Consider the following 56,505-nt stretch of genomic DNA (forward strand, 5'->3'; position numbering starts at 1 on the left):
AAGTCCTGCTTTTTCGATCTTCCAGAAGATGCCCTTGCCGTTCGGCGTCGCGTCGGCTTCCTTCAGAGCCTCGGCGTAGCGGGCGGGATCGTTCTGCTGCAGCTCGACCATCAGATTGCGGCCGGTGCAGGCGGCGTCTTCGGCCGCCGCCGGCCGTGCCGCCAGGAAGGCCAAAAACAGGGCCGCAAGAAGCAGCATATGAAAGGCCGCAATCAGCCAGAGCAGCAGATTGCCGGATGCTGCGAGAAAAGTCCGGCGGCCGATGGATGTCGTCATGATGATGTTCCGGTCACATGCCTTGTGGTTTCATGCTCTACGCCCGGCTTGCGCATAATCCTTTAAGAGAATGCGTTAACGAAAGCTTAGAGTCTTTCTCGCTCCGGCAGAATGTTCCGATCCGACCGGAAAAGGCTCTACGCGCGCGGATGAGCGCGATCATACACCTCAAGCAGCCGCGACGCATCGACGCCGGTATAGACCTGTGTCGTCGACAGGCTGGCGTGGCCGAGCAGCTCCTGAATGGTGCGCAGATCGCCGCCGCCGGCAAGCAGGTGCGTGGCGAAGGAGTGGCGCAGCGCATGGGGCGTTGCCGTCTCCGGCAGGCCGAAGGCGCTGCGCAGCTTCTGCATGGCGCGCTGGATGATCGCCGCCTGCAGCTTGCCGCCGCGGGCGCCGCGAAACAGCGGCTCGCCGGGCTCGAGATCGTAGGGGCAGAGCGTGCGGTATTTCTCGACCGCATCGAAGACCACGGACAGCAGCGGCACCAGCCGCGTCTTGTTGCCCTTGCCGGTAATGCGCAGCGTTGTGGCGCCCTTCTTCAGGTCTGAGGGAATGAGATCCAGCGCTTCGGAAATGCGCAGGCCGCAGCCGTAGAGGAGCGTCATGACAGCCGCATCGCGGGCGGCGATCCAGGGTTCGTCGTGAAGCTGGGCTTCGTTGCTGACGACGGTGATCGCCTGCGTGTCCGACAGCGGCTTCGGCAGCGATTTCGGCTGTTTCGGCGAGCGGATCGCGCCGGCGCCGGCGGCATTGACCAGGCCCTTCTTTTCCAAGTGGCGCAGCAGCGAACGAAGGCCGGCGAGATTGCGGCCGAGCGAGCGGGCGCCGGAGCCCTGCTTGCGCCGGGCGGCCAGGAAGGCGCGGAAATCGGCGGGACGCAGCTCCCTGATATCGCCAAGCGTCGCCGGGCCGGCGAGATGGCCGGTCAGGAAGGTCAGGAACTGGCGGGTGTCGCGCTCATAGGCATCGAGTGTATGCTCGGAAAGGCGACGCTCGCGGGCGAGATTTTCGAGCCATGCGGCCCGTTCCGCCATCAGGCGCGGATCGGCGATAACAAGCAGTTCGTTCACGTCGCTGGCCTTGAATTTGCCTTCAAGTCCGCCAATTTGAAACAGGAACGGTTATGGAATTGCTAATGCCCGCCAAGCCTTTGTCACCCTTAGATCATATTCCACTGCGATAGCTTATAGCCCATAGACAGGATCTTTCATGGCACGGCGCGACTCCATGACGGCTTTCGGACAGCTCGCGGAAGCGATCGCTCTCGTTTCACAGGGAAAGCCGGGTCATATCGTCGATACGCTGATTGCCGAACGTGGCCAGAGGATCGTGAAAAATCCGCTCTGGCCGGTCATGCGGCCGTTCCTCTACACGCTGCTGCGCTACAACAAGGCGATCGAATTCGCCAATGCCGTCGCCAAGATGCCGGGTTTCCAGTCGTTCGAATATCTGAGCGACGTGCTGAAACTCGATATCGGCATCACCAACGGCGAACGCATTCCCGATGCCGGCGGCTTCATCCTGGTCAGTAACCACCCCACCGGCATCGCCGACGGTGTCGCCGTGTTCGATCTCCTGAAGACGCGCCGGCCGGATATGATGTTCTTCGCCAACCGCGATGCGATCCGCGTCAATCCGCGGTTTGCCGAGATGATCATTCCCGTCGAATGGCGGGAGGAGCACAAGAGCAAGCTCAAGGCGCGTGAAACGCTGCAATTGACCAACCACGCGGTCAGGGAAGGCAAGGCGACCGTGCTCTTCCCCTCAGGCCGCATCGCCTATTGGGCCAACGGCCGGCTGAACGAACGCCCGTGGAAGACCTCGGCCGTCGGGCTGGCGCGCAAATACAATCTGCCGATCCTTCCCGTCCACATGACGGCGCGCAATTCCGGCCTGTTCTACTGGCTGGCGAAGTGGTCGACCGAGCTCCGCGACATGACGGTCTTTCACGAGCTGTTGAACAAGCGCGGCGACCGTTTCGATTTCGTGATCGGCAACCTCATTCCGGCCGAACATCTGGACGGTGATCTCAACGATGTGACCAAGGCGCTGGAGAAACATACGGTGCACGACATGGCGAGGGATGGCGACGCGGCCTTCGTGCCGGTCAGCCTTCCGGCTGCAGCAACGCCTCGCGAGCTTGCCGTTCCTGCGGTCTAAAGGTCTTGCCATGTCGGTCGACATCCGCGTGATCCGCGATCGATTGCCGCCGGAGATCGCCGACCTCGAAAGCGAGGCCCGGCGGGAGGGCCATCTCCATATCGGCCGTCTTATCGAGGAATGGTCGGCCGGCGACATCAGGTTCGAGCGTGACGGCGAAAGGCTGCTTGGCGCCTATGTCGGGCAGGCGCTTGCCGGCGTCGGGGGTGTGACCGTCGAACCCGCCCTATCCCAAGCGTTGCGGATGCGGCGTTTCTACGTCAGTCCGCAGATGCGTGGGCACGGTATCGGCCGGCGCCTGGCCCTGGCGCTGCTCAATCATGCGCGGGATTTCTGCCGTGTCATCACCGTTCATCCGGGCAATCCCGGCGCGGTCAAATTCTGGGAGGCTCTCGGGTTTCGGCCTCACGCGCCGGACGGCGATATACTTTGTCTCGAAATTGCCCGCGTTCCCTCCGGTCAGGATGTTTCAGGCTCGTTCTTCACGCCTTAGGCTCAGGCCCCGATCTCTTTGAGACGAATGGCCTGACGGGCCAGCAGCCGCTCGACATCGGCAATATCGAGCGCCGAAAGCTTGGCGCCCGGCTTGCGCAGGGTGGCGGATTTGATGACGCCGCGCTTGGCAAGCACGTATTTGCGGGAGGCAAGCCCGATGCCCTGCTGCTGTTCGTAGCGGGCGAGCGGCAGATAGGCGTCGAAGATCTCGTGGGCGCGATCCGGATTTCCGGCTGCATAGGCCGCGACGACGCCGACCATCATCTCAGGATAACAGAAGCCGGTCATCGCGCCATCGGCGCCCCGGCCCATCTCTTCAGGCAGAAAAAGCCCGCCATTGCCGCAAAGGATGGAGATGCGCCGCATGGCACCCTTGTCGCTGGCGGCGCGGAGTGCGGTGACTTTTGAAAGGCCCGGCCAGTCCTCGTGCTTGAGCATGACGCAATTTTGCACCTCGTTGACGATGCGCTCGATAACCTTCGGCGGAATCGTCACATTGGTGGTGAGCGGATAATCCTGCAGCACGAAGGGCGTATCGCCGAGGGCCTCGCCGACCGACTGGTAAAAGGCGAAAGCCTGGTCGTCGGTCTTGACGGTCCAGGGCGGCGCGACCATGACGCCGGCGGCACCTTCGCTCATGACGGCTTCGGCAAGTTCGCGCATCGGCGCAAGCCCCGGCGCCGACACGCCGACGACGACGGGCAAGCGCCCGTCGAGGCGCTTCAGCACACGCTCGACCACGGTCCGCGATTCCTCGGCGGTCAGCTTCGGGGCCTCGCCGAGCTGGCCAAGAACCGTCAGGCCGGTGACGCCGGCGCCCTCGTAGAAATCGACCATGCTGTCGATGCTGCCAAGATCGAGCCCGCCGTCATCGGTGAACGGGGTTACGGCGATCACATAGACGCCTTTGGCATCTTCGGTCAGTCTGGCCATCGGTGCTCTCCAATTCAGCGGCCGAAGAGCAAAGGCTCCGGCATTTCGAACAATCCTTCCGTCAATCTATGCGGCGGATTGCTCGCCCGGCAAGCTTTTCGTAACGGCACGGACGATCTCCGAAGCCACATTCCTTGCCCGATACCCAGCCTTGTCTTTGCGGTTCCAATTGCATCGATTTGCGGGCATGGTCTCGCCCGATGAGCACAGATTCGTCCGATCTCTTTGGCGCGCTTTTCGAGGCACCGCCCGCGAACCGAACGGTTCCCGTGCTGGTGCCGATGCCGGCGCCCAAACCCTATTCCTATTCGGTGCCGGATGGCATGGCGGTCGAGCCCGGCTCGGTCGTGCAGGTGCCGCTTGGGCCGCGGCAGGTGATCGGCGTCGTCTGGGACGGCGGCGAGGATGGCGTGGATCCGAAGAAGCTCCGGCCGATCAGCCATGTCTTCGACTGCCCGCCGCTGACCCGGGAGATGCGCGATTTCATCGATTGGGTCGCGGCCTATACGCTTTCGCCGCCCGGTCTCGTTGCCCGCATGGCGCTCCGGGCGCCGAACGCCTTCGAGCCGGAGCCGATGGTGGAGGGGCTGAAATTCGTCGGCGGCGAACCGGAGCGGATGACGCCGGCGCGCGCCCGGGTGCTGGACACGGCCTCCGACGGCTTGTCCTGGACACGCAGCGGCCTGGCCCATGCGGCGGGTGTTTCGACAAGCGTCGTCGACGGGCTGATCACGCTCGGCATTTTTGAGACGATATTCCTGCCGCCGCCGCCGGTGGTGGCGTTGCCCGATCCGGAATTTACGGCCGCACGTCTCGAAGGACCGCAAAAGCAAGCGGCCGCGGAGATCGTTTCCGATGTCCGCAAGGGCGATTTTTCCGTGTCGCTGATCGACGGGGTGACGGGATCCGGCAAGACCGAGGTCTATTTCGAGGCGATCGCCGAGACGCTGAAACGCGGCAAGCAGGTGCTGATCCTGCTGCCGGAGATCGCGCTGACGGCAAGTTTCCTGGAGCGTTTTCAGGACCGCTTCGGCGCAAAGCCGGCCGAATGGCATTCCGATCTCGCGCCGCGCATGCGCGAAAAGGTCTGGCGGCAGGCGGTGACCGGCGAGGTCCGCGTCGTGGCCGGCGCCCGCTCGGCGCTCTTCCTGCCCTTCGAGGATCTCGGCCTCATCATCGTCGACGAAGAGCATGATCCGGCCTACAAGCAGGAAGATCGCGTCTTCTACAATGCCCGCGACATGGCTGTGGTGCGCGGCCGCATCGGCGATTTTCCCGTCATTCTGGTGTCGGCGACGCCGTCGGTCGAAAGCCAGGTCAACGGGCAGAGCGGGCGCTACAGCACCGTCCACCTGCCGACGCGCTTCGGCGACGCGGCGCTGCCGGACCTGCATCTGATCGATATGCGCCGGCATGCGCCGGAGCGCGGCGGTTTTCTGTCCCCGGTCTTGATCCGGGCGATCGGCAAGACGGTGGAGAAGCGCGAACAGGCGCTGCTCTTTCTCAACCGCCGCGGTTATGCGCCGCTGACGCTCTGCCGCGTCTGCGGCCATCGCTTCCAATGCCCGCAATGTTCGAGCTGGCTGGTCGAGCATCGCTTTCGTAAACAGCTGCAATGCCATCAATGCGGCCATGCCGAGCGCACGCCGGAGGCATGCCCGGAATGCGGCACGCTCGACCATCTGGTTGCGTGCGGCCCGGGCGTCGAACGTATTGCCGAGGAGGTGGAGCGGCATTTCCCGGAGGCGCGGACGATCGTTCTCTCCTCGGATATCATGGGCGGGGTGAAGCGGCTGCGGCTGGAGCTGGAGGCGATCGCCAAGGGTGAGGCCGATATCGTCATCGGCACCCAGCTCGTCGCCAAGGGCCATAATTTTCCGCTGATGACGCTGGTCGGCATCGTCGACGCCGATCTCGGCCTTGCCAATGGCGATCCGCGCGCCGCTGAACGCACCTTCCAGCTTCTGTCGCAGGTGACGGGCCGGGCCGGGCGCACCGGCCTCAAGAGCCATGGGCTGCTGCAGACCTATCAGCCGCAGCATCCAGTCATGCAGGCGATCGTCTCAGGCGATTCCGACGCCTTTTATGAGCGCGAGATCACCGAACGCGAACGCGCCATATTGCCGCCCTTCGGCAGGCTCGCCTCGATCATCGTCTCGGCCGAAACCCGCCATGACGCCGAAAACCATGCGCGCGGCATGCGCAACGCGGCACCGCAGGTATCCGGCATCTCGGTGCTCGGCCCGGCGGAAGCGCCGCTGGCGCTGGTGCGCGGCCGCCACCGCTTCCGTCTTTTGGTACACGGCCGGCGCAACTCCGACATGCAGGGCTTTTTGCGGGCGATGCTGTCGCAATCGCCGAAGGAGCGCGGATCGGTGCAGGTGCAGCTCGACATCGATCCGCAGAGTTTTCTCTAAAACGCCACGCCGCCATTTCCTCCCTTTCGAGCCCATGTCATAAAACACTGATTCTTCCGGGTGATTTGGGGCTGATGCATGGAGTTTTATTTTCCGACCGAGCTCGGCGAGCAGCTCGCCTTTTGCTCCGCCGCCTTCACGGCGCTTGCCGGCTTCATCATGATGTTTGCACCGGGCCATAGCTTCCGTCTTCTCGGCCTGCAGGCGCAGGAGGGACGGCCGGAAGGCTACGGCGAGGGTCGCTCGATGGGCGGTTTTTATCTCGGCTTCGGCCTGTCGGCGATCATGCTCGCCCAGGACTGGATTTACATGGCGCTCGGCGCTTCCTTTGCGATGGCGGCCTTTGCCCGTATTATCTCGATCCTGTCCGATAAGGGGAGTAATCTCGTCAACTATTTACTCCTGGTTGTGCAGATCGCCTTGGCGGCACTGCCGCTGCTTTATGTTTTCGGCTTCACCCAGACGTGAATATCACGGCCCGCTGACGGCATCCCCGGCCGGCTTCAAGGCCGTTGCGCAATTTTGCGAACAGAAATTCATGTGAAAGGCGTATTCGGGCATTACGCGTGTTGCGAGTCCGAACATCCTATGTTAGACGGACCCCGAATTTCGGAAGAAGCAAGAGGCTTCTCTTGTGGTTTCTGGGGGAAATCAAAACGAATTCAAGATCATAGGTTCGGCGTCCGCCGAGAGCCGGATTTTGGGTTGAAATCAGGGAAATTTGTGCCAGTGGCAGACACGTCCCAGCTTACATCTGGTGTTGCCGAGCGCTATGCCTCGTCGCTTTTCGATCTGGCGCTCGAGCAGGGCGCCGTCGACAGCGTAACCGCCGATCTTGACCGTTTCCAGGCAATGCTGGATGAGAGCGCCGATCTGAAGCGCTTCGTCGCAAGCCCGGTTTTCTCTGCCGAGGACCAGCTGAAGGCGATCGTCGCCATCAGCGAGAAGGCCGGAATCAGCGGCTTCTTCGCCAATTTCCTGAAGGTCGTGGCGCGCAACCGCCGCCTGTTTGCCCTGCCGGGCATGATCAAGGCCTTCCGCATCATCGCCGCGAACCATCGCGGTGAAATCTCCGCCGAGGTCACCTCGGCGCATGCGCTTTCGCAAGCGCAGGAAACCGAATTGAAGGTGGCACTCAAGAGCGTTACCGGCAAAGACGTGACGATTGCCGTCACGGTTGATCCGTCAATTCTTGGTGGTCTGATCGTTAAGGTCGGGTCCCGCCAGATTGATACGTCTCTTCGTACCAAACTCTCCACTCTTAAGCTCGCATTGAAAGAGGTTGGCTGATGGATATCCGCGCCGCGGAAATTTCCGCAATTCTCAAAGACCAGATCAAAAATTTCGGCAAAGAGGCAGAAGTCTCGGAAGTCGGCCAGGTTCTCTCCGTCGGTGACGGTATCGCCCGCGTCTACGGTCTGGACAATGTCCAGGCCGGTGAAATGGTCGAGTTCCCCGGCGGCATCCGCGGCATGGCTTTGAATCTCGAATCCGACAATGTCGGCGTCGTTATTTTCGGCTCCGACCGCGACATCAAGGAAGGCGACACCGTCAAGCGGACCGGCGCCATCGTCGACGTTCCGGTCGGTCCGGAACTGCTCGGCCGCGTCGTCGACGCGCTCGGCAACCCGATCGACGGCAAGGGCCCGATCAACGCGACGCGCCGCTCGCGCGTCGACGTCAAGGCGCCTGGCATCATTCCGCGCAAGTCGGTTCATGAGCCGATGTCGACCGGCCTCAAGGCCATCGATGCGCTGATCCCGGTCGGCCGCGGCCAGCGCGAGCTTGTCATCGGCGACCGCCAGACCGGCAAGACCGCCATTCTTCTCGATGCCTTCCTCAACCAGAAGGCCATTCACGACAACGGCCCGGAAGGCGAAAAGCTTTACTGCGTCTACGTCGCCGTCGGCCAGAAGCGCTCGACCGTTGCCCAGTTCGTCAAGGTGCTCGAAGAGCGCGGCGCACTGAAGTATTCGATCATCGTTGCCGCCACCGCTTCCGACCCGGCACCGATGCAGTTCCTGGCTCCGTTTGCCGGCTGCGCCATGGGCGAATATTTCCGCGACAACGGCATGCATGCGCTGATCGGTTATGACGACCTGTCGAAGCAGGCCGTGTCCTACCGCCAGATGTCGCTGCTGCTGCGCCGCCCGCCGGGCCGCGAAGCCTATCCGGGCGACGTTTTCTACCTGCACTCGCGTCTGCTCGAGCGCGCTGCGAAGATGAACGACGACAAGGGCGCCGGTTCGCTGACCGCTCTGCCGGTAATCGAAACGCAGGGCAACGACGTGTCGGCCTTCATTCCGACCAACGTGATCTCGATCACCGACGGCCAGATCTTCCTTGAAACCGACCTGTTCTACCAGGGTATCCGCCCGGCCGTGAACGTCGGTCTCTCGGTTTCCCGCGTCGGTTCGTCGGCGCAGATCAAGGCGATGAAGCAGGTTGCCGGCTCGATCAAGGGCGAACTCGCCCAGTATCGTGAAATGGCCGCCTTTGCCCAGTTCGGTTCGGACCTCGACGCTGCGACGCAGCGGCTGCTGAACCGCGGCGCTCGCCTGACCGAACTCCTGAAGCAGCCGCAGTTCTCGCCGCTGAAGACGGAAGAGCAGGTCGCGGTGATCTTCGCCGGCGTCAACGGCTATCTCGACAAGCTGCCGGTCGCTTCGGTCGGCAAGTTCGAGCAGGGCTTCCTCTCCTATTTGCGTTCGGAAGGCTCCGCCATCCTCGACGCGATCCGCACGGAAAAGGCAATCAGCGACGATACCAAGGGCAAGCTCACCGCTGCTCTCGATAGCTTCGCAAAGTCTTTCTCGTAATCAGGCCCTAAGTTAGGACGGATCACGGATGCCTTCACTTAAGGATCTGAAAAACCGGATCGCCTCCGTCAAGGCGACGCAGAAGATCACCAAGGCGATGAAAATGGTCGCCGCGGCGAAGCTTCGGCGTGCGCAGGAGGCGGCCGAGGCCGCCCGGCCTTATTCGCAGCGCATGGGTGCGGTTCTGGCGAACATCGCCAAGGCCGTCACCGATGCGGACGGCGCGCCGACACTGATGACCGGGACCGGCAAGGACCAGGTTCATCTGCTGGTGGTCTGCACGGCCGAACGCGGTCTTTGCGGCGGCTTCAACTCGCAGATCGCCCGCTTTGCGCGTGATCATGTGCGCAAGCTGGTTGCCGAGGGCAAGACGGTGAAGATCTTCACCGTCGGCAAGAAGGGTTACGACATCCTTCGCCGCGAATATGCTTCGCTGATCATCGAGCGCAAGGAATTGCGCGACGTCAAGCGCATCGGCTTCGAGAATGCGGACCAGATCGGCAAGCGCATCATCGATATGTACGCGGCAGGCGAATTCGATGTCTGCACGCTGTTCTATTCCGAGTTCAAGTCGGTGATCAGCCAGATCCCGACGGCGCAGCAGCTCATCCCGGCTTCGACGGGCGCAGTGCAGGCCGAAGATGCGGCACATGCCGGCGCAGTCTACGAATATGAGCCGGATCCGGCTTCGATCCTCGAAGACCTGATCCCGCGCAACATCTCCGTCCAGATCTTCCGCGCGCTCCTTGAGAACGTCGCCGGCGAAATGGGCGCGAAGATGAGCGCAATGGACAATGCGACGCGTAATGCCGGTGAGATGATCAACAAACTGACGCTGAGCTACAACCGCCAGCGTCAGGCGCAGATCACCAAGGAACTCATTGAAATCATTTCGGGCGCGGAAGCGCTCTGAGGCTAGGAAAAGAGGGTCAGAAAATGGCTGAGGCAGCTACCCCCAAGATCGGCTCTGTCGGCAGGGTCACACAGGTTATCGGCGCCGTCGTCGACGTTGCTTTCGAAGGCGAACTGCCGAAGATCCTGAACGCGCTGGAAACCACCAACAACGGCGTCCGTCTGGTTCTCGAAGTTGCACAGCACCTTGGCGAGAACGAAGTCCGTACGATCGCGATGGACTCGAGCGAAGGTCTCGTGCGCGGCCAGGAAGTCAGCGATACCGGTGCTCCGATCATGGTTCCGGTCGGCAATGAGACGCTCGGCCGCATCATGAACGTCATCGGCGAGCCGGTCGACGAAGCAGGCCCGCTGGTCACTGCACACAAGCGCGCCATCCACCAGGATGCGCCGTCCTATGTCGAGCAGTCGACGGAAGCGCAGATCCTCGTTACCGGCATCAAGGTCGTCGACCTTCTGGCGCCCTACGCACGCGGCGGCAAGATCGGCCTGTTCGGCGGCGCCGGCGTCGGCAAGACCGTTCTGATCATGGAACTGATCAACAACGTCGCCAAGGCGCATGGTGGTTACTCGGTTTTTGCGGGCGTCGGTGAACGCACCCGCGAAGGCAACGACCTTTACCATGAAATGATCGAATCGAACGTCAACAAGCATGGCGGCGGCGAAGGCTCCAAGGCTGCGCTGGTTTACGGCCAGATGAACGAACCGCCGGGCGCCCGCGCCCGCGTTGCTCTGACCGGCCTGACGGTCGCCGAACATTTCCGCGACCAGGGCCAGGACGTTCTGTTCTTCGTCGACAACATCTTCCGCTTCACCCAGGCAGGTTCCGAAGTGTCGGCTCTGCTCGGCCGCATCCCGTCGGCCGTCGGTTATCAGCCGACGCTCGCAACCGACATGGGCCAGATGCAGGAACGCATCACCACGACGACGACCGGCTCGATCACCTCGGTCCAGGCCATTTACGTTCCGGCCGACGACTTGACCGACCCGGCGCCGGCAACCTCGTTCGCGCATCTTGACGCGACGACGGTTCTGTCGCGCTCGATCGCCGAAAAGGGCATCTACCCGGCCGTTGACCCGCTCGACTCGACCTCGCGCATGCTCGACCCGATGGTCGTCGGCGAAGAGCATTACGAAGTCGCCCGTAAGGTTCAGTCGACGCTGCAGCGCTACAAGGCCCTGCAGGACATCATCGCCATCCTGGGCATGGACGAACTGTCTGAAGAAGACAAGATTGCCGTTGCCCGCGCCCGCAAGATCGAGCGCTTCCTGTCGCAGCCGTTCTTCGTTGCCGAAGTCTTCACCGGCTCGCCGGGCAAGCTGGTTGCTCTCGAAGACACGATCAAGGGCTTCAAGGGCCTCGTCAACGGCGAATACGATCACCTGCCGGAAGCTGCCTTCTACATGGTCGGCTCGATGGAAGAAGCGATCGAAAAGGCCAAGAAGCTCGCAGCTGCTTGATGAGCGACGCGCTAGACGAGATATTCTGCTGCGATTCCTTGAAAGGGGTCGTGGCGGATCTTCCGGAACCAGCCGCGCCCACCATCTATCGCGCCGATAACGGCGTGCTGATGATGGTGGTGGGTCTGGTCCAGAGCGAGGAAGGTCTCGGTTATCTCGACCAAGCGATAATGCACTGCCCGTTCTGCGGGACCCAATTGCAAGATGCGAAAGCCATAGCCGAGAAGGTAAGTCACTGATGGCTGACAATTTCAACTTTGAGCTCGTTTCGCCGGAGCGTCTGCTGCTGTCGGAGATGGTGACCGAGGTCGTCATCCCCGCGACGGAAGGCGAAATGACCGTCATGGCGCACCATGCGCCGACGATGACGACGATCAAGCCGGGTGTCGTGAGCGTGCGTTCGGCCTCCGGCAAGAAGCAGGACTATGTCGTGTTCGGCGGTTTTGCCGATATCCTGCCGACCGGCTGCACATTGCTTGCCGAATCTGCGGTACCGGTCGAGGAACTCCACAAGGACGAACTGACCCGCCGCATCGAGGCCGCCCGCAAGGAACTCGAAGATACCGAGCTGCACGAGCACAAGTCGAAGCTCGAACACTTCATCATGGAACTGACGCATCTGCGCGGCGTCGTCCAGCAGGATTGATCGCAATCGATTTTCAATGAAAAAGGCGGCTCAACAGCCGCCTTTTTTGTATCTGCTCATCTCTCGGGATTCGGCGGGCAATGTCCGTCGGCGGATTCAAACAAAGAGGCGGCCGCTTTGCCGACGTGCCGGATCGTCTCAGAAGCCGGTGCCGCCACGCAGCTCGATGACGAGCGTCTTCAGCAGAATCTTCAAGTCGAGCAGCAGGCTGAAGTTCCTGACATAGTAGATATCGCAGGCGATGCGGGCGCGGGCTTGCAACGGCCGCGCCGTCGGGCCACGCCAGCCGCGCGTCTGCGCCAGGCCGGTGATGCCGGGGCGCATGATGTGGCGTTGGTGGTAGTCCGGCACCAGTTCCTCGTAGAGTCTGCCGGCCGCACGCATATTGATTGCATGGCAGCGCGGACCGACCAGCGACATCTCGCCCATGAGGACATTGAAAAGCTGCGGCAGCTCGTCGATGTTGGTCCGTCGGAGCAGTGCGCCGATACCGGTCATTCGGCTGTCACCCTTGACGGTCTGCTGAACGCCGCTCGGATCACAATCTTCGGCGCGCATCGAGCGGAACTTGAAGACCATGATCTTCCGGCCGTTCAGTCCCCAGCGGATCTGTCGAAAGAAGACCGGGCCGCCATCATCGAGTTTGATGAAGAGAGCGATCGCCAGAAAAAACGGCGCCAGCACGATGAGGGCGCTGAGTGAGGCGACGATATCGAACAGCCGCTTCACGCCCAGACGCACAGCCATCTTTCTTTCGACAGGTGAAAAGCTATCCGGCTGGCGAATGTTGGAGTTCGCGATAACCAGGGTCTTGGTTTTGTCCTGACGCTGAGACGGATCGAAGCGTGAATTCGTCTTCGAAGTAAAAGCATTCATTACGCAAGGTCCACAAGTTTAGATGCGATACTGAACTACCGGGAGACAGATACATGGTCACGTAACGTTTGTCATGGGTATAAAAAAGAAATTCGTAACCCTAAAGAAGCCAAAAATGGGAGTATTTCGCGTTAACCTTAACGCCTGTAGTTGCGCCGATTCAAAGATTATACTTTGAAAGGAGTAGCCCGATTGGGTTGGCGGGATGTCAGCCGGTTGCCGAGGTCGATCGCCGGTTTCTCCAGCAGGTGGTAGCTGAGGCTGGCGATGAGAAGGACGAGCGCTGCCGCCAGTCCGCAGGACTGCAGCCAGCCGGTGACGACATTTTCCGAGGAGACGCCGAACGAACCAGGATCGAGCCTCTGGATCGATATCAGGATGATCTCCTGCCAGACATAGATGCCGAAGGAGATCTTTGCGATGTAGCGGACGGGCGCATTGTCGAGCAGCCTGCCCAGGCGCTGCGAATGGCAGAGCGAAACGAGCGCCGTTGCGATTGCCAGCGGAAAGACCGGGAAGCCGTAGGGGATATCGAGCCAGCCGTAAGCTTCAGGGGTGCCGCCCGGCGATATGACGAGGCGGTAGCCGGCAACGGCGAGGGTGAGCAGCGCTGCGGCATCGAACCAGAAGGAGGACCGTCTTCTCAGCATGATCTCGAGGCCGGCGGCCCACGCGCCGAGGGCGAAGATGGCAAAGAAGCCGATCGGATTATATCTCGGCATCCATTCCTTCGCCCCGCCCTGCAGGCCGTACTGCCAGCCGCGTCCGATGTCGTCGAGCGGAAAGATGGTGAGGATCAGCAGATGGGCGAGGAGGACGCCTGCGATGACGCACAGCCAGGCGAAGCGCGCAAGCAGCGGCCGCTGCCTGAGGCGGGGCAAACGAAACAGCAGGAAAAAGCAGACCGGCAGGAGCACATAGCTGGTGACCTCGAAGGGAATGGACCAGAGGGGTCCGTCGGCTTCGACCGGAAAAAACGTGCGCCAATGCCACTGGCTCATGAACAGCAGCCCGGAGACGTAGCGAAGTGTAAGCTCCGGCGTCAGCGGCAGGGCAAGCAGTGTCAGGCTGAGGACGAAGCTGACGGTGGCGGCCACCCAGAAGCCCGGCGCGATGCGCGCCGCCCTGCGGATCGTGTAATGGCGGAGGCTCGGCATCTCGCCGCCGCCGTCGAGCGCGCGCCAGAAGGGATGAGCAAGAAGAAAGCCGCTGAGCACGAAGAAGATGGCAACGCCGAAATTGCCGAAGCGGAGGATCTGCGCAGCCGTTCCCAGGTCGTCGGGAATTCTGCGCATATCCAGCCGGAGCGCGAGATGGTGGGCAAGCACCAGCAGACAAGCCGTCGCGCGCAGAAAGTCCGCTCCGGCCAATCTCTCCTGCTGTCGCATCCTGTCCCTCGCCTTATAGCTCAAGACTTTGCCGCGGAACACCGCGGCGGGCAAGGCCAGGGCTGGCTCAGGCCAGCAGGTCGTTGGTATAATAGGTGGAAAAGTCCGGCTTCTCCTTGAGTGCGGCGCCATTCGCATCGACCAGGATGCCGTTCTCGACCAGGAAGCCGCCGATAGCATCGGCCTTGGCCGGATCGAGGGTGCCGATCACACCGGCCTCGGATTTCAGGAAGTGTCCTTCGATCAGTGCCTTCTGCGAAGCTTTCACCAATTCGGCGTTCATCAGCGCGCCGTTGCTCTCTGCTATCAGCAGCGCACAGGCTTCGTCGGGATGATCGACGGAATAGGCATAACCCTTTCGCGTCGCCTGAATGAAAGCGCGGGCATTTTCCCGATTGGACGAGAGATAGGTGTCGCTGGAGACGATGACCGTGGTCTGCTCGTCGGGAATGCCATAGTCGGAATAGTGGAAGCGGGCGATCTTCCGGTTTTCCAGCTCGGCGGCGACGCCTTCCCAGGTATAGATCTCCAGGGTGAAATCGATCGAGCCATTGTCCAGCGCCTCGTAGGCGGAGGTGCCGAGCGTGACGGTCTTGACCTCTCCTTTGCCGCCATCATTGCGGATCATCGCGGAGATCAGCGCGCTCTCCCAGGTGCCGCCGAAGCCGCCATAGGTCTTGCCGTCGAGATCTCTGGGGCTCTTGATGTCGTCGCGTCCGCCCTTGAAGATCAGGCGCGCTGTTTCGGTCTGGACGACGCCGTAGACCATCTTCACGTCACCGCCGCCGGCGCGCTGCGTGATGGCCTCGATCTCGCTGCTGATGCCGAAGTCGGCGACGCCGTTCGAGACCAGCGTTCCGGCACTCGTATCGGCATAGGGTAGAATGTCGACATCGAGGCCAGCGGCGGCATAAAAACCCTTCGCCTTGGCGACATAGATACCGATGTGGTTGGTGTTGGGCGTCCAATCGAGCGCGATGCGAGCCTTTGCGGGCGCCGACTGGGCGAAGGCCGGGCGGCCGGCAAGGCCTGCCGCGATGGCGGCGAGAATCGTCTGGCGACGGGTGAGAAGCAGCATGATGACCTCCTCAGGTCTCTAGAGCATGGTGCCGAAAGTGTGCGCGGTTTTCGGCGTCATGCTCTAACTCTTTAAATCAGAACAGGATTCAGATTTTGGGCCGATGGGCCTAAGATCATCCTGTTCTAGCGGATGAAGCAGGGTTTGCAGGATTTCGGTTTCGATCGCCTGGGCCGCCGGCGAGCCGAGATCGGCAAGGCTTCGCGGGCGGGGCAGGGGAACGTGGAATTCGCGGATGATACGCGCCGGGCGGGCCGAAAGCACATAGATGCGGTCGGAGAGGAACACGGCCTCGCGGACATCATGGGTGATCAGCAGCGCCGTCCAGCGGTGTTCGGTCCACATGCCCTGCAGCCATTCCTGGATCTGCGTGCGGGTCAGCGCGTCGAGCGCGCCGAAAGGCTCGTCGAGCAGCAGCATGTCCTGGGTCTGAACGACGGTGCGCAGCAGGGCGGCACGCTGGCGCATGCCGCCTGATAGTTCGGAGGGATAATGATGTTCGAAACCGGCAAGGCCGAAGCGATCGAACAGCGGCGCCACGGCGGCGCGGGCCGCCCGGCGGCTCATGCCCCGCACCTCGAGGCCGAGTGCCGCATTGTCGATGATCCGGCGCCAGGGCATCAGCGCATCGCGTTGCGGCATGAAGGCGAAAGTATGCGGCGCCCCTTCCAGCGGCGCACCCTTGAAAAGCACGCTGCCGGCATCGGGTCGAAGCGCCTGTGTCAGCAATCGCAGCACCGTCGATTTCCCGGAGCCGGACGGGCCGACAATCGAAACGAATTCGCCGTTGGCGACGCTGAGCGAAATATCGCCGAGCACCTGCATGCCGTCGAAGGACTTGGAGATATTGCGCAGCTCAACCATCTTGTCGCTCATCGGCGCCGCTCCGCGGTGGGCTGCCAGGGCATGAGGAGGCGCTGGATGACGAGCGTCAGGCCGAACAGGCAGAGGGTCAGCACGGCGCTGACGACGACGGCGGCGAGCACGAGATCGGGACGGAAATTGTTCTTGGCGTTGAGGATATAAATGCCGAGGCCGCTCGCGGCGCCGGCATATTCGGCAAAGATCGCGCCGACGACGGCATAGGTGATTGAGATTCTCAGGCCGGCGAAGAAATAGGGCAGCGCCGAGGGAAGCCGTGCCAGGCGGAAAACGCGCCAGCGGCTCGCCTTCATCGAATGCAGCAATTCGGCGATGTCGCGGTCGGTCGATTCATAGCCTTGCAGCAGGGCGACGAGCAGCGGGAAGAAGGTGACGAGCGCCACCAGCAGGATCTTCGGCAAAAGGCCGAAACCGAACCATAAAACGACGAGCGGCGCGATCGCCACAAGCGGCAGGGTCTGGCTGGCGATGAAGATCGGCAGCAGTGCCCGGCGCATGAAAGGCATGAAATCCATGAGGATCGACGCGGCGAAGGCGAAGGCAAGCGACAGCGCGAAACCGCCGAGTGTCGCACCAAGCGTCGGCCAGGTGTTTGATATCAGCGCCTCACGGTTCAGCCAGCCCTGGATGACGATGCGCGAAGGCGCCGGCAGGATGGAAGGCTTGATGCCGGAAAGATCGACATAGAGTTCCCATGCTGCCAAAAAGGCGCAGCCCGCGAGCAAGGCGGGTAACCCCCGGTAGAGAGCGGCGCGGAGCGCGGCAAGGCGCGAATCCGATGGTTGCGGCGATGTCATCAGCGTTTGATTTCGGTCTCGATGTCCAGCCGGTCGCGATAGGGATCGAGCGCCTTGACGGCTTCGCGAATGATGCCGACGACATTGCCGGACATCGGATAAAGTGACACTTTTGCGCCTGAGAACATCTGAACCTCGCTCCGCTGGCATTACCCAGATCAGCTTTGAAGGGTCCAGAGGCTTGCGCCTCACATCTCAGCCCCGGCAATACGGAGCTCCCCTGTTATTTCGGCGGAAACTATCACCCGGGTTTTCTTCCCGCAACCGCAAATTTGCGAACCCGTCCGCACGGTCGGAATAGCTCTAGAACAGGATGATTTTAGGCCCGGTTGGCCTAAAATCTGAATCCTGTTCTCAATTAAAGAGTTAGAGCATGATGTCGCCCGAAAACCGCGCACACTTTTCGGCATCATGCTCTAATGTGAGGGAAACATCCGAGCGGGATCCCGCTCGGATGTTCCTCGGTGGGCCCGTACCTGCCGGGAACGGGACCGCAGCTTGCTGCCTCAGGCGGCAATATCGATCGGGCTTTACGACCGCAGAAGCAATGGATATAAAACCTCAACCAATATTGAGGTCAAGAGGCGATGGATGGTATTTCGGCAACCCCGCTCGGCAAGCTGCTGACTGTCGGCGAAGTGGCGGAACGCAGTGGTCTTGCCGTCTCGGCGCTGCATTTTTACGAGACCAAGGGTTTGATCTCGAGCATCCGCTCCCGCGGTAACCAGCGACGCTATGGGCGCGATGTGCTGCGCCGTCTCGGCATCATCAAAGTTGCACAGCGTGTCGGCATTCCGCTTTCGGAAATCCAGGCGGCGTTCCAGTCCCTGCCGCAGGGGCGCACGCCGACGGTCGCCGATTGGCAGACGCTGTCGGCGCGATGGAAGGACGATCTCGACGCACGAATCAATCGGCTCAGTCTGCTGCGCGACCGCCTGACCGGCTGCATCGGCTGCGGCTGCCTGTCGATCGAAAGCTGTCCGCTGCGCAATCCCTGCGATCGGCTCGGCAAGGAAGGGCCGGGTGCGCGGCTTCTGGAGACCGAAAACGAGCTCGTTGTTTAGTCCTGCCTTTCTTTCGGTCGGTGTGCTCATATGTTAAGGGCAAGTGACGCAACCGAGGAGGACGGCTTCGTGTTTCATCCCAGACTGTTCGAAAATCGCAATGTCGTCGTCACCGGCGCCGGCCGCGGCATCGGCCTCGAAGTCGCTCGGCAGTTTCTGGATTGCGGCGCGAAGGTGATCGTCCATACCGGGCGCAAGCCGGGGCGGGACCTGCCGGATTTCCTGCTGACGGCTGAATCGGAAAGACGGGCGCTGCTGCTGCATGCCGATTTTTCCGCCGCCGGCGGTGCGGCGCAATTTGCCGAAGATGTTCTCGCTTTCTTCGACAGGGTGCATGTGCTCGTCAACAATGCCGGCACCATGCTCGGCCGTTTTCCCGCTGCGACGCTGACGGATGCCGAATATGAGGCGGTCATACGGCTGAACCAGACCTCGGTGGTGGCGCTGACGCGCGCATTGCTGCCGGCATTGAAGGCGGCCGAGGGTGCTGCCGTCGTCAACACCGTTTCGATCTCGGCACTAACCGGCGGCAGCCCCGGCTCCTCGATCTATTCGGCCTCGAAGGCCTTCGTTGCGACCTATTCCAAGGCGCTTGCCCGCGAACTTGCCCCGGATGGCATCCGCGTCAACTGCGTCTCGCCGGGAACGATCGAAACGGATTTCCACGAGCGCTATTCCTCCAGAGAAAAGCTGGACCAGACCCAGAAATCCATCCCCCTGCAGCGGCTCGGCACGGCCGAGGATTGTGCTCCCGCCTATCTGTTCCTGGCGGCTCCCTTACTCTCGGGATACATTACCGGCCAGGTGATCGAGATCAATGGCGGACAGCTTATCTGCTGATTTACTTGGACCTTTTTTGGCATTTCATCACTATTGACCAATTCGTTTGTGCGAATATGCTATTGTTCTGATCTACCAAATCGCCTCCCTTCCGAGATATCGAATGCCGTTGCCTAAACCGGAGCCGGGGATGACCGGCCAGGACTTGCACATACTCGCTGGAAAAGCCCATGAAGCGAGCGATCTGCTGAAAGCTTTGGCGCATCACACCCGATTGCTGATCCTCTGCATCCTGGCGAAACAGGAGCGGACGGTCGGTGAAATCGAAAATATTCTCGGCATTCAGCAGGCGATGGTGTCGCAGCAGCTTGCGCGTTTGAGGCTCGAAGGCCTGGTCAATACGCGCCGTCAGGGCAGGCTGGTTTATTACAGTATCGGCAATGTCAGCGTGCTTGCCTTCCTCGAATCGCTGTTCGATCTTTTTCCCGCTGCGGAAAACTGTTAAAGCGCGTCGCCTTAACTTGATTCATTCCCTTGCGGAGCACGGTTGCTGTGTCGAAGATGAGGCCGGACGCGAAATGTCGCGGGAGACCGGATGATCGACAAGCTGGAATTCTTCATCGCCCTTGCCAATGAAAAGCATTTCGGCCGCGCTGCGGAGGAGTGCGGGATTTCGCAGCCGACGCTTTCGGCCGCGATCCGCCAGCTCGAGGATCAGCTCGGAGTCATGCTGGTGCAGCGCGGTTCGCGTTTTCAAGGGTTGACGCCGGAGGGGCAGCGCGTGCTCGAATGGGCCCGGCGCATCGTCGGTGACGCCCGCACCATGCGCGAGGAGATGCGCGCCGCCCGCCGCGGTCTTTCCGGCCACATTCGCCTTGCCGCCATTCCGACGGCGCTCGCCATGCTTTCGCGCATCACCACGCCCTTTCAGGAACGGCATCCCGGCGTCACCTTCTCGATCGTCTCGCGCAATTCGCTGCAGGTGCTGAGCATGCTCGAAAACCTCGAAATCGATGCCGGCATCACCTATCTCGAAAACGAGCCGCTCGGCCGTGTCACCAGTGTTCCGCTCTATGCCGAGCGCTATCATCTGATCACGGCCGCCGGCAGCCCGCTCTCCGATCGCGACAATGTGACCTGGAAGGAAGTCGGCGATCTTCGGCTTTGTCTATTGACCGCCGACATGCAGAACCGCCGAATTATCAATCGGCACCTGACCGAAGCCGGTGCCACGGTGCATCCGACGCTCGAATCCAATTCGATGATCGTGCTGTTCTCGCATGTTCGAACCGGCCGCTGGGCGAGCATCATGCCGCGCAATGTCGCCAAATCTTTTGGTTTTCCGGTGGAAATCCGGATGATTCCGATCGTCGAGCCGGAGGCGCATCACCTGGTCGGGCTTGTGGCACCCTATCGCGAGCCCTTCACGCCGCTCGTCTCGGCCTTGCTGCACGAAGCCAGAGTGCTCGTGCAGGATGAGGAACTTTGATAGGAAAAACCTATCAACCGACGTGATAGCTTTATTGATCGCCGGCGGCTTCCTTGAGATGCTGTCGGCGGAATAGCACTCGGGCTGGAGGAGGCCGCCATTCCGCAACGAGCAAGCCGTCGGGAGGGCTGCGTATGACCATTCATATCGCCGAAGGCGATATTGCCGCGCGCACTCGTGCGATCATTGCCGATCTTCGCTTCCTCGAAGGGCCGCTGCTTCCCATTCTGCACGAGGTTCAGGACGAATTCGGTTATGTGCCGCAGGAAGCCGTGCCCGTGATCGCGGAGGAACTGAACCTCTCCCGCGCCGAGGTGCATGGCGTCGTGACTTTCTATCACGATTACCGCGACCATCCGGCCGGCCGGCATGTGCTGAAGCTCTGTCGCGCCGAGGCCTGTCAGTCGATGGGCGGCGATGCGCTGGCCGAGCGCGTCAAGACGCTGCTCGGCATCGATTTTCACCAGACGACGCTCGACGGCAGCGTGACGCTGGAGCCGGTCTATTGTCTCGGGCTCTGCGCCTGCGCCCCGTCGGCGATGCTCGACGGCGAGGTCTATGGCCGGGTTGACGATCAGCTGGCGGCGGAACTCGTTGCGGAGGCACGCCGATGAGCATCAAGATTTATGTTCCGCGCGATGCCGCTGCGCTGGCGCTCGGGGCCGAAAAGGTGGCAAAGGCGATTGCCCAGGAGATCGCCGCCCGCGGCCTCGATGTCGACATCGTGCGCAACGGCTCGCGCGGAATGTTCTGGCTGGAACCGCTTGTCGAGGTCGAGGTCGCCGGCAAACGCGTCGGTTACGGACCGGTGAAGGCAAGGGATATACCGGCATTGTTCGACGCCGGGATGATGACCGGCGGCGATCAGCCGCTCTGTCTCGGGGAGGTTGAAGACCTCCCGTTCCTGAAGGAACAGACCCGCCTGACCTTTGCCCGCTGCGGCATCACCGATCCGCTGTCGCTTGCCGACTACGAATCGCATGGCGGTCTTGCCGGCCTTCGCCGGGCCGTTTCGATGACATCCGCCGAAGTCGTCAAGGAAGTCACCGATTCCGGCCTGCGCGGGCGCGGCGGCGCCGGCTTTCCCACTGGGATCAAGTGGAAGACTGTTCTCGATGCTGCCGGGGACCGCAAATATATCGTCTGCAATGCCGATGAGGGTGACAGCGGCACCTTTGCCGACCGGATGATCATGGAGGGTGATCCCTTCGTGCTGATCGAGGGCATGGCGATAGCCGGCCTCGCCACCGGAGCGACCAAAGGCTACGTCTACACCCGTTCGGAATATCCGCATGCCATCGCGGCAATGACCGCGGCCGTCGGCATCGCGCGGCAGGCCGGGATACTCGGCCTATCGGTGCTCGGCTCGGGCCGCGCCTTCGATATCGAGGTGCGCACCGGCGCCGGCGCCTATGTCTGCGGCGAGGAGACGGCTCTGCTGAACAGCCTCGAAGGCAAGCGCGGCGTCGTGCGCGCCAAGCCGCCGCTGCCGGCGCATAAAGGGCTGTTTGACTGTCCGACCGTCATCAACAATGTGATCTCGCTTGCCTCCGTGCCTGTCATCATGGAGAAAGGTGCCGCCTTTTACCGCGATTTCGGCATGGGCCGCTCGCGTGGCACCATCCCGCTGCAGATCGCCGGCAATGTCAAATATGCCGGTCTTTACGAAACGGCCTTCGGTCTTTCACTCGGCGATATCGTCGACCGGATCGGCGGCGGCACGGCGACGGGCCGGCCGGTCAAGGCCGTGCAGGTCGGCGGACCGCTTGGGGCCTATTTCCCGCGGGCACTGTTCGACACGCCGTTCGACTACGAAGCTTTCGCCGCCAAAGACGGGCTGATCGGCCATGCCGGCCTCGTCGTCTTCGACGACAGCGCCGATATGCTGAAGCAGGCGCGCTTCGCCATGGAATTCTGCGCCGTCGAAAGCTGCGGCAAGTGCACGCCCTGCCGCATCGGCTCGACGCGTGGCGTCGAGACGGCCGAGAAGATCGCCCATGGCATCGAACCGGAGAAGAACCGGGCGCTGCTCGCCGATCTCTGCAACACGATGAAATTCGGCTCGCTCTGTGCGCTCGGCGGTTTCACGCCTTATCCGGTGATGAGCGCCATGACGCATTTCCCGGAAGATTTTTCGCCGGCGCCGATCGCGGAGGCGGCTGAGTGATGGTTTTTTATTCGAAGTTGCCCCTCACCCTAACCCTCTCCCCGCTTGCGGGGGTCCGAAGGACGGGTCGAGACGCGTGGCTCGACCCCGGGCGGTGCCGGCAGGCGGATGAGGGGCATCCCTCGACACAACCGACACAGAAATCTAGCGGAGGAGCAAGCCATGTCTCTCATCCATGAAATCGACTACGGCACTCCCGCTTCGACATCCGAGGTGATGGTGACGGTCACCATCGATGGGCAGCAGATCAGCGTCCCCGAGGGCACCTCGATCATGCGCGCTTCGATGGAGGCCGGCATCGAGGTGCCGAAGCTCTGCGCCACCGACATGATCGATGCCTTCGGTTCCTGCCGGCTCTGTCTCGTCGAGATCGAGGGCCGCAACGGTACGCCTGCCTCCTGCACGACGCCTGTGGCGGCCAACATGGTGGTGCACACGCAGACGGGGCGGTTGAAGGATATTCGCCGCGGCGTGATGGAGCTTTATATTTCCGACCACCCGCTCGACTGTCTGACCTGCGCGGCCAACGGCGATTGCGAATTGCAGGACATGGCGGGCGCCGTCGGCCTGCGCGACGTGCGCTATGGCTATGACGGCGACAATCATGTCAGGGCGCGCAACAATGGCGAGATCAATCTGAAATGGACGCCGAAGGACGAGTCCAATCCCTATTTCACCTTCGACCCCTCGAAATGCATCGTCTGTTCGCGCTGCGTGCGTGCCTGCGAAGAGGTGCAGGGCACCTTCGCGCTGACGATCGAGGGGCGCGGTTTCGGCTCCAAGGTTTCCTCGGGTGCACATGAAGCCTTCATCGATTCCGAATGTGTCTCCTGCGGGGCCTGCGTCCAGGCCTGCCCGACGGCGACGCTGACGGAAAAGTCGGTGATCGAGATCGGCCAACCCGAACATTCGGCCATCACCACCTGCGCCTATTGCGGCGTCGGCTGTTCCTTCAAGGCGGAAATGCGCGGCGAGGAGCTGGTGCGCATGGTGCCGTGGAAGGACGGCCAGGCCAATCGCGGCCACTCCTGCGTCAAGGGCCGTTTCGCTTATGGTTATTCCACCCATAAGGACCGGATTCTCAATCCGATGATCCGCGAAAAGATCAGCGATCCCTGGCGGGAGGTAAGCTGGGACGAGGCCTTCGCGCATGTAGCGTCGGAGTTTCGCCGCATCCAGTATCAATATGGCCGCGACGCGGTCGGGGGCATCACCTCGTCGCGCTGCACCAATGAGGAAACCTATCTGGTGCAGAAGCTGGTCCGGGCCGGCTTCGGTAACAACAATGTCGATACCTGCGCCCGCGTCTGCCATTCGCCGACCGGCTACGGCCTCGGCCAGACGTTCGGCACGTCGGCCGGCACGCAGAATTTCGACAGCGTCGAGCAGTCCGATGTCGTCGTCATCATCGGCGCCAACCCGACCGACGGTCATCCGGTATTCGGCTCGCGGCTGAAGAAGCGGCTGCGCCAGGGCGCCAAGCTCATCGTCATCGATCCGCGCCGCACTGATATCGTCCGGTCGCCGCATGTCGAGGCCTCCTATCACCTGCCGCTGAAGCCCGGCACCAATGTCGCCGTCATGACTGCGCTGGCGCATGTGATCGTCACCGAAGGGCTCTATGACGAGGCGTTCATCCGTGAGCGCTGCGATTGGTCGGAATTCGAGGATTGGGCTGGTTTCGTTGCCGAACCGGCGCACAGCCCGGAACAGACAGAGATCTTCACCGGCGTGCCTGCGGCGGATCTGCGCGGCGCCGCAAGGCTCTATGCCAAGGGCGGCAACGGCGCGATCTATTACGGTCTCGGCGTCACCGAACACAGCCAGGGCTCGACCACGGTTATCGCGATCGCCAATCTGGCGATGGCGACCGGCAATATCGGCCGTCCCGGCGTCGGCGTGAACCCGCTGCGGGGCCAAAACAATGTGCAGGGCTCCTGCGACATGGGCTCCTTCCCGCACGAACTGCCGGGCTACCGGCACATTTCCGACGATGCGACGCGGGATATCTTCGAAAAGCTCTGGGGCGTGAAGATCAACAACGAGCCGGGCCTGCGCATTCCGAACATGCTGGACGCGGCGGTCGACGGTTCCTTCAAGGGCCTCTACGTCCAGGGTGAGGACATTCTCCAATCCGATCCCGATACGAAACATGTCGCGGCCGGGCTAGCGGCGATGGAATGCGTCGTCGTCCAGGACCTGTTCCTCAACGAGACCGCCAATTACGCTCATGTCTTCCTGCCGGGCTCGACCTTCCTCGAGAAGGACGGCACCTTCACCAATGCCGAGCGCCGCATCAACCGGGTGCGCAAGGTGATGACGCCGCGCAACGGCTATGGCGACTGGGAGGTGACCCAGAAGCTTGCCCAGGCCATGGGGCTCGACTGGAATTACGCCCATCCGTCTGAGATCATGGACGAAATTGCCGCTACAACGCCGAGTTTCGCCCTGGTGTCCTACGATTACCTCGAGAAGATGGGCTCGGTGCAGTGGCCCTGCAACGAGGAGAACCCGCTCGGCTCGCCGATCATGCATATCAACGGCTTCGTGCGCGGCAAGGGCAAGTTCATCCGCACCGAATATGTGGCCACCGACGAGCGCACCGGTCCGCGCTTCCCGCTGCTGCTCACCACCGGCCGCATCCTCAGCCAGTACAACGTCGGGGCGCAGACGCGGCGGACCGAGAATGTCGTCTGGCATGCGGAAGACCGGCTGGAAATCCATCCGCATGATGCCGAGCAGCGCGGCATTCGCGATGGCGATTGGGTGAAGCTCGTCAGCCGCTCCGGCGACACCACGCTGAGATCGCTGATTACCGATCGTGTTGCGCCTGGTGTCGTCTATACGACCTTCCATCATCCCAATACGCAGGCGAACGTCATCACTACCGACTTTTCCGACTGGGCGACGAATTGCCCTGAGTATAAGGTGACGGCGGTGCAGGTTTCGCCCTCCAACGGGCCGAGCGACTGGCAGATGGAATATGACGAGCAGGCACGGCAATCGCGCCGCATCGCCGGCAAGCTCGAGGCAGCGGAGTGAAAATGCGGGGGTGGTTTGGCAAGAAGGGATTTGCATCATGACCTTCCAGACCACCGCCCGTGCTCCCGAAACCGCCCGCCGCAACGGCCTCATGCACTCCGGCTCTCGCATCGTGCCGGAAGAAGTGCCGATTGCCTTTTCCTATGGCGGCAGCTCGCATGCGGTGATGATGGCGACGCCCGATGATCTCGAGGATTTCGCCGTCGGTTTCAGCCTGACCGAAGGGATTATCACCGAACGCACCGAGATAGCGGCCATCGAGATCGTCGAAGGCGAGCAGGGGATCGATGTGCAGGTGAGCCTTGTCGACGACGTTGCCGATCGGCTGCGGGCACGACGCCGCAGCATGGCGGGGCCGGTCGGCTGTGGGCTCTGCGGCATCGAATCGATCGAGCAGGCGGTGCGGCCGGTGCCGGATGTCTCGGCATCGCTGCTGACGTTGTCGCATGCCGATATCGTCCGCGCCATTTCGCTGCTGAACGAGGCACAGCCGCTGCATCGGGAGACGCGGGCGGTGCACGGCGCCGGCTTCTATCTTCCGGCCAGGGGATTGCTTGCTGTGCGCGAAGATGTCGGCCGGCACAATGCGCTCGACAAGCTCTGCGGCGCCGTCATCGACGCCGGCGAAAACGGCCGGAACGGCGCCGTCGCCGTGACCAGCCGGCTCTCGGTCGAGATGGTGCAGAAGGCGGCGATCCTCGGTTCTCCCGTGCTCATCGCCATTTCAGCGCCGACGGCTCTGGCCATCCGCACGGCCGAAGCGGCCGGCGTGACGCTCGTCGCCCTGGTGCGCGGCGAGGATTTCGAGATTTTCACCCACCCGCACCGCATCTCGCCCGGAAGCATCGCCGATGTCGCATGATACCAAGACCAAGCTCGTCTATATGGCAAATCAGATTGCCACCTTCTTCAAGAGCCAGCCGGCAAGCGAGGCCGTGGAAGGTGTCGCCAATCATATCAACAAATTCTGGGAGCCGCGCATGCGGCGGCAATTGTTCGAAATTCTCGAGAAGGAGGAAAACGGCCTGGATGCCCTCGTGCTGCAGGCCGCTCCCTTGATCCGCAAACCTGAGCCGCAGGTAAACCAAGCCCAGTAATCAAAAATTGCGCATGCGGGAGAGGGGCCAGCACCACGTTGCAAGCGAAGTCGGCGGACGTTAAAGCCGGGCCGACTGGTTCCTTCTGCACGTTCACGGGCGGACTGGACGCCACGGCGATGCCCGGTAACGCTGAAGGCGACCTTCGCGCTCTTCGGGTGAGATATCAAAGCGCGCCGCATGGACCTCATGCGGTGCGCTTCTTCCTCGCTACGCAGAAACAATCGCGAGCTATGGGGGCGTGGCTCAGAACTCTTCCCAGCTCTGCACCGTTGCAGCGGCAGCGCCGTAGGCCTTGCCGACGCGGGAAACGAGATGCAGCGCCGGCGAGCCTGTCTGTCTTGTTTCCGGCCTGCCGGCGGTCTGAGGCCCGCCCTGGGTGCGGGTCTGACCGGGCAGGCGGAACCGTGCCAGCAGGACCCGCAGCGTTTCGGCTTCCTTTGCCAGGCTATGGCTGGCGGCGGTGCTCTCCTCGACCATGGCGGCATTCTGCTGGGTTGCCTGATCGAGCGAATTGACTGCCTGGTTGATTTCCTTGAGGCCGGTTGCCTGTTCCCGTGAGGCTTCGACGATGGCGACGACGTTGCCGTTGATATCGCCGACCTGGGTGACGATCTCCTCGAGCGCCTTGCCGGTCTGGCCGACGAGGCCGACGCCGTTTTTGACGAGGTCGCTCGACGTATTGATTAGCGCCTTGATCTCCTTGGCCGCCTTGGCGGAGCGCTGGGCGAGTTCGCGGACTTCCTGGGCCACCACGGCAAAACCCTTGCCGGCTTCGCCGGCGCGGGCCGCCTCGACGCCGGCATTCAGCGCCAGGAGATTGGTCTGGAATGCGATATCGTCGATGACGCCGATGATATTGGTGATTTCGCGCGAGGACTGCTCGATCTGGTCCATGGCGGCGACGGCGTTGCGGACCACGATGCCCGACTGCTCGGCGCCCTGCTTGGTCACGGCGACAAGGCGGCCCGCCTCATCTGCGCGGCGGCTGGAATCGTTGACGGTGGTGGTGATCTCCTCCAGCGCAGCTGCGGTCTCCTCGATCGACGCGGCCTGCTGTTCCGTCCGCTTGGAAAAGGAATCCGCCGATGTACCGATCTCGCTCGACCCGGCGGCGATCGCAACGGCATTCTCGCCGATGGTCTTCATCGTATCGGCAAGACCTTTGACCGCGGTGTTGAAGTCGTGGCGCAACTGCTCCATCGAGGGGACGAAGGGCGTGTCCACCGTCTTCGTCAGATCACCTTCGGAAAGCTGGCGCAGCGCGCCGCCGAGCAGTGAGATCGCGCTCATCCGCTGGGTGACGTCGGTCGCGAACTTCACGACTTTGTAGACTTTGCCGTCGGCATCGACGATCGGGTTATAAGCCGCCTGGATCCAGATTTCGCGACCGCCCTTGCCGAAGCGGACGAATTCGTTGGCGATGAATTCGCCATTGGCAAGACGCCGCCAGAAGTTGCTGTATTCCTCGGTGCGGGTATGGGCCGGTTCGCAGAACATGCTGTGATGTTTGCCGGTGATTTCGGCCAGCGAATATCCCATGGCCTGGCAGAAATTCTCGTTCGCGGTCAGGATCTCGCCCTTCGGGGTGAATTCGATCACCGCCTGCGAGCGCGAGATTGCTTCCAGTTTGCCGGAATCCTCAATCGACTTCTTCTTCGTGGCGGTGATGTCGGACGCGAATTTCACCACCTTGAACGGCTTTCCGCCTTTTGAAACAGGATTATAGGACGCCCGGATCCATATCTCGCGATTGCCCTTACCAAGACGCTTGTATGCGCCGGCATCATATTGCCCGCGTCCGAGCCGTGCCCAGAATTCGCGGTACTCCGCGGTTGCGGTATAGGCCGGCTCGCAGAAGATGCTGTGATGCTTGCCGACGATTTCGCTCAGGCTGTAACCCAGTGCTTTGCAGAAATTCTCGTTCGCCGCCAGGATATTTCCCTTGAGATCAAATTCGATGATCGCCTGCGATTTGGAGATGGCGTCAAGAATGTATTTCGAATCGGAAGATAGACCAAACATTCCTGTCCCTCTGAAAATGCATCGTTTCTGCTGCTTCGGCCGGGAAGACGAAGCGGATCGGACGAGGATTTGCCGGTGATGGGACGAACAGCGATAGCCGGCTGTCATTCCCGAGAGATTAGCGGAAAACGTGTCATCCTTGAGCATCCGATGATGACGGGACGTAGTTAATTTCCGGTATAAAAGTGATTGCTAATTATGGGTTGTCAGATTTTCTTGCTGCATCCGAGGATTGCTCGAGCGTGCAACAAAAAACCGCCCAGTGCGGGCGGTTTTCAACTGTTGGAATTGTCTTGAGGGCGATCAGGCCGCCAGTTCATCCGTCTCGTTTTCCTTGAACATCTTGGCGAGGTTCAGGAAGCAGATCATGCCATTTTCCGAGGCGATGATGCCTTCGCAATAGGCGCGGTCGAAGGAGGCTGTCACCTCGGGCACCGGCTGGACCTGGCTGGACGAAATGGTGAGAATATCCGAGACGCGGTCGACCAGCATGCCGATGACCATGCTGTGAACTTCGGCGACGACGATGGCGCTGCGTTCGTTGGCGACGGTGCTCTTCATGCCGAGCTTATAGGCAAGATCGATAATCGGGATGACCGAGCCGCGCAGGTTCATGACGCCGATGACATCGGCCGGCGCGTGCGGGATCGGCGTCGACGGCGCCCAGCCGCGGATTTCGCGGATGGTCGTGGTCTTGACGCAGAATTCCTGATCATGCAGGCGGAAGGCAATGATCTCGAGCGTATCGCCGCTGAAGCTAGTGGAATTGATCGTGGTCATAGAATTCTTCCCAACTGTCGTAAGCCAGGGCAGAAGCGGGCGCACCACCATTGGCGCGGACGAGCTTTGCCTTCACACCACGCGATGGCTTTGCGCTCGGCCCAGCATCGTTACGGTTATCGACGACATTAACGGAAGAGTGTTGCCCAAATCTAAATCGCGAACCGGATTTGCGAAGGTTTCGTCCTCGATTGACCTCAGCCTATGGTCTTTTCGATCTGCGAGACCGCCCAATCGACCTGTTCCTTGGTGATGACCAGTGGCGGAGCGAGGCGAATCGTATGGTCGTGCGTATCCTTGGCGAGCAGGCCGCGTTCCTTCAGTGCATGGCAATATTGCCGCGCGCCGCCGGCTTCGGGTTCCAGTTCGACAGCCATCATCAGGCCGCGGCCGCGCACGTCCCTGACGATGTTCGAGCGGATCGACCTGAGGCCTTCGAGGAAATAGTCGCCCATATCAGCGGCGTTCTCGATCATGCCCTCTTCCGTCAGCACCTTCAGCGCGGCGCGCGCCACTGCGCAGGCGAGCGGATTGCCGCCGAAAGTGGAGCCATGCTGGCCGGGCTTCAGCACCCCCAGTACCGCGGAATTGGAAAGCACCGCCGAGACGGGATAGAAGCCGCCGGACAGCGCCTTGCCGATCAGCGTCACATCGGCCTCGATGCCTTCATGTTCCTCCGCCAAGAGCTTGCCGGTGCGGCCGAGGCCGGTCTGGATCTCGTCGAGGATGAGAGTGACGTTGTTCTCGGTGCAGAGCTCGCGGATGCGGGTGAAATATCCTGCCGGCGGGATGATGACGCCGGCTTCCCCCTGGATCGGCTCGATCAGGGCGGCGACCGTATTGCCGTTGATGGCGGCCTCGAAGGCCTCGGCATCGCCGAAGGGAATAGTGCGGAAGCCCGAGGTGTAGGGGCCGAAGCCGGTGCGGGCGTCGGGATCGGTGGAGAAACTGATGATGCTCAGCGTCCGGCCGTGGAAATTATCGGCGCAGACGATGATCTCGGCCTGGCCTTCCGGTACACCTTTGACCTCGTATCCCCATTTGCGCACCGCCTTGATGGCGGTCTCCACCGCTTCGGCGCCTGAGTTCATCGGCAGGATCTTATGCGATCCGGTCAGCGCCGCGAGTTCTTCATAGAGATAAGCGAGCTGGTCGTTGCGGAAGGCGCGGGAGGTGAGCGTCAATCTCCCCGCCTGCTCGACCATGGCGGCGAGGATTTTCGGGTGACAATGGCCCTGGTTGACGGCGGAATAGGCCGAGAGGCAATCGAGGTAACGATTGCCGTCGGTATCCCAGACATGAACACCTTCGCCGCGCGTCAGCACCACGTCGAGCGGCTTGTAGTTGTGGGCGCCGAGACGCTGTTCGGTGGCGATCAGTTTTTCCGAAGTGTTCATGGTTCTTCCCCCTCTAGATCATGATGCCGAAAGGCGGGCGGGCCTACTATGCGGCACGGGTTGGGCGATCGAAGATACGGCGGCCGAAGAGGCTTGCCGTCAGTTCCACCAGGACGCGGGCGCTCTTGCCGCGATCGTCGAGAAACGGATTGAGTTCGACGAGATCGAGCGACGAGACGAGGCCGCTGTCGGACAGCATTTCCATCACCAGATGCGCCTCGCGGAAGGTCGCGCCGCCAGGCACCGTCGTGCCGACGCCGGGGGCAATTTCGGGATCGAGGAAATCGAGGTCGAGGCTGACATGCAGCAGGCCGTTCGCCTTGGCGACAACATCGAGGATCTCACGCATGATGGCGCCGATGCCCTGCTCGTCGATCGCGCGCATATCGAAGACGTTGACGCCGTGTTCGTGGATTTCCTCGCGCTCACGCGCATCGACCGAACGGATGCCGACCTGGAAGACATTCTTCGGGTCGACGAAGGGACGATCGCTCGGCAGGATCTCGGCGAACTCCGCCTCGCCGCAGAAGAATGCGACGGGCATGCCGTGAATATTGCCGGAAGGCGAAGTGGCCGGAGAGTTGAAATCGGCATGGGCATCGAGCCAGAGCACGAAAAGCGGGCGGCCTTTGCCTGCGGCGTAACGCGCCATGCCGGACACACTGCCCATGGAAAGGCTGTGGTCGCCGCCGAGAATGAGCGGAAAACGGCCCGAGGCGGCGACGTCATGGACGCTGCTTTCGAGCGCCCGGGTGAAGGCGCCGACGGTTCTCAGATTATGGGCCTTCGGATGATTCGGCAGGTCCATCGCCGGTACGATCCTGAGATCGCCGAGATCGGCGACGTCGTGGCCGAGCTCGATCAACGTCTGATCGACGCCGGCGATGCGCAGGGCCGCCGGGCCCATGGCGGCACCCCTGCGGCCGGAGCCTTCTTCCAGCGGCGCGCCGATAAGGGTGACAGATTGCGATTGGGCATTCATTCGAGGGCTCCGTGGTGAGGCCGGTTTGGCTGATAGTGGGATAAAGGGCTGACGGCAAAAAGATGGAAAAGTGTCAGAAATGGATTATGATTGCGCAAATTGATAAACCTATTTTGACAAAGTGATCAGCGTGGACGATCTCGATACCGAGCTTCTGAGTGCACTTCGCCACAATGCCCGGATTTCCGTCTCCTCGCTTGCGGCGATGACGGGCGCCTCGCGGGCAACGGTTGCCGCCCGAATCGACCGGCTGGTCGCCTGCGGCACCATCGTCGGCTTCACCATCCGCACCGGTCACGAGACGCGGTCCGCCGGCGTGCGCGCCATCGTCATGATCGAGGTGCTCGGCAAACTCGCCGACAGGGTGGCCGACCAGCTGCGCGGCCTGCCGCAGGTTCGCGCCCTTCACAGCACCAACGGCAAATGGGATTTCGTCGCCGAGCTCGAGGATCGAGACCTTGCCTCTTTCGACGAGACGCTGCGCCGTATCCGGCTGATCAACGGCATCAACTCGACCGAGAGCAATATTCTGCTGAAGACGAGCAAGACGGGTTTTTAGCGTATTTTCACGCGACACCCTGGCCGGTGAAATCGGCGAGCCTGCCCCTCATCCGCCTGCCGGCACCTCTCCCCGCGTGCGGGGCGAAGGGGAATAGCCGCGACCTCTCCGTCCCCCGCAGAGGTATCGTGGGGCACGTCCCCTCGCCCCGTTTTACGGGGAGAGCGTCAGGGTGAGGGGCAGCCGTCGGTCCGAATCGGACAGCCATCCGCCGTGTGCTTGTGAATTAAGCCGGCTCAATATTCCCGTTCGTAGACGACACCGGCTTCGCCGGCGCCGTTGCCGCCGGCAGCACCGCGCAACTTGACGCCGCGGCCGACGTCGAGGTTGATGATTGCCTTGGCGCCGGCTGCGCCGCCCTGTTGCAATTCGAAATAGGTGCGGTCGTTGAGATAACGGCCGACGCTGACGCTCGTCTGGCCCTTGGAATCGGTGCTGATATCGAGATCGTCGACACCGAGCTGATTGCGCAGGCCTTCGAATAGCGAGGTCGAGCGGTTGCCGGCCAGCTGGCTGACGGCATCGGCAAGCTGGGCGATCTGCACCGGCGAGAGTTTTGACATCGACTGGCCGAAGATCAGCTGCGCCAGCACCTCGTCCTGCGGCAGCTGCGGCGAGGAGGAAAAGGTGATTGCCGGGTCGGTGGCGAGGCCTGCGACGTCGACGGTCAGCGTCGTCGAGCCGGAGGCCGAGGTCGCTTCCATATCAAGGGCTGGCGTCAGGTCGCCGGCAAAGGTGATCCTGCTCTTGTCGGTGAAATCCAGACGGCGGTTGAGAATGGTCAGCCGGCCGCGGCGCATGGTGAATCCGCCGGTTACAATCGGCGCTGCCGCCGTTCCGCGGATCGTCACCTTGCCGCCGAGCTCGGCATCGATGCCGCGGCCGCGTGCGAAGATATGCGAAGGCGCGTCGATTTCGAGATCGAGAGTGATCGTCGAGGATTTCTCGGTGGGTTTCCGTTCGCCATCGTCGCGCAGCTGCGCAAGCACTGCCCGCGGCGCATTCTTGTGGCGGATGTCGATTTCCCTGAGCGAGGTCGGCAATTTTTCAGGGACGGTGATCGAGGTCTTGTCCAGCCGAAGCTTGCCGCTCAGCGTCGAATTCATGATCGGCCCGCGCAGACCGAGTGTGCCGTTGACGGTGGAGACGACAAGCGTTCCATCGACATAGACTGCTTTGTCGAGTTTGATCGAAATATCGGCGGGAAAGCCGCCGGCCGGCTGGATGCCTATGGTGCCGCTTGCCGAAATCGTGCCGCCGCCGCCGAGGTTGCCGCTGAGGCGCGATATCACCGCCTGGCTGCCGTTGAAGGTCACCGTCGCCGCGAGATTGTTGATGGCGAGATTGCGCCGGACGTCGACAAGCTTGGCGCCATTGGTCGAGACGGTGCCGTTGATGAGGGGTGCCGCGGCCGTTCCGCCAACCTGCAGGTTGAGGGTGGCGACGCCGTCGGCGACGAGGCCCTGCTGCGCGAGCGGCGCGCCGAGCACGGCGAAAGGAAGATTGCCGTTGAAGTGCATGTCGAGGGCGCGATTGCCTGTGATCACGACGCTGCCGCCGCCCTTCAGCGACATGCCGGCGTCACCGGCAAGGCTGGTGTCGACCGTCAGCCTGTTGCCGGCAAGTTTGCCTGATGCGCCGATGGTGAACGGCGAAAGGCCGGCGCCTTTTGTCTGGCTGGTTGCGGCGTTCTTCCAGTCGACCTTGAAATCGACTAAGGGCGCCGATAGCGCGCCGGTGGCCTTTGCTGTTGCCGAGACCGCGCCTTCGGCTCCAAGGCCCGGAACAAAGCCGTTGGCGATCGCAGCCGGAACATTGGCGGCATTCACGGTGGCATCGACCGCGCGGATCGAGGTGCCGGCGAGCGAAAGATTGCCGGCGGCTTTCAGCGCAATGCCGCCGCTGCCGCTGAGATCGGCATCGAAATCGAGCCGGTCACCGGCGTATTTTCCCGTCGCCGCCAGTGCCAGGCGGGCGAGGCCGGCAGCCTTGGTGTGGCTGGTTGCGGCATCCTTCCAGTTCAGCTTGAAATCGACGATCGGTTTTTCAGGCGTTCCCGACGTGACGGCGTTGGCCGAAACTGTGCCTTCGGCACCGAGGCCGGGAACGAAGGCATTGGCGATATTGGCTGGAAGTGCCGGAATATCGGCATTGATCGAAAGATCGCGGATGGCCGTTCCGGCGATGGTAACGCCGCCGGTGGCCTTGGCCAGCACCCCGTCCTTGCCGGCAAGGTTGGCATCGAAGTCGACTCTGTCATTGGCGTATTTTCCCGATGCCGCCGCACTCAGGCCGGAAAGGCCGCTGCTCTTGGTCTGAGCGGTTGCGGCGTTCTTCCAGTCGAGCTTGAAATCGACGGCGGGTTTGGGCAGGGCGCCGGAGGCGGATGCCGTTCCAGACACCGTGCCCTCGGCGGCCAGACCGGGGACGAAGCCGTTGGCAAGGGCTGCCGGCAGATTGGCAAGATCGGCCTTGACGTCAAGGTTGCGAACCGAGGTGCCTGCCGTTGCGACATTGCCCTTGGCTTTCAGCGAGAGGCCGTCCTTGCCGCCGAGATCGGCATCGAAATCGAGCCGGTTGTCGGCGAAATGGCCTGAAGCGGCAAGCGCCAGTCCCGAAAGATGAGCGCTTCTGGTGTGGCTGGTCGCGGCATCGGTCCAGGCGAGCTTGAAGTCGGCATTCGGTGCGGCAGGGGTCCCGGCGGCGGACAGGGTGCCTGATATCGTGCCGCCGGCCGCCAGGTCTGGAACGAAGGCATTTGCGAGACTGGCCGGAATTTTGGCGATCTCGGCGTCGACCTTGATGTTTTCGATCGTCGTGCCGGCGAGGGCGATATTGCCGGTGCTCTTCAGCGAGAGGCCTTCGCCGCCGCTGGCCGCGGCGTTGAAATCAAGCTTGTTGTCGGCGAATTTTCCCGATGCGGTCAGGCCGAGAGCGGCAAAGCCGGCACGCTTGGTGTGGCTGGTCGCGGCATCTTTCCAATCAAGGTCGAAATTGGCGGTCGGGGCGGCAAGCGAGCCTGCGGCCGAAACCGTTCCGGAGATCGCGCCTTCGGCGGCGAGGTCGGCGACGAAGCTGTTTGCGATGCCGGCCGGGATATTTTTAAGCGTTGCATCGAGTTTGACGTTGTCGATCGTCGTGCCGGTTATGGCGACATTGCCGTTTGCCTTCAGCGAGACGCTGTCGGCGCCCGCTATCGCCGTGTCGAAATCAAGCTTGTTGTCGGCGAATTTACCGGATGCCTTCACCGCGAGGTCTGCAAGGCCTGCACGCTTCGTGTGGCTGGTCGCAGCATCCCTCCAATCAAGGTCGAAATTGGCGGTCGGAGCGGCAAGCGAGCCTGCCGCCGAAACCGTTCCGGAGATCGCGCCTTTGGCGGCAAGATCGGCGACGAAGCTGTTTGCGATGCCGGCCGGGATATTTTTGAGCGTTGCATCAACCTTGACGTTGCCGATCGTCGTGCCGGTGACGGCGACATTGCCGGTTGCCTTCAGCGAGAGGCTGTCGGCGCCTGCTATCGCCGTGTCGAAATCGAGCTTGCTGTCGGCGAATTTACCGGATGCCTTCACCGCGAGGTCGCCAAGGCCGGCGCGCTTGGTATGGCTCGTCGCGGCATCTTTCCAATCGAGATCGAAATTGGCGGTCGGCGCGGACAGCGGTCCGGTCGCCGAGATCTTCCCGGTGATCACGCCTGCTGCAGCGAGATCGGGAACGAAACCATTGGCGATGCGGGCCGGCAGGTTGAGAATGTCGGCGTCGATATCAAGCGCCGGCGCCTTCGGGTCGGCGAGTGCGACATTGCCGGCGGCCCTGAGGGACAGGCCGTCACCGCCGCCAATCGTCGTGTCGAAATCAAGCTTGTTGTCGGCGAATTTGCCGCCGGCGGTGATGCCGAGCGGCGCCAACCCGGCTCCCTTGGTCTGGCCGGTCGTCGCATCCTTCCAGTCGAGCTTGAAGTCGGCGACGGGTGCGGCCGGCGTTCCGGTCACGGCAATCTTTCCGGAGATCGTACCCCCGGCCGAAAGGTTCGGCACGAAACCGTTGGCGAGAGCCGCCGGCAGGTCGCGAATGTCGGCATCAAGCTTCAGCGTCTCGCCGGCCGAACCGGTGACGCTCACCGAGCCGGTGCCTGTTTTCAGCGTCAGCCCGGTCAGGCTGGCGGTGCCGCCGACAATTGCGACCTGCGTCGGTGCCGCAAGTTCGATCGGGATATTGCGGGGGCTTGCCGAAAAGCGGTCAAGGTTAAGGTCGATCGCCCCATCCGCCATCTCGATATTGCCGGCGGCCAGCACCGGGTTGCCGTCATAGGCGGCATTAAGATCGAAATCGGTCTGGTTCTGCTGCCTGGTGAAACCGAGCGAAAGGCCGGCGATCTTGTTTGCCCCGGCATTCAGTTCCTCGGCCTTGATCGTGCCGTTTGCCGCAAGGGCGCTGAGATCGCTGACCGTGACATCGATATCCGGCTTGACGATCGCAAGCGTATCACGACGGATCGATGCGCCTGATGCACGCAGCTTGAGCGCGATCTTGCCATTGTCGCTGGCGACGCCAAGCGATCCCTTGAGATCGCCTTCGGCCTTCTGCCCGCCGAGTGCCGCGAGCAGGCTGATATTGGGGAAGTCGAAGGTCAGCGCGCCTGTCGGCTCCAGGGCGGGCGAGAATTCCAGATTACCGGTCAGCCGGTTGCCGCCGATATCGGCGGTCAGCGCCGGAATACGCATCCGGCCGTCCGCGGAGCTGATGTCGCCGTTGATGGCGATCGGCTGGCCGTCGATCGTGCCGGTTGCAGCGATCTTGCCCTGCGGCGCCTTGGGATCGGCAAGACCCGACAGGTCGATATTGAGGTTGCCGAGCGTCCGCTCAGCCATTTTAAGGCTGGGGGACTTGAGATTGGCCGTCACCGAGATGGCTGGCAGCTCGCCGCCCACTCTCAACGCATACCCGGCCCCGCCGCTGGCGCCGGTCATGAGTTTGCCGATGTCGGGCAGCCGGCCGGAAAGATCGGCATTCACCTTCGAGCCGTCGAGCGCGACATTGCCGGCGGCCTCAAGCGTGCCGGAGGTCAGGACGAGGTTGGACAGCGCGAATTTCGACGGGATGGTGCCGGTCAGCTGGCTTTCGAGTGTGATCGGTCCGTCGAACCTGCCCGAGACCGCAACCGGCAGCGCGGCCGGCGCGACGCTGAGCTTGACGTTGCCGGTCAGCGCCTGGTCTGCCAGCCGGTAGGAGCCGTTCAGGCCGCCGTTGATATTGGCGCTTTCGAGGGTGGTGCCGTTAAAGCCGATGCTGCCGGGCGTTATCTGCAGGGGAGAGGCGATCGTCACCGGGCCCTGGACGGCGCGATTGAGGTTCGGCTCCGCAAAGGTCATGTCGCCGGCAACGAGACGCAGCTGGACGCTGCCGGATCGGGCGGCGAGATTGAAGGCGTCGCTCTTTGCCGTCAGTTTGACATTGCCGATAACGGCTTGCGGTAGGGTTGCGGTATCGAGCGAGCCGCTGACATTCAGTCGGGCCGCCTGGGCATCGCCCGTCAGGGCCAGGTTGAGGCCTGAAATCAGGAAGCGCGCTTCGCCTTCGGCGAGCGGCCAGCGGAAATCGACAGGCCCCGATGTGCCGAGCAGGTTGGCGTTCAGGCTGTTGTTGCCGGCCGGATCGAGCGTGCCCGAGGCGGCGATGACGACGCTGCCGGTGGCGATATTGCCGGTCTGGATATCGATCTTGCCGTGGTCGTCGAAGGTTGTGGCCAGATCGATATTGGTCTGGCCTGAAAAAAGCGGCCGGAATGCCGATGGAAGCAGCGAGCTCAGGTCACCGCCGCCCTTGAGGTCGAGGTGATGCAGGCCGTCCGCGCTGATCTGATGCCGGGCCTCGATCGCGGCGCGCTGCTGGCCGTCGAGAGCGGCCTGCACTTTGCCCCTCCAGTCGGATATCGGTCCCTGGCCGTCGAGGTCGATGTTGACGGCGGGATTGTCGGGCAGGCCGAGAAAGCCTGCCAGCAGCCCACCCTTCGGTTCGGCAAGCTGCGCTTTCAGCCGCAGCCGGTTTTCCGCCGGCGCATAGGCGATATCGGCGACCAGCCGTGCATCCGGGACGGCGTGACGGCGGACATTGACGATTGCCTCGCCGCCATCGCGGTTTGCCGACAGGCTGCCTTCGGCGGCGAGCGCGAAGGCGCGCCCGGCAAAGGGTTCGGCCAGTTTGATGTCGGGCAGCGCGACGCTGTCGATATCGACCTTGATCGGAAGGCTGAAACCGCCGGCATTTTCCGCCGCGGGCCGCGAGGGCAGGGTGCGCACCGGCTTGCGCAGCACGTCGATCGCTTCGATCTCGAAGCGTTTGGCATGGAAGGTTCCGGTCAGCAGCGCCAGCGGGTTCCAGTCGATGGCGATGCCGTGAATTTCCGCAAAGACGCCCCTGGTGTCGGAAACGGTGATCTCGGCGGCGCGAAGCCCGCCGGTCAAAAGACCTTGCGGTTCACGCACGGTAATCGTCATATCGCGGTTGGACAGTGTCGAGGCGATCTTTTCGGTGACGATGCGGGCGCCAAAGGCGGTGAAGCCGAAGATCGCCAGTGCCAGGACGGCAAGAATCAAGATGGCGCCCACGCCATAAGCGGTGAGCCGCAGGAACCAGTTGACGATTTTTGCCAGCATTTGCATCGGCGCGGACACTACCCCGTTTTCACGATGGTTCACAAATCGATATCGGCCCTTCTAGAAGGATTGGCCAATGCCGGCGTAGATTCCATAATCTGTGCCACCTTCGTACTTGTTCAGCGGCATGGCAAAATCAAGCCGCAGCGGGCCGAAAGGTGTGGCATATCGTATTCCGGCGCCGGCGCCGGCGCGAATATCGGAAAAACCCGGAAAGGTGCTGTCCGATACGGTGCCGACATCGATGAAGGGCACAATGCCGATCGTGTCGGTGATCTTGATGCGGGCTTCCAGCGAACCGGTGACATAGGAGCGGCCGCCTGTCGGATCGCCATTATCGTTATAGGGCGAGATTTCCTGAAAGCTGTATCCGCGCACGGAGCCGCCGCCGCCGGCAAAGAAGCGCTGCGTGGCCGGAATATTCTCGATGCCGCCGCCGCCGATCAGGACGCCGGCGGCGACCTTGCCGGCCAGCACCATGCCATCCTCGGCGCCGAAGGGCAGATAGCCGGAGATCGAGCCCTGGAATGCCGCATAGGGCGTGGCATTGAAGATCTCGTAACCGGGCTTGGCCGAAAATGTTGCGCGATAGCCTTCCGTCGGGTTGAACTTGTCGTCGCGGGCGTCGCGGTCATATTGAAGCGGCAGGGTGAAGGTCAGGTAGTCGTTGGTGCCGAAGGCGTCGTCATCGCGCTCCCAGCTGACCTCGCCGCTTGCCGAGACGGTGTCCCGGTCGGTCAGCTCGTAGGAGAGGCCGAGCGAGGCGGTGACGAGCGTCGCATTATAGGCATCCGGATTCTCGGTCTTGGCGACGATGCCGGCCTTCAGCGTGGCGGCGGGGAAGAAAGCGCCGGGCTTGGTGAAAAGGATGCCGGCGGAATAGTCGAGGCTGCCGACATCGGTGGTTTCACCGAGCCGCGACACCGATCCCTCGATCCGTAGCGTTTCGGCTTCGCCGAACAGGTTGCGATGGCCCCAATAGCCCTGGACGCCGAAGCCGTCGGTGGTGGAATATTGGGCGCCGACGCCGAAATAACGCTGTTTGCCTTCAGAAACCTCGATCGTCATCGGCAGCGTGCCATCCGGCGCCAGCGCATCGCCTTCGTGGATGGTGACGCTTGAGAAGACGCCAAGGGCGCGAAGCCGCTCGCCGGCTTTTTTCAGCGCTTCCGGGGAATAGGCTTCGCCCTTGTCGAGCCGGGAATAACGCTGGATGAACCCTGGCTTGACGGTTTTTTCGCCGGTGACGCCGACATCGCCGATCGGGGCGACCGGGCCGCCTTCGGCCGCAAGGACGATATCGACCGTGTCGCTCCTGTGGTCGGCGACGACCTTGCGTTCGGTCAGCTTGGCGAAGGGCCGGCCTTCGCTCTTCAGCTGCTCGACGATCTTGTCGCCGGCCTTGATGATGGCAAGCGAGCCGGCCTGGGCGCCCGGGGCCAGGTCGTAATCGGCGGGATTGTGGTTTGCGGCATCGCCGCCGAACTGCACTTCCCTGACCTTGAAGATCGGGCCCGGCTTTATATCGACGGTGACCGGGACCGGCCCTGACCGGTCGAATGTCGGATTGGGCGGCAGGTCGTCGATATTCTTGCCGTCGATGGTGATCGTCACCACGCCGCCGTAACGGGCCTTTTCATAAAGAGCTGCGATCAGCCGCTCGCGGTCGTCGCGCGCCTTGACGACGACGCCGAGGTCGCCGGAAACCGGCAGCTTCTGGTCGCTGAGGAGGCGGGAGCTGTTTTGCAGCGCTTCTTTCAGGTCGGGATCGGCGGTGTCGGCTTTGAGATCGACGTTATAGCGTACCGGATCCGGCACCTGCTGCGCTTCGTCCTCGTCCTTGCCGAAAATGGTGATGCCGAAAAGCTTGAAGGCGTAAGCGTCGCCGATCAGGACCGGTGAGAACGCAGCTGCTGCTGCGACCACCATCATGGTGCCTGTTCGCCGATACGCAGTACCTGTTTTCGGGCCTGTCCCTCTAATCCGCATACGCTGCTTTTGGTTAGGTCTTCAATGAAGCTTCGTTGCCCAGCCGTGAACAGCTTAGCGGCAAAATCGCGCGGGGTGTACCATTTTAAATTGCCGGCGCACTAATTTAGCACAAAAAATCCCGGAGGTGTGTCCGGGATTTCCTGTGTTTACCGGTTTGCCAGCGGTATCAGCGCGGGCAGGTATCGATATAGCGGCGGCCGTAGCGGTCGCGATAGTAGCACTGGCCGGGCTGTTCGGCGACGCTGCCGATAAGGGCGCCGGACACACCGCCGATCGCGGCGCCGACGGCTGCGCCACGGACGTTGCCGGTGACTGCGCCGCCGATGACCGCACCTGATGCAGCGCCGATGCCGGCGCCCTGTTGAGTCGGCGTGCAGCTTGCGATCGACAGGCCGATCAATGCGAGTATGACAGCTTTTTTCATCTATTCTCTCCGAGGTTGTTGCCCAGCGGGCAGAGGCCGTCCCTTTTTATTTTTCGTCAGACTAGAGCGAAAACTATGTCGGAAGAAAGGGTTGTCCACTGTTACGCCGATTTTTTTGCGATGTGGCTATCGTCGTCCTATGCAGAGATCGCAAACCAGGCGGCGTTCCGCGGCATCAATTTCATTGATCACAACTCGCAGATTTTTTATCTGGAATCATTCAAAAAACTGGGCCTTTTGCCGCAGTTGATGTTAAAGCAAAGGGTAAGCATTGACGCGCGGACGTCCGGTCGGCAAGAACGGCCGCGCGATACTGGAGCAGATGATGGATTTCGAAGCGTTTTTCAAAAACGAGTTGGACGGGCTTCATGCCGAGGGCCGTTATCGCGTTTTTGCCGATCTCGAGCGTCACCGCGGCAATTTTCCGCGCGCGACGCGCCATACCGCCGATGGCGAAAAGGAAGTCACGGTCTGGTGCTCCAACGACTATCTCGGCATGGGCCAGAACCCGAAGGTGATCGAGGCGATGAAAAACGCCATCGACCACTGTGGCGCGGGTGCGGGAGGCACCCGGAATATTTCTGGCACCAACCACTATCACGTCATGCTCGAGCGTGAGCTTGCCGATCTGCACGCCAAGGAATCAGCCCTGATCTTCACCTCGGGCTATGTGTCCAACTGGGCAGCGCTCGGCACGCTTGGCGCCAAGATCCCCGGCCTGATCATCTTCTCCGACGCGCTGAACCATGCCTCGATGATCGAGGGCATCCGTCATGCCAAGTGCGACAAGGTGATCTGGAAGCACAATGACGTTGCCGATCTCGAAGCCAAGCTTAAGGCCGCCGATCCGAAGGCGCCGAAGCTGATCGCTTTCGAAAGCGTCTATTCGATGGACGGCGATATCGCCCCGATCAAGGAAATCTGCGACCTCGCCGACAAATACGGCGCGATGACCTATCTCGATGAAGTGCATGCGGTTGGCATGTACGGCCCGCGCGGCGGCGGCATTGCCGAGCGCGAGGGGCTGATGGACCGGCTGACCGTCATCGAGGGCACGCTTGGCAAGGCCTTCGGGGTGATGGGCGGCTATATTGCCGCGTCTTCAGCGCTTTGCGATTTCATCCGTTCCTTTGCCTCCGGCTTCATCTTCACCACAGCGCTGCCGCCGGCGCTTGCCGCCGGTGCGGTCGCCTCGATCCAGCACCTGAAGGTCAGCCAGTTCGAGCGCGCCCGCCATCAGGACCGGGTGCGCAAGCTCCGAATGCTGCTCGACCAGAGCGGCATTCCGCATGTGCCCAATCCGAGCCATATCGTGCCGGTGCTGGTCGGTGATGCCGCCAAGTGCAAGTGGATTTCCGACCTGCTGCTCGACAATTGCGGCGTCTATGTCCAGCCGATCAACTATCCCACCGTGCCGAAGAAGACCGAGCGCCTGCGCATCACGCCGACGCCGCTGCATTCCGATGCCGATATCGCCCATCTGGTCGAGGCGCTGCATTCGCTCTGGTCGCGCTGCGCGCTGGCAAGACACGTCGCCTGATTTTTCGATGACCGCGCCGTTCAGGACCTCCATCGGAGGTCCTGACGCTGATCGGCCATGCGCCTCTGCGGCCGGCCAACCATCCCTATCCTGACCCAGATCATCCGTTCGGCGCCGGCTCGATGCCGATGATGCGCCGCAACCGGTCCGCCGATGCGCGTCGGTTCTTCTCTGCGTTTGCGCCTTGCCGCCGACCGCCCCTCCGCCGACTACGCATGCACAAAATGAGAAAACCTTTTCTCACTTGACATAACGGTTGGTAAAAGCTTTTCTCAAGCCACTTCAGAAGGAGGACGGTCTGAACATATCGGGAGGAAAAAGAGGCAGGATCACCATCCATGAGGTGGCGGCGGCTGCCGCGGTCAGCATCTCGACCGCGTCGAAGGCGCTTAACGACACCGGCCGGATGGGCGCGGAAACCCGCGAGCGGGTGAAGCGGATTGCCGGCGAAATCGGTTATCGGCCGAATGCGCTGGCAAGAGGTCTTCTCAGCAAGCGCAGCTTCACCATCGGGCTCTTGACCAACGACACCTACGGCCGTTTCACGCTGCCTGTGATGGCGGGTATTTCGGACGCGCTGGTCGATCATGGGGTTTCGGTTTTCCTGTGCGCCATCGAAGACGATCCGGCGCTCGCCCAGATCCATGTCGATGCGATGCTGGACAAGCAGGTCGACGGCATCATCGCCACGGGAAAGCGGCTGGACAGGCGCCTGCCCGTCGATCTGTCGAATTTGCATGTGCCTGTCGTCTACGCCTTCACCGAGGGGACGCAGAACAGCGTTACCTTCCGTTCGGACGACGAGCAGGGTGCGAGGCTGGCGGTGGAATGGCTCGCCAAGATCGGACGGCGGCGGATCGCCCATATCACAGGGCCGGAGGATTTCTTCTCGGTGCGGGAACGCGCCGGCGCCTATCACGAGGTGGCAGGCCACCGCGAGCCGGTGCTCTACGGCGTCTGGTCGGAAAGCTGGGGCCATGAGGCGGTCGAGACGCTTTGGAAGAGGCCGGGGGAAAAGCCCGATGCGCTGTTCTGCGGCAATGACCAGATCGCCCGCGGTGCCGCCGATGCCTTGCGCGAGCGCGGCGTCAAGGTGCCGCAGGATGTCTCGGTGATCGGCTTCGACAATTGGGAGATTGTCGCCGCCCAGACGCGGCCGCCGCTGACGACGGTGGATATGGAGTTGAAGGAGCTCGGGCGGCAGGCCGGATTGACGGTGTTGGCGCTCGCGGAAGGACGGCCTGTCGAGCCGGGAGTGAGGAAATTGCCGTGCCGGCTGATCGTCCGGCAGTCATGCGGGGGCAAAGCCCCCACGGAAAGAGACTAAGGGACTGAGATCCAGGGAATGAGCAAAGGCGCAGGGAGATGCGCCATATCGGGAGGAGTGTCATGATCAAGCGTCTATTGGCGGCGACCAGCATCGCTACCTTATGCCTGTTTTCGGCTGCGTCGGCGGCTGAAAATGTCGAAATGTGGGTTCGTTCGGGCATCGGTGACGCCTTCAAGAAGGTCGTCGAAGCCTATAATTCCGGCCATGAGAACAAGGTCGTGATGACCGAAGTGCCGTTCTCCGAGCTGGTGCAGAAATATGCGACGGCAATCGCCGGCGGACAGGCGCCTGATGCCCTGTCGATGGACCTGATCTATAATCCCGCCTTTGCCGCGGCCGGCCAGCTCGAGGATCTGACGGACTGGGCGAAATCGCTGCCCTATTTCAACTCGCTGTCGCCCTCGCATGTCCGCCTCGGCACCTATCAGGACAAGATCTACGGCCTGCCGCTCTCGGTGGAGACATCGGTCTTTGCCTGGAACAAGGATCTCTACAAGAAGGCCGGCCTCGACCCGGACAAGGCGCCCGCCAACTGGGACGAAATCACCGCCAATGCCGAGAAGATCCGGGCCCTGGGTGACGACACCTATGGCTTTTATTTCTCCGGCGGCGGCTGCGGCGGCTGCATGATCTTCACCTTCACGCCGCTCACCTGGGGTGCAGGCGCCGATATCCTGTCGGCCGACAGCAAGAAAGCGACGCTCGATACGCCTCAGATGCGCAAGGCTGTCGATATCTACCGCAACATGGTCAAGAAGGACCTGGTGCCGGCGGGGGCGGCCAGCGACACCGGCGCCAACTTCCTGACCTTCACCAATGGCAAGATCGGCCAGCAGAGCCTCGGCGCCTTTGCCATCGGCACGCTGGTGACCGAGCATCCCGACATCAATTTCGGCGTGACGCTCATCCCCGGCGTCGACGGCAAGCCTTCGTCCTTTGCCGGCGGCGATAATTTCGTCATCACAAAGGGCACGAAGAAGATCGACGCGGTGAAGGGCTTCCTCGAATATGTCTATTCGGAAGATGGCCAGAAGATCATGGCGAAATACGGCAGCCTGCCGACACGTGGCGATATTGCCGACAAGGTGCTCGAAGGTCTCGATCCGCGCATGCAGGTCGGCCTCAAGGCAATCAGTGTCGCCAAGACGCCCTATACGCTGCAGTTCAACGACCTGATCAACAGCGCCAACGGGCCGTGGGCAAGCTTCACCAACGCCGCGATCTTCGGCGACGATGTCGACGGCGCGTTTTCGAGCGCCCAGTCGGAAATGCAATCGATCATCGATAGCGGCCAGTAACTCTCCCCCCGGCCGCGGCCGGGGAGCGGTGGCAGCTTCCCGGCCAATCCCAACCGACAGATGCGGAGCGTTTCGATGACCGGTTCCGGTTCAGAGATTCTATTGCCTCGGCGCAGGCGACGGCGCCAATCGAACTGGCGCGGCCTTGCCTATATCGCGCCGGCCATGGCGCTGGTCATCGTCTTCTTCATCATGCCGGTTCTGTTCACCGGATGGATGAGCCTGCACAACTGGCCGCTGATGGGGGCGTCGCGCTGGATCGGCCTCAACAATTATTATCGCATGGTCAACGACACCCGCTTCGTGACGGCGCTGAATTTCACCGCCTATTATACCGTGATCGTCACCATCGCCATCTTCGCCGTCGCCTTTCCGCTCGCCATCTTCGTCGAGAAGGAACGGCAGTTCGTCAGCGCCTATCGCACCATCATCTTCCTGCCCGTCGTCGTCGGGCTTGCCACCGCCTCGCTGCTCTGGGTCTGGCTTGCCAATGTCGATAGCGGCTTCATCGGCCCGGCCCTGAAAGCGCTCGGTCTTTTGGAAAAGAGCCCCAATCTGCTCGCGACCTTCGACACCGCCTTCCTGACGATCGTGGTGATGGTGGTCTGGAAGATCGCCGGCTTCACCATGATCATTCTTCTCACCGGCCTGCAGGCCATTCCCTCCGAACTGACGGAGGCGGCCCGCATCGATGGCGCTGGCCGCTGGCAGCGTTTCCGGCATCTGACGCTGCCGCTGATGCGCAAGACGATCGCGCTGGCGCTGATCGTCTCGGTCACCGGCTCGATCCTCGCCTTCGACCAGTTTTACATCATGACCTCGGGCGGGCCGCAGAACAAGATGATCTCGGTGGTCTATTACATCTTCAACCAGTCCTTCGTGTCCTTCAATCTCGGTTACGGCGCGGCACTGTCGATCGTGCTTCTCGCCATCCTGGTGGCGATCAGCATCGTGCAGCTCTGGCTGCTGCGCGTCGGGGAGGAGCGCCCATGAGCACCTCGAGGGAACGCCGCGCCCGCAAGGCCATCCGCGTAAAATCCGCCTATCATCTGACCGGCATCGCCATCTCGATCTTCTTCCTGGCGCCGTTTGCGATCACGCTGCTCGCCTCCTTCCGCCAGGGGACCGAAGCCAGCCTGCCGCCGCTGCCGCCATGGCCGACATCGGGCGTCAGCTTCGATGCCTATGCGCTGCTCGATACGTTCGGCGCCGGCATCTGGCGGCACATGATCAATTCGCTGTTCGTCTCGGTCGCCACCGTGGTGCTGACCGTCGCCGTCAGCCTGCTCGCCGGCTACGGCTTCTCGCGCTATCGCTTCCCGATGAAGAATGCGCTCTTCGTGCTGATCATCGCCACGCTGATGATCCCGTTCCAGTCGATCCTGACGCCGCTCTTCATCATCCTGGCCAAGCTCGGTCTCAACAATTCGCTGCTCGGGCTGACCCTCGTCTATGTGACACTGCAGCTGCCCTTCTCGGTCTTCATGATGCGCAACGCCTTCGATGCGGTGCCGAAGGAGATCGAGGAGGCGGCCCGCATCGACGGCGCCCGCGATCTCCGGCTTCTGGCCCGCGTTCTGCTGCCGCTGGTGCTGCCAGGCGTGGCGACGGTGGCGATCTTTGCCTTCCTCAATGCCTGGAACGAGTTTCTCGCCGCCCTGGTGCTGCTCTCCAGCAATGAGAAATACACCCTGCCGGTGCTGATGACGGCGGTTCGCGCCGGACGGCTCGGCGCCATCAACTGGGGAGCGGTGCAGGCCGGCGTCGTCGTCATGACGATCCCTTGCCTGATCGTCTTCCTGCTCCTGCAACGCTACTACATGCGCGGGCTGATGGCCGGCGCGGTGAAATGACCATAGGGAAAGTCGAGCCATGACCAAATCAAGCAACGACCGCCAGTTTCGTCCCGTCGCCGTTCCCGATGTGGAGCTCAGTGGCTTCTGGGGCAAATGGCAGGACGCCGTCTGCAATTCCACCGCCGAGACCCTGCTCGACCGCTGCGTCGAGGCCGGCATGCTGAAGGCGATCGACATCTCCCAGCCGAGCCCCGGCGCCGTCATTCCCATTCAGCCCTGGGGCGGGACGACGCAGATGTTCTGGGATTCCGATCTCGGCAAGTCGATCGAGACCATCGCCTATTCGCTCTATCGCCGGCCGAACCCGAAGCTGGAGGCGCGCGCCGACGAAATCATCGACATGTATGAGAGGCTACAGGACAAGGACGGTTATCTCAATGCCTGGTTCCAGCGCGTCGAGCCCGCCCGCCGCTGGACCAACCTGCGCGACCATCACGAGCTCTATTGCGCCGGCCATCTGATGGAGGCCGCGGTCGCCTATTACCAGGCGACCGGCAAGCGCAAGCTGCTCGATATCATGTGCCGCTTTGCCGATTACATGATCACCATGTTCGGCCATGGCGAAGGCCAGCTCCCAGGCTATTGCGGCCATGAAGAAGTCGAACTTGCGCTGGTCAAGCTTGCCCGCGTCACCGGCGAGAAGAAATATCTCGAACTGTCGAAATTCTTCATCGACGCGCGCGGCACCGAGCCGCACTTCTTCACGGCGGAAGCCGCTCGCGACGGCCGGAGCGCTGCCGACTTCCATCAGAAGACCTATGAGTATGGCCAAGCGCACCAGCCGGTGCGCGAGCAGAAAAAGGTCGTCGGCCATGCTGTGCGCGCCATGTATCTCTATTCCGGCATGGCCGATATCGCCACCGAATATAAGGACGACAGCCTGACGGCGGCACTGGAAACGCTCTGGGACGACCTCACAACCAAGCAGATGTACATCACCGGCGGCATCGGCCCGGCCGCATCCAACGAAGGCTTCACCGATTATTACGATCTGCCCAATGATACGGCCTACGCCGAGACCTGCGCTTCGGTCGGCTTGGTGTTCTGGGCAAGCCGCATGCTCGGGCGCGGCCCGGACCGCCGTTATGCCGACATCATGGAACAGGCGCTTTATAACGGCGCGCTGCCCGGCCTTTCCACCGACGGCAAGACCTTCTTCTACGACAATCCGCTCGAAAGTGTCGGCAAACACCACCGCTGGAAATGGCACCATTGCCCCTGCTGCCCGCCCAACATCGCCCGGCTGGTGACCTCGATCGGCTCCTATATGTATGCCGTTGCCGACGATGAGATCGCCGTGCACCTCTATGGCGAAAGCACCGCCCGGCTGAAGCTTGCCAACGGCGCCGACGTGGAACTGGAACAGACCACCAACTATCCTTGGGACGGCGCGGTCGCCTTTACCACCAGGCTCAAGACGCCGGCCAAATTCGCGCTGTCGCTGCGCATTCCCGATTGGGCCGAGGGCGCCACCCTCAGCGTCAATGGGGAAATGCTCGATCTTGCTGCCAATATCCGCGACGGATATGCCAGGATCGATCGCCAATGGGCCGATGGCGATCGTGTCGCCCTTTCCCTGCCGCTTTCGCTGCGCCCGCAATATGCCAATCCGAAGGTGCGCCAGGATGCCGGCCGTGTCGCCCTGATGCGCGGGCCGCTGGTCTATTGCGTCGAGACGACCGACAATGGCGAGGATCTCAACGCCATCGTCCTGCCGCGCGAACTTCCGGCCGCCGAGACCGTCGTGCTGAAGGATCTCAACGATGCGGTCGCCCTCGATCTCAAGGTCGAGCGTGAGGAGACGTCGAACTGGGGAACACCGCTCTACCGCAATGCGCCGGCTGAAAGGCAGGTCGCCACCGCGCGTTTCGTGCCCTATCATCTTTGGGACAACCGCGCGCCCGGAGAGATGCTCGTCTGGGTCCAGTCGGACAAGTAGGTCGTTTGGGGATGACGAACGGTATGGCTAACAAGAGCGTCGTGCTCCAGGACGTGCGCAAAAGCTATGGCAATCTGCAGGTGGTCCACGGGATCGACCTGACGATCGAAGAGGGCGAATTCGTCGTCTTCGTCGGCCCGTCCGGCTGCGGAAAATCGACGCTGCTTCGTATGATCGCCGGCCTCGAGGACGTGACCGACGGCGAGGTCGAGATCAAAGGACGTGTTGTCACCGATCTCGATCCCTCCGAGCGCGGCATCGCCATGGTCTTCCAGTCCTATGCGCTCTATCCGCATATGAGCGTGCGCGACAATCTGGCCTTCGGGCTGAAGATGGCGCGCACCCATGCCGCCGAGATCGAGGCACGCGTCAAGGCGGCCTCCGCCATCCTGAAGATCGACCATCTTCTCGACCGGCGGCCGGGACAGCTTTCCGGCGGCCAGCGCCAGCGCGTGGCGATCGGCCGGGCGATCGTGCGCAAACCCGATGTCTTCCTGTTCGACGAACCGCTCTCCAATCTCGATGCGGAACTCAGGGTGTCGATGCGCATCGAGATAGCCCGCCTTCACCGCGAACTCGGCAACACGATGATCTATGTCACCCACGACCAGACCGAGGCGATGACGCTCGCCGACAAGATCGTCGTGTTGCGCGACGGCCGCGTCGAGCAGGCCGGAACGCCAAGGCAGATCTACGAAGATCCCGCCAATACCTTCGTGGCGGGTTTCATTGGCTCGCCCCGGATGAACCTGCTGAACGCCCGCTGGGGCGAGGGCGGACTGGTGGAGGTCGCCGGCTCCCGCATCGAAACCGGCTTAAACAACTCGGGCCGGCCGGCCGGAGGCGCGGTGACACTCGGTCTGCGGCCGGAACATCTGAAGGTGGCGCCCGATCGGTCGGGCAAGCTGACGGCCACGGTCGATTTCTCGGAATATCTCGGCGGAACGCAGTATCTCTACTGCCAGCTTGCCGACGGCCAGTCGCTGACCGTCGAGCACCGCTCGCCGATCAGCATCGCGGCGGGCGAGCAGGTCGGCCTGCTGTTCGAACCGGCGGATTGCCGCTTGTTCGACGAGGCCGGCAACCGGCTGCGGTAAACTTCAGCCGGCGATCTCCAGCTTCATCAGATCCGCCGCCCTTTGCCGGGCCTGCCGGTCGGCGGCGAAGACATCGTCCATGTCTTCAGCCGGCGGCAGGCCGGCCAGATCGTCCATGACCCTTTCGGTGATCTCGGCCATGGCGAGGAAGGGCAGCCGCCCCTCGATGAAGGCTTCGAGCGCCACTTCCTTGGCGCCGTTCAGCACCGCGCCCTGAACACCGCCGCGCGTCATCGCCAGGCGCGCCAGCCGCAAGGCCGGAAAGCGCAGCTCGTCCGGCGCTTCGAAATCGAGCCTGGCGAGCTTGGCAAAATCCAGCCGCTCGATCGGCAGGTTCGGCCGGCGCGGAAAGGATAGGGCATAACCGATGGCGGTGCGCATATCGGGGGCGCCGAGCTGGGCCAGCACCGATCCGTCGGTATAGCCGACCATCGAATGGATGATCGATTGCGGATGGATGATGACCTCGATCTGTTCGGGCGTCAGGCCGAACAGATGGCGGGCTTCGATCATTTCAAGCGCCTTGTTGAACATCGAGGCGCTGTCGATCGAGATCTTCAGGCCCATCGACCAGTTCGGGTGGGCGCGCGCGGTTTCCGCCGTCACACCGGCCATCTCCTTCAGCGAGGCGGTGCGGAAGGGCCCGCCCGAGGCCGTCAGCACGACGCGCTCGATGGCATGGCGCTGGTTTTCCTCAAGCACCTGGAAAATCGCATTGTGCTCGCTGTCGACAGGAAGCAGCCTGCCGCCGCCCTTGCGGATCGCTGCGATGAACAGATCGCCGGCCGAGACCAGGCATTCCTTATTGGCAAGGGCGATATCGGCGCCGCGCTTTGCTGCTGCCAGCGTCGGCGCCAGGCCCGCGGTGCCGACGATTGCCGCCATCACCCAGTCGGCTTGCCGGTCGGCCGCTTCCATCAGGCCGGATTTTCCGGATGCGACCGCGATGCCGCTGCCGGAAAGCGCGCTCTTCAGCGCCTCGTAATGCCGGTCGTTTGCCGTCACCGCCATTCGCGCGCCGAAGGTTTTCGCCTGCCGGGCCAGCAGTTCGACATTGCCGTTACCGGTCAGCACGGAAATTTCGAAATTCTCCCGCCCGCCCAGGTGATCGACGACATTGAGGGTGTTCTGGCCGATCGAGCCGGTCGAGCCGAAGATGCTGAGGCGCCGCGGCGCGGTTTTGCCGGTCATTATCTGCAATTTCGCGAAAATTTCTCTCGTAGGCTCAGGCTCTACTAGGCTTTGCAGGGGGCGGCAAGTGTGCGGTGCAGCAGATTTCATCCTTCAAGGGGTTTACAGAGCCGCGGCTGGATGTGATCCTTGCTACGTCGCTGGCGGATTCGAAATTCGTCGCGCCGTTCGCGGTCGCAGAGGCAATTCGGGGCGCTGCGGCGTCCTTCGGAAGCAGGCACCGAGGTGCCGATGGCTTTCCGGCAAACAATCGAGGATGAACCGGGACAGGCGGCTTGGCCGCAATCCCTCATCACGTTCGCTGCAAGCGCATTCATGTGCGCTGCGGCCCCCGTGTCCGTGAAAACGTTGGATTTCATGACGATAGTCAAAGCAGCCTGCATCTTCTTCGCCATCCTCCTTTCGCTCGGCCCCGCGGCGAGAGCGGATGATCTGCTGATCTGGTCGCCGGCCAAACTCTCCGACCGGTCTTACAAGGCGACGATGGGTTTTCGCCTGCCGGCCGAATGGGAAACCAGCGCCGGCGCCGATATTGCGCTCGCCTCGACCAAGGGCGGGGCGCCGCTGCCCGATTCCGAACAGGCAATGCTCTGGGGCAGGATCGTCAGGACAAACGTCACGCCATCAGGCCAATCGCAGCGGGGCGCAAGGATCAGCGTCGATACGCTTCGCGGCAGCGGCGCGCTGACGCTCAGCCGCTCACGCAGCTGGATCCTGTCGGATTCGCTCGATATGCAATCGAGCCGGTCGATCAGCGTGCAATATGACGCGGTCGATATCAAACAGGCCTCGGTGACGGCGTCTCAGGCGCTGAAGCTGATCCATCCTTGGACCGGAACCTCGCTTTCGGCAGGCGCCGGCATCAGCAATGCCAGCGGCGATTTTTCGAGTTCGGTTGCCGTCAACCAGGCGATCCTGCCGAACCTCAATCTCGATGCCTCGGTGAGCAATCCGTTTTCGCCAGATGAGGCCGGCAGCGTCAATCTGCGCTATCGCCTTAACTGGTAAAGCACGTCGCGCAAAAGTGTGCCGCGGTTTTGCCAGGCAAAGCGCGAAGCGCTTTTGCGCAACGACATGCGAGAAAATAAAGAGCTAAAGCGCAAGGAGCGAATCTGAAAGATCGCGACGCGCTTTAGCGGCCCTGCAACCAAAACCGGCCGAGGGGCGTTTCCTCAGCAGACTTTAAGGAGGAACGGATCATGGTGTTCAAGGAACAGAGATTTCATGGGCTGGAGCCCGAGATGGAAGCGGAAATTGCCAATCGCGCATCGGTCGAAGCCGCCGTCGCCAACGCGCTGGCGATTGCCGGCGGCATCGATGCATCAGATGTCGAAGTGACGATGGAAAACGATCAGATCGTGCTGACAGGCACGGTCGGCACCGTCGGCGAGATCGAACGGGCGACCGCGGTTGCCAAGGCTGTCGAAGGCGTACATTCGGTGCAAAACCGGATCCTGCTCGGCGGGCCTCCGCTCAATGAGCGGCACTGACGCGCCGTTATCTCCCAATCAGCGCTCAGCCGGTCAACCGGCGAAGCGCTCGACGAGGAAGGACGAACCGGCCAGGCGATCCGTCTTCTGCAGGGACACCGGCCCATGCGGCTGATAGGCGATGGCAAGCAGCACGGCGCTGACGGCGACATAGGCGATTGCCAGAAGAGTCATCTTGATACGCATGACGCTTACTCCTTTTGCCGAATAACGCGGCCGATTTAGCGAAGTTCCGCATCAACAGATCAAATGAAAAGCCCGGCGGATCAGCCGGGCTTCGTGCGTGGATCGCCTATCGGCAGACCCTGGTTTCCTTGATGACCGTATGGCCGTGGCGGCGGATTTTTTCCGTCTTGGTAAAGCAGTCGCGGGAAACGTAACGCCGCATATCGTGGCGGTAATAGGGGCTGTGGTGGCGGTAATAGGGACGTTCCGAATCACGGTAGTATGGGCGCTCATCACCCGTGGTGATCGTCACGCTGGCCGCCTGGGACGGCATTGCGGAAAAGATCGATGCGGCAGCAAGCGTGCAGGCAAGGATAATCTGTTTCATGACAAGGCTCTCTTTCTCAGTTGGTCAGGGGAGCAACTCGCTGGAAGCGCTGTCGGTTCAATCACATAGCGTTACCGATTGTGACGAAGAGAAACCTTTGCGGCCGCGGATCGTTACCGCAGAGAAGCGCCGGAGGCATCGAGAATGGGACCGATTGCAAGGATTATCGCCATCGTCGCCGGGCTTGCCGGCGGCACGGTCTTTTCGCAGGCGCCGGAATTTGCCCAGCAATACCGCCAGCGGATCGGCGGCGCGATCGACGAATTGCGCGTCATCGTCGAGGACTTCAACAGACAGGCAGCCGACCACCACCTCGATCGCCAGCAGGCGCTGAACACCTACGCGCAATCCTCCGACGATTTCCTGCGGGACCGCGGTGTCTCGATGCAGAGCACGATCACGCGCTACGAAACGCTGCTGTCACAGCAACTGAAACTCGGCACCGCCGCGCCGGTCGCCAAGCCCTTCGTGCTGATGGGGGAGCCGGATGATGTCGTCTTCGCCAATACCTGGCGGGATTTTGTGCCGGGTGTGCCCGTCAGCTTTGCGGGTCTCGTCTGGGGCGCAATTGGGTTTGTCGGTGGCTGGGTCGTGGCTGCGTTGCTGGGATTGGGAACGCGGCGCGCGGTGAGGACACGGCAAGCCAATGGTTCCGCAAAGTGGTGATGAGCCAAGCCGACGGCCGCCAGTTTTGGAGAAGATCTGCGGAGGGTGCTATAAGCCGGCCGCCTTTCGCAATGCATCGTTCATCCTTGACTGCCAGCCTTTGCCGGTGGCCTTGTAGAACTGGATAATATCGGTATCGAGACGGATGTTCAGGGGTTGCTTCGGGTTATCAAGCTTGGGTCGACCGCGGGCTGCAATGGCCTTCTCCATCTTTTCGGCAACGTCAGGAAATGCCTCCTTGAAGGGCTTGGTTCTTGCCATTTCTTCCTTGGACAGAGGGGGATTGTCGGAGACGGCATCCCAATCCTCCTTGGAGTAACCGCGGCCAGGCTGAAACTGGTTCGTTTTCCGGGCTTTGATAATCATCGGATCATGCTCCTTTCGTCCTTGCGGGCGGGGCGCATCGAAATGATCGAAAGCGCCTCAGAGCCCAAATTTACGAAGATCACGACGATCGTTCCGTCAGCGAGGCGGCCTATGGCCTTGGATCGCCCATCTTTGGCGGGAACGACAACGGAAGACAGGAAGAACTCGAAAGTCAGATCGGCGAAATCGAGGCCATGTTTTCGATATTGGCAATCCGCTTCGGTTCGTCCCACACGATCTCCATTAAATGTATCTACAATAATTCGATGCCGTGGACAACGATTAATGTGGATACAAAAAGGCTTTCGCAGACGTCAAACGGAGAAGTGCAGCGGGCTTAATTACTCCGACCTCGCGGGTCGCGGCGATGACGTAGTGGCAACGGCCATAGTAGTGATCCCGACGCGATTCGAACGCGTGACCCCCAGATTAGGAAACCGCTCCGACACGGTGCGCTGCAAGGGGTTTCGGCGGCCGTGTCGCTTCCATGTTGCGTTCACGCAAGAAAGACGCGCTCGGCCGCAGCGAGTTCGACGGCATTTGCAGGTAGACTGCGCCCGTCGCTTCATTGCGGGCTATGACACGATGCGTCAGATGGAGAACGTTTAAACCTTTCCAAAGGTAGGAGACTTTCGATGCCGAACACGATTCCGCCCGCCGGCGAAGCTGTGCCCGGAGAGGCGTACCGCCGCCCGACAGACAAGCAGATCGTTGATGCCTTGGACTCTGTGGATTGGCAGATCACGGAGCTTCGCCGCGCCGCCATGTTGACAGATGAGTACTTGAACATGGAGTTCAGAGAGGGCAACAGCGGCAACTTTGCAGATCACTGCGTTCTGAATTCCGAACAGGCGGACGGCATCCTCTACCTGCTGCGACACCTCCGCCAGTTTTCCGTGGAATTGGAGAAAGCTATTGACAGAGCATACGGACGCGAGGGACTGAAATGATAAGGAGTTCCTGCTCATATCACGCTGCGAAAGCGCGTTGGAAATGAGCCGCACGGCTGATCTCAGGGGGCGCGGCTTCAATCTGCAGAATTGCAGCCGGTACGCTCGCTTAATCCTCGAAGAACTCGATTTCAACTTGGTCTTGCGGGTACTTCGATGGGTCCATAGCGATAGGGATGTCTCGGTATTTATCGTCGAAGCCGCGCTGAAAAATACTGTTGCTCACTCTGATGCCCTTGGGTTTGTGGTCCTTGTAACGTTCCAAAGTGTCATTCAGGAATTCTTCGACGTCCGCATTCGAGAGTTCGCCTCCCAATTCACTGTTAATTTTCATGTTGTGGATTCCTCTGTTGCTGCCGCCTTCAATTTGGTAGCGGCGAGGTGTTATTGCAACTGTCTTAAGGCGCTCCCATCGCTCTGCACGGTACCCATCACCCAACGATCATCTCAAGAAAGGCGGCATGCGAAATATTTGCAGCTTTTTGTTCGAGATCTCGATGGGCATGGTCGAGCAAAGATGGTCGCGCGCCAAGCAGGTATCCGACTATGTCGGCATGATCACTCGATTCATTATTGTCATGGGGTTCACCAAATTCGCCGAGAAGCATCTGTCGCAAGATCCGGGCGGCTGTAGT

The 56,505-nt window shown here is 61.9% G+C and carries 52 protein-coding genes, 2 pseudogenes and 1 riboswitch (2 of these 55 cut by a window edge); of the genes and pseudogenes, 32 read left to right on the forward strand and 22 right to left on the reverse strand.

Going from position 1 to position 56,505, the window contains the following annotated elements; translation table 11 throughout:
• Both FHX14_RS05010 and FHX14_RS05015 read right to left on the reverse strand, forming a co-directional pair.
• Positions 1-276, reverse strand: partial view of a TraB/GumN family protein gene (locus tag FHX14_RS05010; protein ID WP_184376477.1) — the start only. It extends 798 nt beyond the left edge of the window; only the first 276 of its 1,074 coding nucleotides appear in the window; its start codon is at positions 274-276; its stop codon lies off the left edge, out of view.
• A gap of 137 nt (positions 277-413) precedes the next feature.
• Entirely contained in the window at positions 414-1,349 is a 936-nt protein-coding gene (locus FHX14_RS05015) for a tyrosine recombinase XerC (protein WP_184376478.1), read from the reverse strand.
• A gap of 139 nt (positions 1,350-1,488) precedes the next feature.
• Here FHX14_RS05015 and FHX14_RS05020 point away from each other — a divergent pair, with 139 nt between their 5' ends.
• On the forward strand, positions 1,489-2,439 hold the full coding sequence (locus FHX14_RS05020) for a GNAT family N-acetyltransferase (RefSeq protein ID WP_184376479.1): 951 nt from the start codon (positions 1,489-1,491) through the stop codon (positions 2,437-2,439).
• 10 nt (positions 2,440-2,449) lie between these two features.
• Positions 2,450-2,932 (forward strand): GNAT family N-acetyltransferase, encoded by a 483-nt coding sequence (locus FHX14_RS05025; RefSeq protein WP_184376480.1) that lies wholly within the window; start codon positions 2,450-2,452, stop codon positions 2,930-2,932.
• Between the two features lie 2 nt (positions 2,933-2,934).
• Here the strand turns inward: FHX14_RS05025 and FHX14_RS05030 are convergent, their stop codons facing one another.
• Complete coding sequence (locus FHX14_RS05030; protein WP_184376481.1) at positions 2,935-3,867, reverse strand: dihydrodipicolinate synthase family protein; 933 nt, start codon at positions 3,865-3,867, stop codon at positions 2,935-2,937.
• 200 nt (positions 3,868-4,067) lie between these two features.
• Between FHX14_RS05030 and FHX14_RS05035 the strand changes: the two genes are divergently transcribed.
• The 8 genes from FHX14_RS05035 to FHX14_RS05070 all read left to right on the forward strand — a co-directional run bounded on the left by FHX14_RS05035 (position 4,068) and on the right by FHX14_RS05070 (position 12,122).
• Complete coding sequence (locus FHX14_RS05035) at positions 4,068-6,284, forward strand: primosomal protein N' (RefSeq protein ID WP_184376482.1); 2,217 nt, start codon at positions 4,068-4,070, stop codon at positions 6,282-6,284.
• A 78-nt stretch (positions 6,285-6,362) separates the two neighbouring features.
• A complete protein-coding gene (locus tag FHX14_RS05040) occupies positions 6,363-6,752 on the forward strand; it encodes a DUF4345 family protein (protein WP_012559187.1) in 390 nt (129 codons plus the stop codon).
• A gap of 255 nt (positions 6,753-7,007) precedes the next feature.
• Complete coding sequence (locus FHX14_RS05045; protein WP_003589849.1) at positions 7,008-7,574, forward strand: F0F1 ATP synthase subunit delta; 567 nt, start codon at positions 7,008-7,010, stop codon at positions 7,572-7,574.
• Positions 7,574-9,103, forward strand: coding sequence for a F0F1 ATP synthase subunit alpha (gene atpA, locus FHX14_RS05050; protein WP_003589851.1), 1,530 nt, complete (start codon positions 7,574-7,576; stop codon positions 9,101-9,103). The genes FHX14_RS05045 and atpA overlap by 1 nt, the downstream gene beginning before the upstream one ends.
• 28 nt (positions 9,104-9,131) lie before the next feature.
• Positions 9,132-10,016 (forward strand): F0F1 ATP synthase subunit gamma, encoded by an 885-nt coding sequence (locus tag FHX14_RS05055; protein ID WP_003589852.1) that lies wholly within the window; start codon positions 9,132-9,134, stop codon positions 10,014-10,016.
• A gap of 23 nt (positions 10,017-10,039) precedes the next feature.
• Positions 10,040-11,476 (forward strand): F0F1 ATP synthase subunit beta, encoded by a 1,437-nt coding sequence (gene atpD / locus FHX14_RS05060; protein WP_003589853.1) that lies wholly within the window; start codon positions 10,040-10,042, stop codon positions 11,474-11,476.
• Positions 11,476-11,715: a hypothetical protein gene (locus tag FHX14_RS05065; protein WP_003567196.1), complete on the forward strand. Its 240-nt coding sequence runs from the start codon at positions 11,476-11,478 to the stop codon at positions 11,713-11,715. Before atpD ends, FHX14_RS05065 begins: the two co-directional genes overlap by 1 nt.
• Entirely contained in the window at positions 11,715-12,122 is a 408-nt protein-coding gene (locus FHX14_RS05070; RefSeq protein ID WP_003589854.1) for a F0F1 ATP synthase subunit epsilon, read from the forward strand. Before FHX14_RS05065 ends, FHX14_RS05070 begins: the two co-directional genes overlap by 1 nt.
• A 138-nt stretch (positions 12,123-12,260) precedes the next feature.
• Here FHX14_RS05070 and FHX14_RS05075 read toward each other — a convergent pair whose 3' ends face one another.
• The 6 genes and pseudogenes from FHX14_RS05075 to FHX14_RS33355 form a co-directional block, all read right to left on the reverse strand.
• On the reverse strand, positions 12,261-12,998 hold the full coding sequence (locus tag FHX14_RS05075) for a sugar transferase (RefSeq protein WP_003589856.1): 738 nt from the start codon (positions 12,996-12,998) through the stop codon (positions 12,261-12,263).
• A gap of 167 nt (positions 12,999-13,165) precedes the next feature.
• Positions 13,166-14,386 (reverse strand): acyltransferase, encoded by a 1,221-nt coding sequence (locus tag FHX14_RS05080; RefSeq protein ID WP_184376483.1) that lies wholly within the window; start codon positions 14,384-14,386, stop codon positions 13,166-13,168.
• A 67-nt stretch (positions 14,387-14,453) separates the two neighbouring features.
• Positions 14,454-15,464, reverse strand: coding sequence for an ABC transporter substrate-binding protein (locus FHX14_RS05085; RefSeq protein WP_184376484.1), 1,011 nt, complete (start codon positions 15,462-15,464; stop codon positions 14,454-14,456).
• Positions 15,465-15,527: 63 nt separating this feature from the next.
• The gene (locus FHX14_RS05090; RefSeq protein WP_184376485.1) at positions 15,528-16,340 is read right to left on the reverse strand and encodes an ABC transporter ATP-binding protein; all 813 of its coding nucleotides are present in this window, start codon (positions 16,338-16,340) and stop codon (positions 15,528-15,530) included.
• A complete protein-coding gene (locus FHX14_RS05095; protein ID WP_184376486.1) occupies positions 16,337-17,143 on the reverse strand; it encodes an ABC transporter permease in 807 nt (268 codons plus the stop codon). The genes FHX14_RS05090 and FHX14_RS05095 overlap by 4 nt, the downstream gene beginning before the upstream one ends.
• A gap of 11 nt (positions 17,144-17,154) precedes the next feature.
• Positions 17,155-17,271 (reverse strand): annotated as a pseudogene (locus tag FHX14_RS33355) (HMP/thiamine-binding protein); the annotation flags it as partial.
• Positions 17,262-17,375, reverse strand: a riboswitch (TPP riboswitch). It overlaps the preceding pseudogene by 10 nt.
• 355 nt (positions 17,376-17,730) lie before the next feature.
• Between FHX14_RS33355 and soxR the strand changes: the two are divergent.
• From soxR to FHX14_RS05145, 9 genes are all read left to right on the forward strand, one after another.
• Entirely contained in the window at positions 17,731-18,207 is a 477-nt protein-coding gene (gene soxR, locus FHX14_RS05105) for a redox-sensitive transcriptional activator SoxR (RefSeq protein ID WP_003589864.1), read from the forward strand.
• A gap of 69 nt (positions 18,208-18,276) precedes the next feature.
• Positions 18,277-19,047: an SDR family oxidoreductase gene (locus FHX14_RS05110; protein WP_184376487.1), complete on the forward strand. Its 771-nt coding sequence runs from the start codon at positions 18,277-18,279 to the stop codon at positions 19,045-19,047.
• Positions 19,048-19,150: 103 nt separating this feature from the next.
• Complete coding sequence (locus FHX14_RS05115; RefSeq protein ID WP_003589868.1) at positions 19,151-19,492, forward strand: metalloregulator ArsR/SmtB family transcription factor; 342 nt, start codon at positions 19,151-19,153, stop codon at positions 19,490-19,492.
• 90 nt (positions 19,493-19,582) lie between these two features.
• The gene (locus tag FHX14_RS05120) at positions 19,583-20,476 is read left to right on the forward strand and encodes a LysR family transcriptional regulator (RefSeq protein WP_003589869.1); all 894 of its coding nucleotides are present in this window, start codon (positions 19,583-19,585) and stop codon (positions 20,474-20,476) included.
• A gap of 134 nt (positions 20,477-20,610) precedes the next feature.
• The gene (locus tag FHX14_RS05125; protein ID WP_184376488.1) at positions 20,611-21,090 is read left to right on the forward strand and encodes a formate dehydrogenase subunit gamma; all 480 of its coding nucleotides are present in this window, start codon (positions 20,611-20,613) and stop codon (positions 21,088-21,090) included.
• A complete protein-coding gene (locus tag FHX14_RS05130; protein WP_184376489.1) occupies positions 21,087-22,643 on the forward strand; it encodes an NADH-quinone oxidoreductase subunit NuoF in 1,557 nt (518 codons plus the stop codon). The genes FHX14_RS05125 and FHX14_RS05130 overlap by 4 nt, the downstream gene beginning before the upstream one ends.
• Positions 22,644-22,805: 162 nt before the next feature.
• Positions 22,806-25,685 (forward strand): formate dehydrogenase subunit alpha, encoded by a 2,880-nt coding sequence (fdhF, locus tag FHX14_RS05135; RefSeq protein ID WP_184376490.1) that lies wholly within the window; start codon positions 22,806-22,808, stop codon positions 25,683-25,685.
• A 37-nt stretch (positions 25,686-25,722) separates the two neighbouring features.
• Complete coding sequence (gene fdhD, locus FHX14_RS05140; RefSeq protein WP_184376491.1) at positions 25,723-26,547, forward strand: formate dehydrogenase accessory sulfurtransferase FdhD; 825 nt, start codon at positions 25,723-25,725, stop codon at positions 26,545-26,547.
• The gene (locus tag FHX14_RS05145; protein ID WP_184376492.1) at positions 26,537-26,782 is read left to right on the forward strand and encodes a formate dehydrogenase subunit delta; all 246 of its coding nucleotides are present in this window, start codon (positions 26,537-26,539) and stop codon (positions 26,780-26,782) included. The genes fdhD and FHX14_RS05145 overlap by 11 nt, the downstream gene beginning before the upstream one ends.
• A 246-nt stretch (positions 26,783-27,028) precedes the next feature.
• Here FHX14_RS05145 and FHX14_RS05150 read toward each other — a convergent pair whose 3' ends face one another.
• From FHX14_RS05150 to rocF, 4 genes are all read right to left on the reverse strand, one after another.
• A complete protein-coding gene (locus FHX14_RS05150) occupies positions 27,029-28,807 on the reverse strand; it encodes a PAS domain-containing methyl-accepting chemotaxis protein (RefSeq protein ID WP_184376493.1) in 1,779 nt (592 codons plus the stop codon).
• 303 nt (positions 28,808-29,110) lie between these two features.
• Entirely contained in the window at positions 29,111-29,587 is a 477-nt protein-coding gene (locus FHX14_RS05155) for a chemotaxis protein CheW (protein ID WP_003567163.1), read from the reverse strand.
• Positions 29,588-29,784: 197 nt separating this feature from the next.
• Complete coding sequence (gene rocD, locus FHX14_RS05160) at positions 29,785-30,984, reverse strand: ornithine--oxo-acid transaminase (protein WP_184376494.1); 1,200 nt, start codon at positions 30,982-30,984, stop codon at positions 29,785-29,787.
• A gap of 46 nt (positions 30,985-31,030) precedes the next feature.
• Positions 31,031-31,966 (reverse strand): arginase, encoded by a 936-nt coding sequence (rocF, locus tag FHX14_RS05165; RefSeq protein ID WP_003589877.1) that lies wholly within the window; start codon positions 31,964-31,966, stop codon positions 31,031-31,033.
• Between the two features lie 121 nt (positions 31,967-32,087).
• Here rocF and FHX14_RS05170 point away from each other — a divergent pair, with 121 nt between their 5' ends.
• Positions 32,088-32,525: an Lrp/AsnC family transcriptional regulator gene (locus FHX14_RS05170; protein WP_003589878.1), complete on the forward strand. Its 438-nt coding sequence runs from the start codon at positions 32,088-32,090 to the stop codon at positions 32,523-32,525.
• Positions 32,526-32,761: 236 nt separating this feature from the next.
• Here FHX14_RS05170 and FHX14_RS05175 read toward each other — a convergent pair whose 3' ends face one another.
• The 3 genes from FHX14_RS05175 to FHX14_RS05185 all read right to left on the reverse strand — a co-directional run bounded on the left by FHX14_RS05175 (position 32,762) and on the right by FHX14_RS05185 (position 41,594).
• The gene (locus FHX14_RS05175; protein ID WP_184376542.1) at positions 32,762-39,184 is read right to left on the reverse strand and encodes a translocation/assembly module TamB domain-containing protein; all 6,423 of its coding nucleotides are present in this window, start codon (positions 39,182-39,184) and stop codon (positions 32,762-32,764) included.
• A 54-nt stretch (positions 39,185-39,238) separates the two neighbouring features.
• A complete protein-coding gene (locus FHX14_RS05180) occupies positions 39,239-41,167 on the reverse strand; it encodes an autotransporter assembly complex family protein (protein ID WP_172643265.1) in 1,929 nt (642 codons plus the stop codon).
• Positions 41,168-41,336: 169 nt separating this feature from the next.
• Positions 41,337-41,594 carry a YMGG-like glycine zipper-containing protein gene (locus tag FHX14_RS05185; RefSeq protein WP_003582726.1) on the reverse strand — a complete coding sequence of 86 codons (258 nt, stop codon included), beginning with the start codon at positions 41,592-41,594 and terminating at the stop codon, positions 41,337-41,339.
• A 325-nt stretch (positions 41,595-41,919) separates the two neighbouring features.
• Here FHX14_RS05185 and hemA point away from each other — a divergent pair, with 325 nt between their 5' ends.
• From hemA to ugpC, 7 genes are all read left to right on the forward strand, one after another.
• On the forward strand, positions 41,920-43,134 hold the full coding sequence (gene hemA, locus FHX14_RS05190) for a 5-aminolevulinate synthase (protein WP_179612115.1): 1,215 nt from the start codon (positions 41,920-41,922) through the stop codon (positions 43,132-43,134).
• A 343-nt stretch (positions 43,135-43,477) separates the two neighbouring features.
• Positions 43,478-44,461: a LacI family DNA-binding transcriptional regulator gene (locus FHX14_RS05195; protein WP_003589882.1), complete on the forward strand. Its 984-nt coding sequence runs from the start codon at positions 43,478-43,480 to the stop codon at positions 44,459-44,461.
• A gap of 62 nt (positions 44,462-44,523) precedes the next feature.
• Entirely contained in the window at positions 44,524-45,762 is a 1,239-nt protein-coding gene (locus FHX14_RS05200; RefSeq protein ID WP_003589884.1) for a sugar ABC transporter substrate-binding protein, read from the forward strand.
• Positions 45,763-45,837: 75 nt separating this feature from the next.
• Positions 45,838-46,755, forward strand: a complete 918-nt coding sequence (locus FHX14_RS05205) for a sugar ABC transporter permease (protein WP_003589886.1) — start codon at positions 45,838-45,840, stop codon at positions 46,753-46,755.
• Entirely contained in the window at positions 46,752-47,615 is an 864-nt protein-coding gene (locus tag FHX14_RS05210; protein ID WP_003589887.1) for a carbohydrate ABC transporter permease, read from the forward strand. Before FHX14_RS05205 ends, FHX14_RS05210 begins: the two co-directional genes overlap by 4 nt.
• 19 nt (positions 47,616-47,634) lie before the next feature.
• Positions 47,635-49,557 (forward strand): glycoside hydrolase family 127 protein, encoded by a 1,923-nt coding sequence (locus FHX14_RS05215; RefSeq protein WP_184376495.1) that lies wholly within the window; start codon positions 47,635-47,637, stop codon positions 49,555-49,557.
• Positions 49,558-49,568: 11 nt separating this feature from the next.
• Positions 49,569-50,654, forward strand: a complete 1,086-nt coding sequence (gene ugpC, locus FHX14_RS05220) for a sn-glycerol-3-phosphate ABC transporter ATP-binding protein UgpC (RefSeq protein WP_003589889.1) — start codon at positions 49,569-49,571, stop codon at positions 50,652-50,654.
• A gap of 3 nt (positions 50,655-50,657) precedes the next feature.
• Here the strand turns inward: ugpC and dxr are convergent, their stop codons facing one another.
• A complete protein-coding gene (gene dxr, locus FHX14_RS05225) occupies positions 50,658-51,848 on the reverse strand; it encodes a 1-deoxy-D-xylulose-5-phosphate reductoisomerase (protein ID WP_037074016.1) in 1,191 nt (396 codons plus the stop codon).
• A gap of 354 nt (positions 51,849-52,202) precedes the next feature.
• Between dxr and FHX14_RS05230 the strand changes: the two genes are divergently transcribed.
• A complete protein-coding gene (locus FHX14_RS05230; protein ID WP_037074017.1) occupies positions 52,203-52,853 on the forward strand; it encodes a hypothetical protein in 651 nt (216 codons plus the stop codon).
• 191 nt (positions 52,854-53,044) lie between these two features.
• On the forward strand, positions 53,045-53,335 hold the full coding sequence (locus FHX14_RS05235) for a BON domain-containing protein (RefSeq protein WP_003589894.1): 291 nt from the start codon (positions 53,045-53,047) through the stop codon (positions 53,333-53,335).
• 33 nt (positions 53,336-53,368) lie between these two features.
• Here the strand turns inward: FHX14_RS05235 and FHX14_RS05240 are convergent, their stop codons facing one another.
• Both FHX14_RS05240 and FHX14_RS05245 read right to left on the reverse strand, forming a co-directional pair.
• A complete protein-coding gene (locus FHX14_RS05240) occupies positions 53,369-53,521 on the reverse strand; it encodes a hypothetical protein (RefSeq protein WP_003589895.1) in 153 nt (50 codons plus the stop codon).
• A 106-nt stretch (positions 53,522-53,627) separates the two neighbouring features.
• Positions 53,628-53,888 (reverse strand): hypothetical protein, encoded by a 261-nt coding sequence (locus FHX14_RS05245; protein ID WP_003589897.1) that lies wholly within the window; start codon positions 53,886-53,888, stop codon positions 53,628-53,630.
• Positions 53,889-54,032: 144 nt separating this feature from the next.
• Between FHX14_RS05245 and FHX14_RS05250 the strand changes: the two genes are divergently transcribed.
• Entirely contained in the window at positions 54,033-54,554 is a 522-nt protein-coding gene (locus FHX14_RS05250) for a DUF2937 family protein (protein WP_184376496.1), read from the forward strand.
• Positions 54,555-54,602: 48 nt separating this feature from the next.
• Here the strand turns inward: FHX14_RS05250 and FHX14_RS05255 are convergent, their stop codons facing one another.
• Together FHX14_RS05255 and FHX14_RS05260 are read right to left on the reverse strand one after the other, a co-directional pair.
• On the reverse strand, positions 54,603-54,920 hold the full coding sequence (locus FHX14_RS05255; RefSeq protein ID WP_184376497.1) for a BrnA antitoxin family protein: 318 nt from the start codon (positions 54,918-54,920) through the stop codon (positions 54,603-54,605).
• Positions 54,917-55,164: pseudogene (locus FHX14_RS05260) on the reverse strand (BrnT family toxin). The gene FHX14_RS05255 and the pseudogene FHX14_RS05260 overlap by 4 nt, the downstream one beginning before the upstream one ends.
• A gap of 391 nt (positions 55,165-55,555) precedes the next feature.
• Between FHX14_RS05260 and FHX14_RS05265 the strand changes: the two are divergent.
• Positions 55,556-55,870: a hypothetical protein gene (locus FHX14_RS05265; protein WP_184376498.1), complete on the forward strand. Its 315-nt coding sequence runs from the start codon at positions 55,556-55,558 to the stop codon at positions 55,868-55,870.
• A gap of 109 nt (positions 55,871-55,979) precedes the next feature.
• Here FHX14_RS05265 and FHX14_RS05270 read toward each other — a convergent pair whose 3' ends face one another.
• Complete coding sequence (locus FHX14_RS05270) at positions 55,980-56,309, reverse strand: hypothetical protein (RefSeq protein WP_184376499.1); 330 nt, start codon at positions 56,307-56,309, stop codon at positions 55,980-55,982.
• A 58-nt stretch (positions 56,310-56,367) separates the two neighbouring features.
• Here FHX14_RS05270 and FHX14_RS05275 point away from each other — a divergent pair, with 58 nt between their 5' ends.
• On the forward strand, positions 56,368-56,505 hold the 5' portion of the coding sequence (locus FHX14_RS05275) for a hypothetical protein (RefSeq protein WP_184376500.1). The gene runs 15 nt beyond the window's last position; the window shows 138 of its 153 coding nt (coding positions 1-138); the start codon lies at positions 56,368-56,370; its stop codon lies off the right edge, out of view.

It is taken from the genome of Rhizobium sp. BK619 (genome assembly GCF_014195245.1).
GTDB classification, from domain to species: Bacteria; Pseudomonadota; Alphaproteobacteria; order Rhizobiales; family Rhizobiaceae; genus Rhizobium; species Rhizobium acidisoli.

Bases quoted from the DNA above. Each gene is read 5' to 3' on its own strand.
- FHX14_RS05180 (WP_172643265.1), bottom strand. From the start codon at position 41,167: ATGCGGATTAGAGGGACAGGCCCGAAAACAGGTACTGCGTATCGGCGA.
- FHX14_RS05080 (WP_184376483.1), bottom strand. From the start codon at position 14,386: ATGCGACAGCAGGAGAGATTGGCCGGAGCGGACTTTCTGCGCGCGACG.
- FHX14_RS05120 (WP_003589869.1), top strand. From the start codon at position 19,583: ATGATCGACAAGCTGGAATTCTTCATCGCCCTTGCCAATGAAAAGCAT.
- FHX14_RS05250 (WP_184376496.1), top strand. From the start codon at position 54,033: ATGGGACCGATTGCAAGGATTATCGCCATCGTCGCCGGGCTTGCCGGC.
- ugpC (WP_003589889.1), top strand. From the start codon at position 49,569: ATGACGAACGGTATGGCTAACAAGAGCGTCGTGCTCCAGGACGTGCGC.
- FHX14_RS05240 (WP_003589895.1), bottom strand. From the start codon at position 53,521: ATGCGTATCAAGATGACTCTTCTGGCAATCGCCTATGTCGCCGTCAGC.
- FHX14_RS05185 (WP_003582726.1), bottom strand. From the start codon at position 41,594: ATGAAAAAAGCTGTCATACTCGCATTGATCGGCCTGTCGATCGCAAGC.
- FHX14_RS05230 (WP_037074017.1), top strand. From the start codon at position 52,203: ATGACGATAGTCAAAGCAGCCTGCATCTTCTTCGCCATCCTCCTTTCG.
- FHX14_RS05070 (WP_003589854.1), top strand. From the start codon at position 11,715: ATGGCTGACAATTTCAACTTTGAGCTCGTTTCGCCGGAGCGTCTGCTG.
- FHX14_RS05130 (WP_184376489.1), top strand. From the start codon at position 21,087: ATGAGCATCAAGATTTATGTTCCGCGCGATGCCGCTGCGCTGGCGCTC.
- atpA (WP_003589851.1), top strand. From the start codon at position 7,574: ATGGATATCCGCGCCGCGGAAATTTCCGCAATTCTCAAAGACCAGATC.
- FHX14_RS05085 (WP_184376484.1), bottom strand. From the start codon at position 15,464: ATGCTGCTTCTCACCCGTCGCCAGACGATTCTCGCCGCCATCGCGGCA.
- FHX14_RS05090 (WP_184376485.1), bottom strand. From the start codon at position 16,340: ATGAGCGACAAGATGGTTGAGCTGCGCAATATCTCCAAGTCCTTCGAC.
- atpD (WP_003589853.1), top strand. From the start codon at position 10,040: ATGGCTGAGGCAGCTACCCCCAAGATCGGCTCTGTCGGCAGGGTCACA.
- FHX14_RS05065 (WP_003567196.1), top strand. From the start codon at position 11,476: ATGAGCGACGCGCTAGACGAGATATTCTGCTGCGATTCCTTGAAAGGG.
- FHX14_RS05030 (WP_184376481.1), bottom strand. From the start codon at position 3,867: ATGGCCAGACTGACCGAAGATGCCAAAGGCGTCTATGTGATCGCCGTA.
- FHX14_RS05265 (WP_184376498.1), top strand. From the start codon at position 55,556: ATGCCGAACACGATTCCGCCCGCCGGCGAAGCTGTGCCCGGAGAGGCG.
- FHX14_RS05205 (WP_003589886.1), top strand. From the start codon at position 45,838: ATGACCGGTTCCGGTTCAGAGATTCTATTGCCTCGGCGCAGGCGACGG.
- FHX14_RS05245 (WP_003589897.1), bottom strand. From the start codon at position 53,888: ATGAAACAGATTATCCTTGCCTGCACGCTTGCTGCCGCATCGATCTTT.
- FHX14_RS05020 (WP_184376479.1), top strand. From the start codon at position 1,489: ATGGCACGGCGCGACTCCATGACGGCTTTCGGACAGCTCGCGGAAGCG.
- soxR (WP_003589864.1), top strand. From the start codon at position 17,731: ATGGATGGTATTTCGGCAACCCCGCTCGGCAAGCTGCTGACTGTCGGC.
- rocD (WP_184376494.1), bottom strand. From the start codon at position 30,984: ATGAACACTTCGGAAAAACTGATCGCCACCGAACAGCGTCTCGGCGCC.
- FHX14_RS05175 (WP_184376542.1), bottom strand. From the start codon at position 39,184: ATGCAAATGCTGGCAAAAATCGTCAACTGGTTCCTGCGGCTCACCGCT.
- FHX14_RS05145 (WP_184376492.1), top strand. From the start codon at position 26,537: ATGTCGCATGATACCAAGACCAAGCTCGTCTATATGGCAAATCAGATT.
- FHX14_RS05115 (WP_003589868.1), top strand. From the start codon at position 19,151: ATGCCGTTGCCTAAACCGGAGCCGGGGATGACCGGCCAGGACTTGCAC.
- FHX14_RS05255 (WP_184376497.1), bottom strand. From the start codon at position 54,920: ATGATTATCAAAGCCCGGAAAACGAACCAGTTTCAGCCTGGCCGCGGT.
- FHX14_RS05055 (WP_003589852.1), top strand. From the start codon at position 9,132: ATGCCTTCACTTAAGGATCTGAAAAACCGGATCGCCTCCGTCAAGGCG.
- FHX14_RS05095 (WP_184376486.1), bottom strand. From the start codon at position 17,143: ATGACATCGCCGCAACCATCGGATTCGCGCCTTGCCGCGCTCCGCGCC.
- hemA (WP_179612115.1), top strand. From the start codon at position 41,920: ATGGATTTCGAAGCGTTTTTCAAAAACGAGTTGGACGGGCTTCATGCC.
- FHX14_RS05150 (WP_184376493.1), bottom strand. From the start codon at position 28,807: ATGTTTGGTCTATCTTCCGATTCGAAATACATTCTTGACGCCATCTCC.
- FHX14_RS05025 (WP_184376480.1), top strand. From the start codon at position 2,450: ATGTCGGTCGACATCCGCGTGATCCGCGATCGATTGCCGCCGGAGATC.
- fdhD (WP_184376491.1), top strand. From the start codon at position 25,723: ATGACCTTCCAGACCACCGCCCGTGCTCCCGAAACCGCCCGCCGCAAC.
- FHX14_RS05210 (WP_003589887.1), top strand. From the start codon at position 46,752: ATGAGCACCTCGAGGGAACGCCGCGCCCGCAAGGCCATCCGCGTAAAA.
- FHX14_RS05035 (WP_184376482.1), top strand. From the start codon at position 4,068: ATGAGCACAGATTCGTCCGATCTCTTTGGCGCGCTTTTCGAGGCACCG.
- FHX14_RS05235 (WP_003589894.1), top strand. From the start codon at position 53,045: ATGGTGTTCAAGGAACAGAGATTTCATGGGCTGGAGCCCGAGATGGAA.
- FHX14_RS05155 (WP_003567163.1), bottom strand. From the start codon at position 29,587: ATGACCACGATCAATTCCACTAGCTTCAGCGGCGATACGCTCGAGATC.
- FHX14_RS05125 (WP_184376488.1), top strand. From the start codon at position 20,611: ATGACCATTCATATCGCCGAAGGCGATATTGCCGCGCGCACTCGTGCG.
- FHX14_RS05200 (WP_003589884.1), top strand. From the start codon at position 44,524: ATGATCAAGCGTCTATTGGCGGCGACCAGCATCGCTACCTTATGCCTG.
- rocF (WP_003589877.1), bottom strand. From the start codon at position 31,966: ATGAATGCCCAATCGCAATCTGTCACCCTTATCGGCGCGCCGCTGGAA.
- FHX14_RS05075 (WP_003589856.1), bottom strand. From the start codon at position 12,998: ATGAATGCTTTTACTTCGAAGACGAATTCACGCTTCGATCCGTCTCAG.
- FHX14_RS05215 (WP_184376495.1), top strand. From the start codon at position 47,635: ATGACCAAATCAAGCAACGACCGCCAGTTTCGTCCCGTCGCCGTTCCC.
- fdhF (WP_184376490.1), top strand. From the start codon at position 22,806: ATGTCTCTCATCCATGAAATCGACTACGGCACTCCCGCTTCGACATCC.
- FHX14_RS05040 (WP_012559187.1), top strand. From the start codon at position 6,363: ATGGAGTTTTATTTTCCGACCGAGCTCGGCGAGCAGCTCGCCTTTTGC.